This window comes from Cohnella rhizoplanae (assembly GCF_948329515.1).
Classification (GTDB): domain Bacteria; phylum Bacillota; class Bacilli; order Paenibacillales; family Paenibacillaceae; genus Cohnella; species Cohnella rhizoplanae.
This window is the reverse complement of sequence record NZ_CAOJCN010000006.1, coordinates 112,906-170,576: the sequence shown is the minus strand read 5'-3', so window position 1 is coordinate 170,576 and position 57,671 is coordinate 112,906. Positions and strand designations below refer to the sequence as shown.

Genomic DNA, 57,671 nt, shown 5'->3' with positions numbered 1-57,671 from the left:
CTTCTGCCAGCTGCACGCGTACGACATTCACGCCCTCCGGCTGCGCCGCTGCGCGGTCCACCGCGCCCGCACGCTCATCGGTGGCGCGCGCCGCCCTGACAAGCGCCCCGATCTCCTCCGTCCGCCGGTTGCGCTCGGCCCGCAGCCGCTCGACCTCCTGCAGCAGCGTCCTGCGCTGCGCGTCCGCTTCCAGTAGCCCGCGGATCGATACCGCGATCCCCTTGCGGTCCGCCGTATGCTGCAGCAGCTCCGCGTGATCGCGGATATAGGTCATGTCCAGCATAGTCGCCAGCCTCCTTCCTTAACCCCGCCGCTTCCGAAAATCGTGCATGAACCCGGCCAACGCCCGGCATGCCTCGACCGGCACGCCATTGTAGATCGACGCCCGGATCCCCCCGACGCTCCGATGTCCGGCGAGCCCGGCGAAGCCCGCGGCCTGCGCCTCCTGCAGGAACGTCCGCTCCAGCGACTCGTCGGACAGCCGCCAGGTCGCGTTCATCGACGAGCGGTACGGCCGCTCCACGATGCCGCCGTAGAAACCGCCGCTCGCGTCGATCGCCTCGTAGAGCAGCGCCGCCTTCTCCGCGCTTCGCGCCTCCATCGCCGCCACCCCGCCCTGCCGGGCGGTCCACTCCAGCATGAGCTTCATCATGTAAATGCTGTGCACCGGCGGCGTATTGTACAGCGAGTTGTTGGCGGCATAGGTTGCGTAGCGGAAAATCGCGGGAAGCTTCGCGCCTGCCGAAGCCGCCAGCAGATCCTCGCGGATCACGACGGCCGTGACGCCCGCCGGCCCCAGGTTCTTCTGCGCGCCGGCGTAGAACATCGCGAACCTTTTCCAATCGAGCTCCCGGCTCAATATATCGCTCGTCATGTCGCCGATCAGCGGGATGGCGCCCGTGTCCGGAAACCTCCGGAACTGCGAGCCTTCGATCGTATTGTTCGTCGTCAGATGCACGTAGGCGGTATCCGCCGCCGTCAGCCCCGGCAGCGCCGCGTCGACGTCCGGCAGCCTGGCCCATCCGTGCGACTTGCCGCTCGCGAGCACCTCGGCCTCCCCGACCGACAGCGCCTCCTCGTACGCTTTTTCCGAAAAGCCGCCCGACAGCACGTACCGCCCCGATTTGCCTGCCGTCAACAGATTCATCGCCGCCAACGCGAACTGCGCGCTCGCCCCGCCCGACATGAACAGCACGCGATAGCCTGCGTCCGCCAGCCCGATCAGCTCCAGCAGCAGCTCCTCCGTCTCCGCGATCATGCGCTCCACCGGCTTGCTGCGATGCGACATCTCCATGAGCGACATGCCCTGTCCCCCATATTCCATGAAGCTGTCCCGTCCCTGCTCCAGCACCTCGAGCGGCAGCGCCGCCGGTCCCGGATTGAAGTTGTACGTCCGATCCATTTCCCTCGCCTCTTTCTCCAAGTATTGTCGGCTGAAAACGCAAAGACGCCCCTCGTCCGAATTGGGACGAGGAGCGTCAGCTCGCGGTGCCACCCAACTTGATGAACCGGCGCGCGGGGCGCCGATTCATCCTCTTGGTTCCGCGGTAACGGGCGGGGCCGGTAAACTTAGGATGCGGCCGTATCTCGCGATACAGGGCCGCTCTTGACGGGAACGCCTCCGAGTTGGATGCTCTTCATAGGCCTGATTCCGATCTGAGATTGTGTGATCATTCTAACGGAGCGTCCGTGGGATTGTCAACAGGCTCATCCCTCGCTGTCCTCGCAGAACGTAGACGAGTCGAAGAACACGAGCTCCCGGTCGCCCCCCAGCTTGCCCGCATACCTCGCCTGCTCGAGCATGATCTCTTCCGGGCACAGTCCCGGCGTGTAGATCCCGATCGCGATGCGGCTTAGCGCCGACTCCCGGACAGCCTGGACGATATGCTCGTCCCCGTCGAACGACAAGCCGAACACCGTAAGCCCGCCCGACAAGCGCTTCAGGCCGTCATAACAGAACGAGAGGTACTCGTTTTCTAAAATGCGCGACATCTTATGCCGGCTCAATCCTTCGGACACGAACAGCGGCACCGCGTCTCCGCTCCGGTATAGTTGGTCCAGCGTGCGAGGCAGCGTCAGTTGGCGGCTCTCGGCCACGATCTTGCGCGTGAGCTTGTCCTCCGTGTACAGGTGCAGCGCGCCGTGCAAGAAATGAAGCGGAATGCGCTCGGCGTACTTCTCCGGCACCAAGGGCGAGAAAATGCAGTCGAAGAAATAATCCTTGAAGGAAGATGGCGAAGTCATGATGGCCCAATATGGAATCAAGTCGTACGAGGTGGTGAAAATCGCATCGAAACAGGCAAGATGCACGCCCAGCTCGGCGAGCCTCCCGTGCCTGCGGCCTTCCGCGGGCTGCGCGCCTGCGGGCGTGTCGATGTCGGTCTTCTCCGGGTGCACCTGCTGTACGACCCGGACGAGCGCCTGCCGGATATCCGCGTAGAGGTCCGGCAGTCTGCCGCTGGCGTTGCCGACGAGCCCGTTGAGGCTAATCGCCTGATTGATCTCGCGCAGCGCCAGCTCGAAGTTGGTCGTGCCGAGCGCCGCGAAGATCGCGGACACGGTCTCCTCCATGTAGGGCGCGGCCGCTTGATAGAGCGAGCCGTAGCTGAACCTGGGCGAATAGGAGATCGATAGTCCGTTGCCCGCCAGCAGCGCGTCCGCGTGCGCCTCCCGGATATCCCGGTACGCGTACATCTCGTAGCGAAAAGACATCAGGCGCCCTCCCCTCTGCATCGTCCGAATCTCGGATTCCCGGCGAAGCCGCCGGGGCTATGATTCGAGTATAACAGAGTGGGCGGCCCCGTGCCCGCCGCGCTGCGGGGAGGCAAGTGCTTCCCATTGACAGCATTTCGCGCCTCCGCTCACGCCGACACTCGCATGTGCTTCCCCTCGACAGCACTTCGCGCCTCCGTTCACGCCGACACTCGCATGTGCTTCCCACCGACAGCACTTTGCGCCTCCGTTCACGCCGATACTCGCATGTGCTTCCCCTCGACAGCACTTTGCGCCTCCACTCACGCAGACACTTGCATGTGCTTCCCACCGACAGCACTTCGCGCCTCCGTTCACGCCGACACTCGCATGTGCTTCTCATCGACAGCACTTCGCGCCTCCGTTCACGCAGACACTCGCATGTGCTTCCCACCGACAGCACTTCGCGCCTCCGGTCACGCCGATACGAAGCACGACGCCTCGCCGGCCTAGCCCGCCGCGCCTCGCATCATTCCGGCCGCTCGAGAGAGAACATCTCGCCCAGCTTGCCATAGGCATTGCCCGCGAGCCGGCTCACCGGCGCCAGCAGCCGCGCGTCGATCCGGCCGTCGCTCAGCAGCTCGTCGGCGACGTGGAAGCGGACGACGCGCCCGATGAGCAGGTCGCACGCCGGCGCCTCCGCCGTTCCGCCCAGCGGGTAGGCGTGCTCGAGCACGCACTCCATCCGGATCTTGGCCTCCGCGAGGCCCGGCACCGGCACCGCGCTGCTCGGCACCGCCGTGAATCCGGCGTACGCGAGCTCGCTCTCTTCCGGCGGCAGGTTCGCCGCCGCGAGGTTCGCCGCGCCCACGTTAGACTCGTCCGTGATATGGACGACGAAGCTGCCCGCCGCCACCGCGTTGCGCGCGCTGTCCTTCCGCTGCCCGCCCTTGCGCTGAACCGATACCGAGATCATCGGCGGATTGGCCGTCACGATGTTGAAGTAGCTGAACGGCGCGGCATTCACGACCCCGTCCGCCGACAGCGTCGTCATCAGCGCGATCGGGCGCGGCACGATGCTGCCGATCATGAGCTTGTAGTTGTCCCGTTCCGTCTGGCCTGCCGGATCTATCGAGATCATGTTTACTCTCCCCTTTCGGTTAAGGCCGCGGTCGCGCGGCCTGCCTGGCTTTCCCACTCACGATGTCCGGTCCGCGGCCTGCCTGTCTTTCCCACTCACTACGTCCGGTCGCGCTGCCCGCCAGGCTTCCCCACTCATTATGCCCGGTCGGCGTCCAGCACGCGAACCTCGATCGGCGGCAGTCCGCGCTCGATCTCCGCGCGCTTCGGTTCGAACCACTCGGGCAGCATCAAGCGCTCGCCGAGCGCCTCCGCCGGCTCGTCGCGGGCGAAGCCCGGCGGATCCGTCGCGATCTCGAACAGAATGCCGCCCGCCTCGCGGAAATAGATCGCGTTAAAGTACTGCCGGTCCGTAAAGGGCGTCGGCTGGAGGCCGTGCACGATCGCGCGCTCGCGCCAGACGCGGTGATCCTCGTCGTTCTTGGCCCGCCATGCGATGTGGTGAACCGTGCCGGCGCCGCCGTGCCCGGCTTCCACGGCCTCCTCCCGCACCTCGACGATATTCCCGAGATCGCCGTAAGAGCGGTACCGTACCAGTCCGTCCTCCGTGCCCACTCGCTCGAAGCCGAGCAGCCCCTCAAGCGTCTTCATCGTCTCCGACGGCGCGAGGCTGTACAGGACCGCGCCTCCGATGCCCTTGATCGCCTTGTCCGCCGGCACCCCGCCGAACGCCCACTTGCTCGGCTCGCCCTGCTCGCGCTCGACCAGCTCGAGCTGCAGCTCGTCCCTGTCGCGGAAGCGCAGGAAGGTCTCCCCGAATCGCGTCTTCAGCTCATAGGCGATGCCGAGCTTCGTCAGCCGCTCCTCCCAGAAGGGAAGCGCGCCGGCCGGCACCGCGAACGTCGACCACCCGACCTGCCCGCCGCCGATCAGCCCCTTGCGTCCGTGCTCGAACGGGAAAAACGTAATCGCCGTCCCGGGACTCCCGCCCTCATTGCCGAAGTACAGGTGATAGACCTCTGGCGCGTCGAAATTGACCGTCTTCTTCACGAGCCTGAGCCCGAGTACGCCGGCGTAAAAATCGACGTTGTCCTGCGCGCTCCGGACGAATGCGGTAATGTGGTGGATGCCTGCCGTTCTCTGCGTCATCGATATCTTCTCCTTCGCTTCTGCAGCGATTTATTATCTCAAATTAATATATCTTTAATTTAAGATAAATATACAATGAATTCCCCGCTTTGGCAAGAGGGGAATTGGGCATGCATGATTCAAATGGCATCAAGGCCGGAGTGCCGGTCCGCGGGCGAATGGGAATGGAGGAGGTCCGCGCTGCCCGCATCCTCCACGATGCCGAGCTGTCCGGCCTTCATGACCGCCTCGACGCGCGACTTGACCTTGAGCTTCTGGAAAAGATCCGTGAGCGCATATTCGAGCGACCGCTGGCTGATCAGGAGCGACTGGGCGATTTCTTTGTTGCTCTTGCCCCGGGCGATCTCGGCCAGGATCTGCCGGTCTCTCTCGGTGACGGCCGAGCTGGCATGATCCGGCCCCTGCTCTTGCTTGGGCGCGCCCGGTCGCCTGAGCTGCTTGAGCAGCTCGAGCGGCAGGACCGCCTCGCCGCGCGCCGCGCACCGGACCGCCGTGACGAGCTGCTCCCGGTTCACCGTCTTGGGCAGGAAGCCGGCGAGGCCCGACTCGACCATCAGGTTGAAGTGATTCCCGAAGTCGAATCCGGTATAGATCAGGATCGTCGCTTCCGGCCGGATGCCGAGGATCCGCTTCGACAGCTCCAGCCCGTTGATGTCGGGCATCTGCAGGTCCACGAGCATCACGTCGAACCGCTGCCGTCCCGCCAGCTCCGTCGCCGCGGCGGCCGTGCCCGCTAAGCGGACGCTGATGTCCCCCTCCTGCTCGAGCAGCAGCTTCGTGCCCTCCATCACCGAGGGATGATCGTCTACCAACAATACTTCTATCATCGTTAATCCCCTCTCGCCGCGGTCCCGTTATCCTGCGGACGGTATGCGGATGCTGATGGCGAGCCCGTCGTTCGGGGCCGAGCAGAACACGATCTGTCCGCTCATGCTGTGGACGCGCTCTCTCATGCCATATACGCCCATGCTCGCGAATGCGCTCTGCGCCTTCCCGACGTCCATTCCCACGCCGTTGTCCTCGTATAGCAAATGAATCAAGCCTGCCGTCGCGGAGAGCGAGATCTTCACCCGGGTCGCCCGGGAATGCTTGGATGCGTTCGCGAGCAGCTCCTGTACCACGCGGTAAATGCCGAGCATCTGATCCTCGCATAACGCGTGCCCGGTATCGCCCAGCTGATAGTCGATCGCATAATCGGCGCGAAGCTGCGTCAGCTCGAACAGCGACGCGAGCGAGGCCGCCAGTCCGCTCTCCTTCAGCATGGGCGGGCGCAGGTCGATGCAAGTCATCCGAATCTGGTACATGACGTCCAGCAGCCCCTCCGCGATGGCCTGAAGCTTGGCTCGCGTATCCGGGTCCAGCGTCGATTCCGCGAGCATCTGCTCCGCCTTGCGGTACCAGACGATCTGCTCTTGCAGCGCCGAGTCGTGCAGATCCTGCGCGAACCGCTGCCGCTCGTGCTCGTTCAACTTGAACAGCAGACGGAGAAGCTTGGACGGCACGGCGGACGGCGCCGTTGCGGACTCTACCTCCCGGGTGAGGTCTTCGATCACCAGGAAGTTGTCATAGAGCACGCTGACATAGCGGCAGATCGTCTCGAGCCAGATCCTTACCTGCTCCAGCCGCATCCCGGCGGGCCGATCCCCTACGCATAGCACGTAGGCCGATCTGCGGATGTCTCCGAGCCGGACGAGATAGCCCTCGGTCATGTCGACGACGCGGCACAGCGGCATCTCCGCGCTCCGTTCGCGCACCGACGCCGGCAGCCAGCCCGGTATCCGACCGCCAGCGCGCAGAGACGCAGCTCGGTTGCTTCGGACTTCCAGCAGGCAGACGTCCTCGGTCAGCAGCACCTCGCGCACGACCGCGATGAGCCGCTCCTCCATCTCGGTCAATTTGACCATGCCGAACAGAGCGCTCGAGAAGCTGTCCAGACTGCTTTGCAGGCGAACGTATAACTCTCCGTTCTCCCGTACGAGACGTTCCGCCTCGCGTCTCCGATACTCCGCCTGCTTGCGCTCGGTGATGTCGCGCAGGACGGAGATGGCCGCGGTCTCCCCGTTGTACCGCACCGGTCCCGAGATGACCTCCACCTCGACGAAGGATCCGTCCCTCCGTATGATTCGCTGCTCGACCGGCGGGGTCGTGAGGGATTCGCGGTATACCTTGGACAAGTGCGCCAACACGAGATCAAGATTGTCGGGATGGATCATCCCGAAGATCCGGAACGCCGTCAGCTCTTCGTCCGACCCGAACAGCGCCTTCGCCGCCGGGTTCGCGTACGCGATCCGGAAATCATGGTGCAGGATAATCGCATCCGGGCTCTCCTCGACCAGGCGAAGATTCATTTTCTCGCCGGCGAACGCCGCGGCCATCTCGGCATCTACCCGGGCGCCGGCCGTCAGCGGCAATGCGGGAGCCGCCTGATGCTCCGCGGTCGCATCGTGGAATATCGCATGGATGAACAGGCGCCCCGTCGCGTCGGGCGAGAAGGATACGCGAACGCGCAGCCACCGCTGCTCCCCGTCCGCTCGCAGAATACGGCAGTCCAGTTCAGCTTCCCTAACCGTCGGGAGTTTGCTTTCCAATTCCAGAAACAGGCGATAATCGTCGGGATGAACGATGCGGCTCCATTCGCGCATGTCATGCAGCTGTTCTCGCGCATATCCTGTAATCGAGAGGACCGACTCGGACAAATAATCGCAGCGCCCCGTCTCAGCCTCGTACGAACACATCGCTACGCCGACGGATTCCATAATGCGGCGCATCTTGGTTCGCTCGAGGTCCATCGCGGCCGTAGATGCTTTGCTAGAATGCTGTTTCCGATTGGCCGACAACGCATGCTGAGAGATGATAGGCGAGTTTTTCACGTATGTTCCCTTCCCCATTCGCCATTTTCTACATATTACAACGGGATGAAATATTTCTCATTGGTAATGCTGTCCATCGGATTGCATGCCTATTTCGACACCATTCCTTATATTTCGATCTTTCCGGTTCGTAATGTTAGTACGTTTCGCTAAACAAATGCTAAACAATCATTTAAGAGGCCAAAACCAATGAATCCCCACCCCAATTTCCCGAAAGGTGTCCCTCCCGGCGTCGAACCGCGCGGCCGTATAATGACCCAAGCAAGTTAATCCGGGATAGACGGGCGGGATGGTAAGTTGAAGATTCGCTGGGAAGGGGAACGGACGGAGCTGTCGGCCGGGATTGGAGAGCTGGCGCCGGCGCTTGGCATCTTGGAGGCGGAAGACGGTATGCCCGTGCTGGTGGCGCCTTCCGCCGACGAGGACGAGCTGACCGTAACGATCGAGGCCGGGCCGGAAGGGCCGCGCGGGCTCATCCGGTACGGGCGCAAGCATCAATTCTACCGCGGACTCGGGCTCCTCGCGCAGCATGGCCGGACCGGCGCGCCATTCCGGATCGGGGAGCGCCAGCGGCTGCGGACGGTCGGACCGATGTTCGATCTGTCGCGGAACGCGGTGCTGACGCTCGACAGCTGGCGCGGGATGCTGCGGATGATGGCTTTGATGGGAATGAACGCGGTCATGCTGTACATGGAGGATACGTACGAGATCGCGGGCGAGCCCTACTTCGGCTACATGCGGGGCCGTTATTCCGAGGCGGAGCTGCGGGAGATCGACGACTACGCGGACTTGTTCGGCATCGAGGCGTTTCCAAGCATTCAGACGCTCGCGCATCTCGAGGAGTTCCTGAAGTGGGAGCAGGTCAAGGCCTACAAGGACACGAAGGGCGCGCTGCTCGCGGAGGACGAACGGGTAGACGCGCTCGTCGGGCGCATGATCGATGCGGCGACGGCCCCTTTTCGCAGCCGGAAGCTGCATGTCGGCATGGACGAGGCCGAGGAGGTCGGACGCGGCAAGTACCTGGATCGCTTCGGATACAAGAGCCGCCTGGAGATTATGGCCGGCCATCTGGAGCGCGTCCTGGACGCCGCCCGCCGCAGAGGATTGAGGGCGATGATGTGGAGCGACATGTTCCTCAAGCTCGCGTCCGCGGGGGGCGAAGATTATTACGACAAAAACACCCGGATCCCCGAGGAGATGGCCCGCCTCGTCCCGAAGGACGTCGACATGGTGTATTGGGATTATACCCACACGGAGCAGGACGATTACCGTCAGCTGATCGATCGGCATCGTCCGCTCGGCTGCAATCTCGTATTCGCCGGCGCGGTCTGGATCTTCAACACGTTCGGCGTCAACTACGGCCTGTCGCTCCGGGCGACGGACAGCGCGCTCACCGTATGCAAGCAAGAGGGCGTCGGCGAGGTCTACGCGACGATGTGGGGAGACGACGGCAACGAGAGCAACCCGTTCATCGCGCTGCTCGGCCTGCAATACTACGCGGAGCACGCCTACACGGAGGGCAGCCCGGAATGGTCGCAGGTCGCGGAACGCGCCAAGTTCGTGACCGGCATCGAGGCGGAGTCGTTCCTGCGGCTGCGCTATCTCGACGAGACGCCCGGCTCGGAGCCCAATAACGAGAAGCAGAGCAACCCGTCCAAGTTTCTGCTCTACCAGGACGTACTGCTCGGGGTATTCGACCGGCAGATCGAGGGTCTGCCGATGGCGTCGCATTACGCGGAGCTGGAAAAAGCCATCTCCGCCGGACGCGATCCCGCGGCCGAGATGGACAATCTGTTCGAGGTGCCTCAGCGTCTGTGCGCCGTGCTGAAGCAGAAGAGCGAGATCGGCATCGCGCTCAAGCGGGCGTATGATGCAGGAGACCTGACGCGGCTGCGGCACATCGCGGAGCAAGAGCTGCCGGCGATCTCGGCAGCCGTGCAAGCGCTGCGCGCCGCGCACCGCGACCAGTGGCACGGCATGTTCAAGCCGTTCGGCTGGGAGGTGCTGGACATCCGCTACGGCGGCGTAACGAACCGGCTGGATACGGCCGCGACGAGGTTGATCGCCTACGCGGACGGCCGCCTGGCGCGGATCGAGGAGCTGGAGCAGGAACGGCTGGTATACAGCAGCGCCAACCGATTCAACAACAAGGGCGTGGGCTGGAGCAGCTTCTACTACCGGATGGCTTCGCCGAACGTGTTCTATCATGTGCTGAATCCGTTCTGAGCGGCATCGCGCAAAAAGGAAGCCGGCGTTGACGGCTTCCTTTTTTGCGTGATGCGGCGGCTGGAGTGCCGGCCGGCTGCGTCAATCCCTGCCCGTGACCTGAAGAATCTTGGCGGCGATCCGGCCGAGCGGCACGACGTGCTCCACGCAGCCCAGCTCTACCGCGGACCGCGGCATACCGTAGACGACGCACGTCTCCTGCGCTTCTGCGATCGTCGAGGCGGCGCCGAGCTCCTTGGCCAGCAGCATGCCTCGCGCACCGTCCTGGCCCATGCCCGTCATGATCACGTAGTGGCGCTTCAGCTTGCTCAAGCGGGCCACGGACTCGAACAGCACGTCCACGGAGGGACGGTGGCCGCTGCGCAGCGGGTCCTCCGCGAGCTTGACGAAGTACTCGCCGCCCTTCTCGAGCACCGTCAGATGCCGGTCGCCCGGCGCAATGTAGACGCGGCCGCCGCGGACGGACTCGCCGTCCACCGCCTCGGACACGTTCACCTGGCAGATCGTGTCGAGCCGATCGGCGAGCGACTTGGTGAATCTGGGCGGCATATGCTGCACGACGAGCACCGGGTACGGGTACCCCGCGGGCAGCGCGGTCAGGACGGCGTCCAGCGCGCGCGGCCCCCCAGTCGAAGTGCCGATCGCGACCACGTGGCCGAACGTCCTGGGCCCGGGCGTCTTCCCGCCGGCCCGCGGCAGCAGGGAGCGCTTGGCTGCGGCGTGGGCGGTGGGCGGCTGCTCCGCCGGCTTCAACGCGGTCCGCGGCACCTTCGCGGCGGCCTTCACCTTCTGGATCAGTTCCACCTTGACCTTGTGCAGGTCGAAGGAGGTCGAGCCGGACGGCTTGCCCACAAAATCCACGGCGCCTCGCTGCAAGGCGCCGACGGTGGCCGCCGCCCCCTCCTGCGTCTGCGAGCTCAGCATGACGATCGGGACCGGACGCGCCCGCATGATCGCGGATAGCGCGTCGAGGCCGTTCATGCCGGGCATCTCGACATCCATCGTGATGACGTCCGGCTCCAGCCGCTCCGCCATCGCGACCGCCTCGTTCCCGTTAGCGGCCGTCCCCTGCACGGAGAGCGCCGGATCCTCCTCGAGCAGCCGTTTGATCAGATTGCGCATGAAGATCGAATCGTCGACGATCAACACCCGAATCGCGGTCATCGCTTCGATCACTCCCCTCGTTTACCCCTTACGTTTTGCGATAGAAGAAGGCGTCCGCCGTCTCGAGTCCGTACCGGTCCGGCTGGAATACCTGCTCCGTCCCCCCAATGAACAGATACCCGCCTTGGCTCAGGGACTTCGAGAAGCTGCGGAAAACGCTATCCTTGGCCTCGTCGGTAAAATAGATCAGCACGTTCCGGCAAACGATGAGATCGAAGCCGTTCTCGTACGGATCGGCCAGCAGATTGTGCTGCTTGAACGCGACGCTGCGCTTGATCTCCTCGGAGACGGCATACGTATCGCCGCGCGCCTTGAAATGCCGGTCGAGTATCGGCTTGGGCACCTCTCGCACCGAAGCTGCGCCATAGACGCCTTCCCGCGCACGTTCCAGCGCCCCTTTGTCGATATCGGTCGCGAGCACCTCGTACTCGTGGCGCCTCAGCAAGCCCGACAGCACGATCGATAGCGTATAAGGCTCGTCCCCTGTCGAGCATGCCGCGCTCCAGCAGCGCAGCTTGCCCCGGGTCGCGGTCAGCTCGGGCACGATCTTCTGCGCCAGAACCTCCCATCGCCTGGCGTTGCGGTAGAACTCCGACACGTTGATCGTCATGCGGTCGAGGAACTCCTCGTACAGCTCCGCGTCCCGCACCATGCCTTCGTACAGTTCGCAGAACGTCCGGTAGCCGCGCCGGTCCCTGAACGTGGCGAGCCTTCTGCGCATCTGGTCCTCTTTGTATTGCAGCAGGTCGATCCCCGTCCTGCTCCTTAGCTTGTTCACGAACTGCGCGAAATCGAGATCGCCCGCCGTCGCTGCCGCCATCGCTTATCCCGCCTTTTCTATGCTTTGCCGGTGCGGAACATCGCGACCGACGCGCTTAATTCGTCCGCCAGCTGGGCGAGCGTCTGCGCCGTCGCCGCCGTCTCCTCGCTGCTCGCCGCCGATTCCTCGGCCGCCGCGGAGATGCTCTCGATGGACGCCATCATATCCGACGACTGCGCCGCCTGCTGCTCGCCCGCCGCCGCGATCTCGGCGACGCGCCCGGCCGATTCGCTGACCTTGGCGAGGATGCCGCCGAACGCCTCTCCGGTGCGGCGGGACCCGGCCAAGCCGTCCGCCACGGCCTCCACGCTGCGCCGCGTATTCGCCTGCATGCCCTTGATGATCGCCGTGATCTGCTTGGTCGCTTCGCCGCTCCGCTCCGCGAGCTTGCGCACTTCGTCCGCCACGACGGCGAAGCCGCGCCCTTGATCGCCTGCGCGGGCCGCCTCGATCGCCGCGTTCAAGGCGAGCAGGTTGGTCTGCTCGGCGATGTCGTCGATGACCGAGATAATCTCGCCGACCTGCTCCGAATCCTGCGCGAGCCGCGACATCTGCTCGTTCACCGAGGTCATGCCTTCGATCGACGCCTGCACGACGCGGCTGCCGTCCTGGGCGATGTCCATCGCCTCGTTGGACAGATCCGACGCGTGCTCGGCGCTGCGGGCGACGGAGCCGATCGCCTCCGACAATTCCTTGAACAGCTCGGTCATCGTCTGCGCGGCATGCGCCTGGCTGGTGCTGCCGCCGGCGATCTCTTCCGTGCTGGCCGATATCTGCTGCGTGGCGGACGATACGTTCTCCGCGGAGTGCTGGATGCGCCCGACCGTGACCCGCAGGTCCTCGATCATGCGATTGACCGACGCCGCCAGCTGGCCGACCTCGTCTCTCGTATCGATGTCCGAGGTCTCCCGCAGATCGCCTTGGGCCACGCGGCCGACGAGCTCGACCGTGCGGCGCAGCGGGCGGGAGATCAGTCTGGAAATATAGAACCCGAGTCCGATGCTAAGGAGCAGCGCCAGCCCCATGAGGGAGAATGTCGACGCCCTCGCCTCAGCATAGGTCTGATCGCCTTCCTCGCTAGATGCATCGGCGATCTTCACGTTCAGCGCGACGAGATCGTCCAGTTCCTTGGACGCGGCGTCGCCCGTACTCTTCAAGTCGCCCTTAATCAACTTCGCAAACTTGTCCGCTTCGCCTTCTTTCGCGAGCCGCAGCCCCTCCTGCAACTTGGATTCGTAAGCTTTCCATGCTTCGTCGAATTGCCCAAGCAGCGCCGTCTCCTCGGCGGACAACTTCGTCTGACGGTAGATGTCTACTTGGCGGAGCGCTTCCTCCCGGGCGTTCGTTATTTCTCCCTCATATGCCTGCTTTTCCGATTCATTCTCGGCATAGGCCTCGTAATTTCTGAGATTTACGCGGATCAGCTCGTACTGCGTCTGCGCCTCGGATAGGCTCGCGATCGGGATCAGATTGTTGTCGTACATGTTGCTTAGCTCATCGTTGACGCTGCCGAGCTGCCTGAGGCCCGTCAGGCCGATGAAGACCAACAATACGGCCATCAAAGCGAAAGCGATGCTCAATTTCTGGGATATCTTCAAGTGACTGAACCATTTCATGGCCGTTCCCCCCCTCATTTTTTATCTATCATCTGGTTGCCGTTCTGCCGAATAAGGAGGATATCTCGAGGATCGGCGCTACGCTGCCGTCGCCCAGGATCGTCGCCCCGGCGATGCCTTCCACTTTGCCGATATAGGCGCCCAACGACTTGATGACGATCTCCTGGTTGCCGATCAGCTCGTCCACCGTCAGGGCGAGCCGCTTCTCCGCCGAGCCGATGATGACCAGCGGAATATGCTTTGCACCGCCGTTCCGCTGCGGGACGCCGAATCTGTCGCGGATGTCCGCCACCGGGATGATCTGATCGCGGATCAGGACGACCGGCTGGCCGCGCACAGACTTGATCTCGTCCGCCGGCACCCGCACGATCTCCGCGATATTGTTCATCGGAATAATCAGCGTCTGTCCGCCGCACTTGACCTGCAGCCCGATGATGATGGCCAGCGTCAGCGGCAGCTTGATCTTGAACGTCGTCCCCCGGCCGAGTACGGACTCGATGTCGATCATCCCGTTCAGCCGCTCGATATGGCTGCCGACGATGTCCATGCCGACGCCGCGTCCGGATACGTCGCTCACCTGCTGCGCGGTCGAGAAGCCGGGGCGGAAGATCAGATCGATCGCCTCCCGGTCTCCGAGCGCGTCCGCGTCCTCCTGGGAAATGATGCCCTTCTTGACTGCCGACGTTCTCATCCTGTCCGGGTCGATCCCGGCGCCGTCATCCTCTACGTAGATTACGACCTGATTGTCCTCGTGCGCGGCCCTGATGCGCAGGAGGCCCTGGCGGGGCTTGCCCGCCCGCTCCCGGACTTCGGGCAGCTCGAGGCCGTGATCGACGGCGTTGCGGATGAGATGGATGAGGGGGTCGGCGATCTCCTCGATGAGCGTACGGTCCAGCTCGGTGTCCTGGCCCTCCATGACGAGCTCCAGCTCCTTGCCCAGATCGCGGGAGAGATCCCGGATCATCCGCGGGAACCGGCCCATCAGCTGCTCGATCGGCAGCATCCTCGCCTTCATGACGCTCTCCTGCAGATCGCCGACGATCCGCGAGAAATGATCCGCGATATGCCCGAGCTCGCCGACCGAGTCGTCCTGGAAGCGCCTGCGCTGGGTGCGCGCCACCTGCTGGATGCGGGTCTGCTCGATGACGAGCTCGCCGACGAGGTTCATCAGGTCGTCGAGCCGTTCCACGCTGACGCGAATCGTCTGGGCCTTGGCCTTGACCGCCGGGGACGGGGAGCCCGTCCCGGCAGCCGGTTGAGACGACGGAGCCGCGGACGGCTGCAATGGGCGCTGCGGGTACTGCGTTTCCGGCTGCTGCGGTTCCGACGGGTGCCGCCGCGGATCGACGGCCTGCGATGCGTCCATGTTCAGCTCTTCCGGAAGGACAGGAAATACGCCTGCCCAGGCCACGTCCGCCAGGCCGGCCGCCTGCGTCTCGAGCGACTCCGGCTCCTGCATTCCCGCGTAGAGATAGGTCAGCTCGAGCGCCGCGTCCGCGCTCTCGCCGATGCTCTCGTAGTCCGGCGACGCTAGCAATACCTCGCCCCATTCGGCGAGCATCGTCTGGATGACGTACGCTCTCGCGCCCTGGATGAAGCAATCGGGCGCCAGGCGCATGCTCACCCACATCAGGCGCTGGCCTTGCTCGAGCAAGCCGCTCGCGTGGAGCCGAACGGACAACGACAGCTCGGGGCGGGCCGAACCGGCATCGCCGGCCGCGCAAGTCCGCGGCTCATGAAGCGGCAGACCGGCGACCGCGTCGTGCGCCGACCGATGAGCCGCACGCTCGTCTTCCTCTCCGGACTCGTACCGCTCCAGCGCGCGAACGCAGTCCGTGACGTCTACGGTGATGCAGTCTCGCGCCAAGATGTCCCCTTTCATCAGCTTCAGGTGGTCGAGGGCGCGGAACAAGAGGTCGATCATCTCGGGCGTGACCGTCCGTTCCTTGGACCGGACCAGATCGAGCAGGTGTTCCATCCGGTGGGTCAGCCGCTTCATCTCCTCGAAGCCCATCGCTGCCGACGAGCCCTTCAGCGTATGCGCCGCCCGGAACAGGCTTTGGATGACCTCGACGGACCCGCTGTTCCGCTCGAGCTCCATGATGACCTCGTCCATCAGCTGAAGCTGTTCGTCCAGCTCCTCCAGAAATATTTCTTTATACTCGGACAGCAATTCGGTAGCCCCCTAATCTCGAAGCAAAACTTCCTCCAGCTGCAGGATGCCGACCAATCCCCCGGCGGCAATCCCGATTCCGGTGAACAGCCTCCCGTCCAGTCCGCCGAAGCGGCCTTGCGGCGCCTGGATATCGTTGAACGTCGTCACCTTGCTGACGCGGTCGACGACGATGCCGACCGCATCGTCGGCGTGGTTCACGACGACGATGCGCGTCTGCTTCGTATGCGTCTGCTCCTCCATGCCGAACAGGTCGCGCAGGCTGAGCACCGGCACGATCTTGCCCCGGAGATTGATAACGCCTTTGACGTATGGCATGACGCCCGGAATATGCGTGATCTCCTGCATCTTGATGATCTCGTGAATGTCCTGAATGCGAATCGCGTACTGCTCGCGATCGATCCCGAACTCGACGTACTGCTCTTGCGCCGTCATGGGCGGATGCCCCCTCTATTGTCATAAGCGCCCGCATGCCGCGGGCGCTAGCGGATCAGGATCCTTTGATTTTAAACACCGACGCGGACTCGTGCAGGCGCTCCGCGAGCGCCGCCAGCGACTGGGACGTGGAGGCGGTCTCCTCCGACGCTGCGGCCGCCTCCTCGCTGGCGGCCGAGATGCTCTCGATGGAGCGTCTGACTTCGTCGGACTGCACCGCCTGCCGTTCGCTGGAGGCGGCGATCTCCCCGACCTTGCGCTCCGTGGCGGCGATCATGGAGAGGATCCGTTCGAACGCCTCGCCCGTCTCCCTGGATTGGCTGACGCCGTCCGCCACCGCCTCCACGCTGCGTTCCGTGTTGCGCTGCATTTCCTTGATGATGGCCGAGATCTGCTTGGTCGCCTCGCCGCTGCGCTCCGCGAGCTTGCGGACCTCGTCGGCGACGACCGCGAAGCCGCGCCCTTGGTCGCCCGCGCGGGCGGCTTCGATCGCCGCGTTCAGCGCGAGCAGGTTCGTCTGCTCCGCGATATCGCCGATCACCTCGAGGATCTCGCCGATCTTGGCGCTGTCGTCCGCCAGATGCGCGACCTGGTCGCTGACCTGGCCCATGCTGGCTACGGACTGGCGTACGACGCCGCCGCCTTCCCGGGCGATCGTCGACGTCTGCGAGGCGAGGCGGGACGCTTCCTCCGCGCCCTCCGCCACGGCCGCGATCGCCGCGGACAGCTCGCCGAAGCGATCCCGGATGTCCAGCGCCGCTTCGGATTGCACGTTCGTGCCGCTGGCGATCTCGTGCGTGCTCGCCGAGATCTGCTCCGAGGAGGCCGCCACGTTTTCCGAAGAGCGTACGACGTCCCCGATGAGCGCCCGCAGCTTGTCCACCATCCGGTTGACGGCCGCGGAGAGCTGTCCGAGCTCGTCCTTGCCTCGCACCGGCACTTCCTCGGTCAGATCGCCGTCCGCGATTCGCTCCGTCGCCTGCATCAGACGCCTTAGCGGCACCGTAATCGAGCGGATGAGCCATACGGCGAGCAGCAGACCGATCAGGGCGGATACCGCGATGACGACGACCGTCGTGTACAAAATGCCGCGAGTGGCGTCCGCGACCTCGCTAATCTCGATCGTGCCCATTATCTTCCAGCCGGTCAGCTTGTTCGTTGCGTAGGCCGCTTCCTTTTTCACGCCGTCCAGCGTGTAGTCCACGACGCCGCTGTCGGTACTGTAGACGCGCTCAATGTAGCTATTGGTATTCGGCCCTCCCGGCTGCTTGGTCGGATGGGCGAGATAGTTGCGGTTGTTGTCCAGGATGAAGATATATCCCTTTTCGCCGACCTTGTAATGCTTGATCTGTTCGCTGAGTTCCTTCAAGCCGACGACCGCGCCGACCACGCCGCTGCCGTCTTGCACGGTTTTGGCGATGACGACGATCATCTCGCCGCTCGACGCGGACGCCATGGGCGGCGAGACGATCGCCTGACCCGGATGCTCCATGGCCAGTTTGTACCAGTCCCGCTGGCGCGGATCGTAATCGGCGCTCAGCGTAGACGGCGGCACGGATGCGGTCTCTCCGCTGGCCGTACCGAAGATGACATTGGCAAAGTTGTCCTTGGCGGCCTGGAACGGCGCGAGCCGCTTCTCCGCCTCGCCTGGCCCGCCTGCAGCAAGCAGCTTCGCGCTCATCACGCTGGCCAGGTAGTCGACGTCCCGCATTCCGTCGCGGATCTGCTCTTCGATTTTCATATCCGCCGATTGCACGCTCTCTATGGCCGCGCCCTGGATCTGCGACGCGACCTCCGAGGCCGCGCTGCGGTAGGAGAACCATCCGATCGCCGAGCTCGGCAGGATCAGCAGGACCAAGAAAATCAGCGTCAGACGATTTTTGACCGATATGTTTTTCACGCGACCGGCTTCCCTTCCGCATGGAGCAGCTTGTTCAGGGATTCGATCACGCGGTCCTCCTGGAACGGCTTGACGATGAAGTCCTTCGCGCCCGCTTGAATGGCCTGGATGATCATGCCTTGCTGCCCCATGGCGGAGCACATGATGATCCGCGCGTCCGCATGGTTCGCCCTAATCTGCCGCACCGCCTCGATTCCCTCCATGACCGGCATCGTGATATCCATCGTTACGAGATCCGGCTTCAGCATGGCGTATTTTTCGACCGCGACCGCGCCGTTCTCGGCCTCTCCGACGACCTCGTGCCCGCCCTTTTGCAGAATCGACTTCAGCATCATCCGCATAAACGCGGCATCGTCTACGACCAGTACTCTTGCCATGCGTTACACCTTCCCTTCGGAATCTTTGGAAATATAGAGACAGAGCTCGCCCGCGCCTTCAAAAACGAGAGCAGCCTTAGCGGCGTTGGTCAATCCGTAGATTTGCATCTTGCCCGACATGACGGTGGGCGGCGTGATGTCGATCCTGCGTCCCCTGCCGTAAAACAGCGTCGCCGCTTGCCCCGCGATCATGTTGGCCAGCTCTCCGACGAAGGATTGCAGCATCTCGCCTTCCAGCCTCATGCCGAACATCGATTCGCCGAGCTTGCCGAACGCTTCGCCCTCGCCGAGCAGAACGATCCGCCCGTAGATATCCCCCGTAATGCCGATCAGAACGCCCCACTCTTCCTGCCATTCCGGCTCGCCTTGGGGAGGCGCGACGGAGAGCGGCAGCGGCACGATCTGGCGCATGGCGCTCAGGATGTCCTGCAGCAGCTCGTCCGACGGCTCATTGTCCGTGCTTCTGTCGATTGCTGGCGCATTTATACTCATGATGGCCCCCTTGACCAGTTATTTCGAACTATATTAATCATAAAGTCCCGACTTTCGCCTGTAACCGAAAATCCGTTGCGCGGTACCGCAAATATAAGCGGAATCGGCCGCATTTCTTGCGGCGGCGCGCAAAAGCGCATAAAAAAAGCTGTCGGGAAAGTCCCGACAGCCCTCTTCAAACGATCCCCCGTATCCGTCCAGCGGCCTACGTCCACTTCGCCGCCCACAGCTTCATTTCCTTGACGATGCGGTGCAGGTCCTCGCCCTTCGGAGTCAGCGTATACTCGACCGTGACGGGCACGGTCGGATACACGTGCCGCTCGAGCACGCCCTTCGTCTCCATGTGGCGAAGCGTGCTGGTGAGCGCGCGCGGGCTGACGGCGGGGATGAGACGCTGGAGCTCGCCGAACCTGCGGGTGCCGCAGAACAGCTCTCGCAGAACCAGAAACGCCCACTTTCCGCCAAGCACGTCCAGCGTTTTTTCGATATTGCAGTCGATGATTTGCGGCTCCTTGGGGATGTAGCTGCTGCTCTGTGTCATATGGCCTAATGCGCTCCTTTTCATCGCTATACTTTGTATAGTTGGTATATCCGGTATCATTTAATGATAAATTATTCACTACTTCCCGTCCAGCATGGGGTTGCCTATACTGGGGAAGGAGCCGAAGGGCTCGGACATTCTACGGAATAGAGGTGCGTACGATGAATTATCGGAGGTTGGGCGCAAGCGGCCTGAAGGTAAGCGAGATCAGCCTGGGCAGCTGGCTGACGTACGGCGGTTACGTGGAAAAGCAAAACGCGGTGAAGGCGATCGAGACCGCTTACGATCTGGGCATTAACTTTTTCGATACGGCGAACGTGTACGAGCGGGGCGCGGCCGAAGTCGTCGTCGGCGAGACGTTGCGGGCGTATCCGCGCGAATCCTACGTGCTGGCGACCAAGGTATTCTGGCCGATGGGCGACGGCCCCAACGACCGCGGCCTCTCGCGCAAGCACGTCACGGAGCAGGCCAATGCCAGCCTCAAGCGGCTGGGCCTCGACTACGTCGACATTCTCTACTGCCACCGCTACGATCCGGAGACGCCGGTCTACGAGACGCTGCGCGCGATCGACGACCTGGTCCGCCAGGGCAAGGTGCTGTACGTCGGCGTCAGCGAGTGGACGGCGGCCAACATCGCCGAGGGCCTGGCGTCGGCGGACAAGTACCTCCTGGACCGCATCGTGGTCAATCAACCGGTCTACAATATGTTCAACCGCTACATCGAGAAAGAGGTCCTGCCGCTCAGCGAACGGAACGGCATCGGACAAGTCGTCTTCTCGCCGCTCGCGCAGGGGCTGCTGACGGGCAAGTACAGCTCGGTGGACGCCATCCCCGAAGACAGCCGCGCGGCCAAGCTCGAGTGGGTGCGTAACGGCATCACCGAGGAGAAAATCGCGCAGGTGAAGCAGCTCGGCAGCATCGCGGGCGAGCTCGGCGTCACGATCGGCCAGCTCGCGCTGGCATGGATCCTGCGTCAGCCGGGCGTATCCAGCGCGCTGGTCGGCGCGAGCCGTCCGGAGCAGGTGACGGAGAATGCCGCCGCTTCCGGCGTCGCGCTCTCCGCCGACGTGCTGGAGAAGATCGAGGCTATTCTGGCGTAGTTGTTGTTTTTGCGCCGCCGATAGACGACAAGGAGCCGTCAGGGAAGAAGATCCCTGGCGGCTTTTCCACGTGGGCCGGAGACGGTCAGCAGCCGTCCTCAAGCGCGATGCCGACGCCCAGCTCCGCCGCGCGCCGCGCGTAATCCCCGGCGATCGCGATATCGAAGACGCCGAGTCCCATCGGGTTGAAGAAGATGGGCTTGCCAGCGGGGATCGGCCGCAGCGCTCCGCGGCACACGACGTCCGCGAGCGTGAGCGCATCGGATTCGACCAGTCCGCATTCCGCGTGCAGCCGCTCGATGTCCGTGTTCTCCCGGCATACCTCGGCCCAGTCGTCCACGATCGGCGCGGCCTTGCCGTGTACGCTGCCGGGTTCATAATCGCGCAGCGACACGTTGAGCAGCAGCGACCCGGCGGGCGGCGCCTCGTCGACGTACCGCTCCGCGGATACGGTGCACGTCGCGAACACGTCCGACGCGCGATAGGCCGCGCGCCAGTCGTCCGCGATGTCGACGATGCCGCGCAGGCGGACGGGGATCGTCTGCGGATCGATCGGGCGCAGGTCGAAGAGCGTCGCCCGCTTCAGCCGGTCGCCGAGCAGGGCCGCGCACATGTCGAGATGGAGACGGCCGATCGGTCCCCAGCCGACGATGCCGAGCCGCACCTCCTCGGGCCGCCGAGCCTCCAGATACGCCTGCAGCATGAGGCCGCTGACCGCGGCCGCGCGCAAGCCGTTCAGCAGGCCGCTCCGGACGAACGCATAGGGGATGCCCGACTGCGCGTCGTTGAGGACGATCGCGTTGCTCGCGCGCGGCAGGCCGCGGCGGATATTGCCGGGGAAGCCGGCCACCCACTTGATGCCGGCCAGACCGAACGAGCCGCCGACGTAAGCCGGCATCGCGATGATGCGGTTGGTTCTGTCCCCATAGCGCAGGTATGTCTTAACCGGACTGACGCATGCGCCCCGATCCCGTTCCCGGACGACCGCCTCCGCGATGCCGGTCAGCCGCCGCCAATCGATGCCGAGCGAGCGGATATGCCCGTCATGCAGATAGATCATGGGCCGCCCCCTCCGTTTTCCTCCGCGCCGGTCGCCGACGGTCCTGCTTCCGCGCCCAGTTCCCGCCGTACCCATTCGTCGTCGTATACGGTATCCATATACCGCTCGCCCCGGTCCGGCAGGATCGCGGCGCACACCGATCCGGCGGGTATATCTCCGCTCATCCGCCGGATCGCCGCGACCACGCCGCCGGAGGACGCGCCTGCGAGAATCGCCTCGTACCGCACGAGATCGCGGCAGCCCCGCACGCAATCGGCATCCGATACGCGCAGGGCGAAGTCCGCGAGCGCCAGCTCGTGCAGGTCAGGCACCTGCGCGGCGCCCAATCCGGGGAATCTCCGCCGTCCCTGGGACCCGCCGAACAGCGCGCTGCCCTCCGCATCCACCGCCACGATCTTCGTCGTCCAACCCCGATCCCGGACGTAATCCCTGCAGCCGCGGATCGTGCCGCACGAGCTGACGCCGCAGAACAGATAATCGACGGCCCCGAGCCGCTCCCCGATCTCGCGCATCGTCGTCTCCGCATGGGCCAGCGCATTGTCCGGGTTGCCGTATTGGTTGGTCCAGTACGCTCCCGGTATCTCCCGCACCAGCTCGCGTACCCGCCGGATTCGCGCAGGCAGGTACTCCCCCGTCTCCGCGTCCGGCGTCGCCACGAGCTCAATATCGCCGCCGAAGCTGCGGATGATCTGGAGATGGCGCTGCGTCGTCCTAGGATCGACTACGCAGACGAAGCGCAGCCCCATATAGGCGCACAGCTGCGCGATGCTGATGCCCAGATTGCCCGAGCTCGACTCGACGATCACGCTGCCTTCGCCCACCTCGCCGCGCCTGATCGCTTCCCGCAGCATGTACAGGGCCGGGCGGTCTTTGGCGCTGCCTCCCGGATTCATCCATTCCAGCTTGCCGTGCACCTCGAACGGCGCGTCGCGGTACAGCCTCCCCAGCCTGACGAGGGGCGTGCGGCCGATCGCGTCTGCGATGCCTCCTTCGAGCCTCATGCGAATCCGACCTTTACGTATAAAATATTTTTTTATTCTTGACGGAGCCGCGGCTCCGCTCGTCGTCGTAGCCGGGTTCGGCGACGACCTCGATACCGGCCAGCATGCCGCCGCGGATCATGGCGCCGATCTCGGGAATGCGGTCCTGCAGTTCCTCGCGCACCCGGCCGAGCAGCGCTTGGTCCGCGTTCGCGCCGTGCAGATGGACGCGCAGCGCGTTGCCCGCCACGTTAACGCGCACGCTCGCATCCCTGATGTGCCGGTAGACGGCGTCCTCGATGTCGTAGATGCTGATTTTCTCCCCGTGCTTCAAGTCGGGGCCGATGCGCTTCACGATGCTGCGGAAGCTCTGCCGCCGCTCGCCGTCCACGACGATGGGACGCAGGTCGCGGACGACGTCGTAGGTGACGTAGCGCAGCGCCGGAAACGCCTCCCTCACATACGACGTCAGCACGAGCACCTGCTCGCCCGCCGGCAGCGGCTCGTATCCCTCGCCGAGCGCTTCGGCGCCGACGCCTTCGGCTTCGAGTCCTTCCGTCAGCACGTAGCGGCCGTGCCGACGGTCGTAATACGCGATCGTGCCGATCTCGATCGAGCCGTACGTGTCGGCGACCGCGTCCGGTCCGATGCCCAGCTTCTCCGCCGCATGCCGGATCCAGCCGGGCGCGGCGATCTCTCCGACCAGGATGACCCGTCGTACGCCGAACGCGAGCGGATCGTCAGCGGCGAGCAGGATGCGGTCCAGAATCGAAGGCATCGTATAGAGCACCTCGGGCCGAATGCGCTTCAACTCCTCGATATGACGCCCGATCGGTTCCCTGAACGACAGCGTATGGACCTCCATCCCGAGGCTGCGAAATACGCTCGCGGCCGTCGCTTCGGCATGCCCCGTCCCCATGTCCGAGGCCGCGGTCCGATAACCTGCGTTCCCCAGAATTTGTCGGAAAACATCCAGCTTGATGCGCAAGTAATCCGCTTCGTCCCGCTCGGAGTAGTAGATCGTCTTGCGCAGACCCGAGCTCGTGCCTGAGGTCCGGTAACGGTACAAATCCCCGCCGCGCGCGAGCGGATTGTCTTCCGTATAATAATAGGCCTCCAGCACGGGAGCCGTGATCAGCGGCAATGAACGGGGCGCTCCCCCCTCCCGTGCCTGAAGCTGGCGGTACCAAGGGAAATGCTGCGCCGTCCGCTCGGCGAGGGCCTCTCGGCCCGCAGGCTCGGACATCCGATCCACTCCTTGCCCGTTGCAGGTCGAGGCCTAATTCGGGATGTTATCACCATATGTCGCGGGGCGGCCCGACGTTCGGAGAATGGTCGATTGCAGGAGCTCGATCGTCAGCGCGGACAATCGCAAACAATCCCTCATGTTCGTATGATAGGTAAAGGCTAATTCCGGGGAGGCGCGCGCCATGAAAAAGAGCAAGAAACAGACCGTTTCCAGCAAGCTGGTCAAAACCGGGCTGCTGCGCGGCGGAAGGCTGGGCAGGCATGTGCCGCGCACCGTTCCATTGTCTTGGGACCGGCTGCGGAGGATGCTGGGGAAGAGCGGGATGGTCTACGCGAAACCCGACACCGGCTCTCAGGGCATCGGCATTATGCGCGTCGATCGCGGAAAAGGCTACTATCGTTATCAATTGGGGACGGAGCGGCGGCGGTTTCGTACGCATGTCGGCCTATACCGGTCCATGCGGCGCCAAATAGGCGCGAGACGCTATCTCATCCAACAAGGCGTTCATGTCCTTCGGCACGAGGGCCGCCCATTCGATTTTCGGGTCATGACCCAGAAAAACGCGGCCGGACGCTGGGTCAATACGGGCATCGCAGGCCGTGTCGCCCACCCTGGCAAGATCGTATCCAACGGCAGTCAAGGCGGCACGATCTACGAGGCCGCCCGATTGCTCCGTCCCATCGCCGGACGCGCGAGAGCCGCGCGGCTGATCGGCGGCATGCGCGGGCTGGCGCTGCTGGCAGCCGAGCGGTTCGGGCGGGCGTATCCGGCCATGAACGAGCTCGGCATCGACATCGCCGTCGACCGCGGATTGAAGCCCTGGATCCTGGAAGTGAACACCAGGCCGGACCCGTGTCCGTTCGCCAAGCTGGACGACCGGACGGCGATACGCAGGATCGTGCGTTATGGGCGCGGATACGGCAGGCGATATTGCTTGAGGTGCGGAAAGGCCAAAAAGGGGCAGTAACGGCGCGCCCCGCCGTAAAAGTAAAAGCATTCCCCGGCTCAATCCGTCCCCACCTCTGCCCGGACAAAGCAAATACCCCGATCAGCCGTCATGGACGACCGTCGGGGTGTGCTTCACCGCTATTTATTCTAATCCGATCCAATCTTCCTCCGCGACCGACCGCCAACGCTCGCGGATCGCCTCGTACTCCGCCGCCGGCAGCGCGCCCGCAGTCAACAGCCCGGCATTGGACGCCCAGCGGTCCGGATTGGCGGTGCCCACGATCGCGGAGTGCACGCCCGGCGTCGACAGCGTGAAACGCAGCGCCTTGCCGACAGACTCCTGCAAGTCGCCCTTCAGGAAATCGTACTTCAGCTTCTGTAGCCGCTGCCAGTACGGGTACTCGTAAGCCTTGGAATCCGGCGCTTCGGCATGCCGCCAGGCCACGTTGGCCACGGGCCGCTTGATGACGACCCCCATGCCGCGCTCGGCCGCTTCGCGCAAGGCAAGGTCCGCCGCCTCCTGATCCGCGATGTTCAGAGACGTCATGAGGGAATCGAAGGCGCCCGTGCGGACGGCGTACAAGGCATTCGTATGATCGCCGCTATAGCCGATGAACCGGGTCTTGCCCTGTTCCTTGGCGCGCTTCAGCACGTCGATGACGTCGCCCTGTCTCAGCACCTCCTCGCTGCAGCTATGAAGATGGATGACATCGACGTAGTCCGTCTTCAGCCGCTCCAGGCTCCGGTCGATGCTCTGCGCCAGCATGCGCGGATCCCAGTCGGGCAGATCGAGGCCCGCCGCATGTCCGCACTTGGTGAATAGGAAATAGTCGCTGCGCCGGCCCGCGACCGCTCGCCCGATGAGCTCCTCGCTGTTTTTATAGCATTCCGCCGTATCGATGAGATTTAGCCCGGCGTCCAGCGCGCTGCTAAGCAGCCTGTCTACGTCTCGCTGGGCGGCGTCTCCGAAGCCGATCTCCGCGCCCCCGAATCCGAGCACGCTCACCTGCATGCCGGTCTTGCCGTAAGCTCTCTTCTCCATGACATTCGCCTCTTTCCGTAGAATCTACAATCAGTTTACCCAATCTCTCACGCTTGCGCCCGATAAGACAAAGGAGCGAGGCCTCTGCCCCGCTCCCTGCTGTAAATCTCATGGCACTGCGGCGGAATCCTCCGCTCAGGCGAACACGTGATGGCCGATCTTCTTGATCCCTTTGACCCGCTTGGCCTTGGAAGGCTCGAGCTGCGGATTAAAGAAGGACAAAGCCCCGGGAACGTTGTTCTCGCCGGACAAGGCGGCCTTCGCCGCGCGGATGCTGTCCTTGGAGGGCGTCTCCCGCTCGAGGCTGCCGTTGCCTGCCGGAGAAAACTGGCCTGGCGCGTAAATGACGCCTCTGACGGTGTCGGGATACCGGTCGTTGTGCATCCGGTTCATCACGACGTTCGCCACGGCGAGCTTACCCGCGTACGGTTCGCTCCCGGCCTCGGCCTCCACCAGCTTCGCCAGCAAGGTCAGGTCTGCCGGGTCGATCGCCTCCGCGGCCGCGGCCGTCGCCTTCTGCTCGGAGACGTCCGGGTCCATGAACTCGGGCGCCACGACCTTGAGCAGCTGGCCGACCGCGAGCGCCTCGCCGGTCAGCCCGTTGCGTACCTTGAGCGCGCTAGCCGTCGTATCGTGCGCCTCGGCGATGCGCCAGAGCGTGTCGCCCGCGGCTACCGCGTACAGCGCTTCCTGGCGAAGGACGGCGGCTTTCTCCTGGTCCTTCCAGCCGACGCTGGCGTTCATCGACTCGGCGACGACGCGCAGCGGCGCGTAGGTGACGCCGTCCTTCAACCGGACCGTGCCGCCGATATCGAACGTGCGTCCGTTCAGCGCGACGTCGGACGACCCCGCCTTGAAGGCGAGCACGTCGCCCAGCTGGTTGCGAACCGTCGTGCGCCCGGATTCTCCGTCGTAATCGAGCTGCCAGCCCATCAGATCCGCGATCTCCTTGACCGGCGCGTATGTCCACCCGCCGACCGTCCATAGGCCTCTGCTTAATTCGACTTTGCTGTCTGCTATGTATAGAGTGTTATTCGTGCTATTCGTGCCTGCATACGCCGCGCCCGCTCCGAGCGCCAGAAAAAGCGCGAGAGCCATGGCCGCGATTCGGGTCAGCCGTTGAATGGCCTTCATCTCCTTTGTAACGGAATGAACGCAATAATGATCTGCACTGTTCGCTATTATACAGACTACGAATAGGAAAAATTTAAAAATGAGTGATTTTTCATCCTGGGAAAGCGCTTGCTTGTCCGAAATCCTTCTAAAACGGCGATCATTAACGGCCTTAATGCCCGGCGTCGGGGCAAATCCGAGCATGCGAAAAACCGCGCCCGAATCGGGCGCGGCGATCGATCGCGTTACTTTTTGGCGCTTCTGCGCTTGGCCGCGCGGCGCATTCTGCCCCGCAGCACGATCTTCAGAATCTCGCCGAAGTTCGGCCGCAGGCCGTTCTGCTGGATCTCCAGGATGTCGGCGTCCGACAACGTCAGCGTAGTGGCGATGAGCGACGAAGCCTTATTGTCGAAGTTGAAATCCGCCAAGTCATCGACGCTGCCGGTACTGAACTTCACGTACTCGCCTTTATAATTGTTGTTCTCGAACAGCACCACGGTGCCGCTCCCGGTAGGCGAGGAGAAGCGCAGACTCTCGATGTCGTCGTTCAGGTTGACCGAGGACAGACGCTGCACGCCGATGTTGCCTCGAAACTGCTTGGCCGGACCCGAGAAGTTGGTGCCCGGGTACACCTGCAGCAGCGGCTGGAGCACCCTCGCCTTCGCACGTTTGGGCGCCGCTTTCGCGACCGGCTTTCTTTTGTTGATCATTTACAAATCCCTCCTTGATCGGTGATACTCCAATCTATGGAGACAAGCACCCGAGGGATTGTCCATTCATCTACTTCGGCGTCTATTTATCGAACCTATTTTTTCTCGCGATCGATAGCCGAAGCGCGCCCCCCTTATTTTCCCTCGTTGATCTCCCGGATCGCCTCGACCGGCAGCTTGGGCACGCGGTCGTACGTGAGCAGACCGTTGATCTCCTGCTCGACGTCGGTCAGCTGCGTGTAGCAGTAGCCCTGCACGACGCCCGAGCCAAGCAGCGGTTGAATGACCGCGCGCAGCCGCGCAGCGAAGTCCTCGTCGTTATCCGCGCCGGAGTAGCCCCAGCCCTCCCAGTCGCTCTTCTTGTAGGCAATGCCGCCGAACTCCGTCACGAGAATCGGCTGTCCCTCGTACGGGTAGCCTTCGACGGACAGCCTGCGGCCTGCCGGCATGACGCCCGTCGCCCGGCCGGCCTCGGCATAACGCGCCTCGAGCACCTCGCGCCGATACTCGTAGTCATGGATGTTGAACAGATCCGTCTTCACCATTTCCCACCCGTCGTTGGACACGACCGGGCGCGTCGCGTCGAGCGACTTGGTCAAGTGGTACATCGTCAGCGCGTGCTGCTGCTGCTGCTTGTCGATCTGGATGTTGGGCACGCCCCAGCTCTCGTTGATCGGCACCCAGACTACGATGCAGGGATGGTTGTAGTCGCGCTCGACGGACGCCTGCCATTCGCTCGTGAACCGGCGCACGTACGTCTCCGAGTACTGGTACGCGTTGGCCGCCTCGCTCCAGACGAGGAGCCCGAGCCGGTCGCACCAATACAGATAGCGCGGATCCTCCAGCTTCTGATGCTTGCGCGCGCCGTTGAAGCCCATCGCCTTGGTCAGCTCGACGTCCTTGCGGACGGCTTCGTCGCTCGGCGGCGTCAGATTGCCGTCGGGGAAGTACCCCTGGTCGAGCACGAGCTTTTGAAAATACGGCCGGTTGTTCAGATTGAACCTGCCCGCTTCGATCGATACCTTGCGCATGCCGAAATAACTGGAAACTTCGTCGATCGCCGTCTCTCCGTCGTATAGGGTGAGCGCGACGTCGTACAGGTTCGGCTTCTCCGGCGTCCACCAGCGTCCCTCTCCGTGATCGTTAAGCTCCTGCAGATGGATCGTGCGCGCCTCGTTCGCGGACCGGAGGGTGTAGAAGTCGCACGAGACCGGCTCGCCGTCGAACGAGATGTCCACCTTGACCTTCAGGTTCGCCTGGCCGGTCCATCCCGCCAGCGTCAGCCCCAGCCCGATCGCGTTGCGGTCGATATCCGGCGTCCAGCGGACCGCGGCCAGATGCGCGGACGATACCGCCTCCGCCCATACCGTCTGCCAGATCCCCGTCGTGCGGGTGTAAAAGATGCTCGCGGAATCGGCCTGCCAGTACTGCTTGCCCCGCGGCAGCGTCACGTCCTTGCTATAGTCGACCGCGCGGACGACGAGCGTATCGTCCTGCCCGGCGGGCAGGAGCGCGTGCGTAATGTCGGCATGAAACGGCGTATGGCCGCCCTCGTGCGTCGCGACGAGCGTGCCGTTGACCCATACGGAGGCTTCATAGTCGACGGCCCCGAAGTGCAGCACGACGCGCTTATCCTTGAAGCCCTCCGGCAGGGAGAGCGTGCGACGGTACCAGACGATATCGTGGAAACCCGGATCGCCGATGCCGCTCAGCTTGCTCTGGAAAGCGAACGGCACCTGGATGCGCCGGCTCCATTCGCGCGCGTCGTTCTGCCACTTCTGCTCGAGACCGACGTCCGCGTCGTCGAACTCGAAATCCCATTCTCCGTTCAGATTGACCCAGCTGTCCCGGACGAATTGCGGCCTCGGATAATCCTGTCTAAGGGCGGGCGATTGGACTTCGGACATCAGACGATTCCTCCTCAATAGTTAACCTTGTAATTAATAATTAATACAATAATAACCGTTTTCGATCACATCGTAGCCGGAATCCGCTTGATTGTCAACTTTTATATTGTATAATTAACTTCACGATTAACTATAGGACGGAGTGTCATCATATATGGAGATCGAAGTCGGCACCCGCCATATGCAGCTACTCGAATGCCTGTCGTCGGAAACGCGGGTACGGATCATCGAGATGCTGCGGGAACGCCCCATGTACGTCAAAGAAATCGCGGACGAGCTGGCGCTCTCGTCCGCGATCGTAACCAAGCATATTCAGAAGCTGGAGACCGCCGGCATCGTGTCGACCCGGCTGGCGGCCGGAACCCGGGGCAAGCAGAAGGTGTGCACGCTCAGCCTGAAGCATCTCGTCCTGCAATTCCGCGCGTCGGACCGGGACGGCGAAGCGCCGCAGCGTCCGTCCAGTTACGCGGTCTCCATCCCGATCGGCCATTACACGCGATACCAGGTCAAGCCGACCTGCGGTCTCGCGTCGCCGGCCAAGCTCATCGGCCTGGTAGACGATCCCCGCTACTTCGCCGAGCCGGAGCACGTCGAGGCGCACCACCTCTGGTTCGGGAGCGGATACGTGGAGTATCAAGTGCCGAACTACCTGATCGGCGACGCTATGGTTAGAGAGATACGCATCTCGATGGAGATCGGATCGGAGGCGCCCGGCTTCAAGGAGGATTGGCCCTCGGACATCGCCTTCTCCCTGAACGGCATCCCGCTTGGCGTATGGACTTGTCCCGGCGACTTCGGCAGCCAGCGCGGACTCCTCAATCCGGATTGGTGGGGCGCGGAGCACTCGCAGCACGGCGTGCTGAAGACGCTGCTGGTCAACGGGGAAGGAAGCTACATCGACGGCGTGCGGATATCGGATACGACGACGGACGCGCTCGGCGTGACGTCCGGCAGCGACATCCGGCTGCGCATCTCGTCGGCCGAAGACGCCCGCTATCCCGGCGGCGTCAGCCTGTACGGGAGCCGGTTCGGCAACTATGCGCACAATATCGAAGTAACCGTCGGCTATTGACCTCCCGGAGCCGCCGAGCGACGCAGCGCGACGATCCGCTCGCACGTCTCGTCCAGACGCTCGCCGATCAGGATGCGGCCGGCGTAGCGCTCCGGAATGCCCGCATAGCCCCAATGCACGCCAGCCAAGCCGCCGGCGATCGCCCCGATCGTGTCCGAATCCCCGCCTTGGTTGGCCGCCCGCTGCACGACTTCTTCGAAGGAATCCGACGTCAGCAGCAGATGCAGCACCCAGCGGAGCGTATGCACGACATAGCCGCTTGGCTCGCAGTTCGGATCGGAGGAGAGCATCTCCTCGTAGCCTGTGCCGGCCACCGCCGCGCCGATCGCTTCCCGGAGCGCTGCCCCGCCGTCCAGCATGGCGAACGCGATCCGGTTATAGATGTCGCATGCCTCGTCGCACAGCCCGTCGTCGTGCGTCATCTTCGACTGCATGCGCGACGCGCGCGACGCGTCCGTCCACGCCGGGTAGCACAGCGCCGCGGGCAGGCAGCGCATCAACGAGCCGTTGCCCGCGCTCTGCCCGAGATCCCGGTCCGCGGCCCTCGCCGCCTCGAACCAGTCTCCCTCATACGTGCCGAGCACGTGCCGGATGATGTTGCCGATATCCTTGGGATTGGACGCATACCATTGCAGGAACCGATCGCCGATCGCCTGCATCGGGTCTGCCGGAGACGCGAGGATGCCGTCTGCCACGCACAGCGTCATCATCGTGTCGTCGGTCACCTCGCCCGGTTCTAGGCGCCACACGCCGCCCCCCACGATTTCCGTCAGATAACCGTGCCGCGCCCTAATCTCGAGTGGTGACATAAATTCCGTCGTGCCGCCCAGCGCGTCCCCGACGGCCACGCCGTACAGTCCGCCTCGTATCCGCTCAGCCAGCTCCATTTTCCCGCCTCCTATCCTTCCGTAAGTCTGCAGCCCGTCTTCCTCTGCAGCCCGTCTTCCCTATCCGTAGATCGACAGCTCCGGCGCATAATCGGTGAACCGATACAGCTGCGCCGGCCGCTGCGAGTAACGGTTGGACATCGCCGGCCGCCCTTCCGCGTCGAGTGCCTCCTCGAGGATGCCTCTCCGGCTCTGCGTGGAGGTGACCTTGCGAATGAAGTTCTTCTCCTCGAAGGACGGCACGACGGTCGTGATCACCTGGTACAGCTCGCTGATCGTGAACGTCTCGGGCAGGAATTCCTTGGCGATGGTGGTCGTCAGCATCTCCCGGCGTATCCGCTCCAGCGCGTCCTGCAGGATCGTCCGGTGGTCGAAAGCCAGCTCCATGGCGAGCGCCTCTTCGACCGGCCACAGCCGCACGTCCGACGCCTCGTCCGACGTCCTGCGGCTCGCCACGTACCGCTCCTCGACCAGCGCGAAGTACGCATGGGAGATCATCCAGCCGCGCGGATCGCGGTCCGGGGCGCTGTACACGTTGAAGTACGCGAGGTGCACGTCCGACACGCCCGTCTCCTCCAGCAGCTCGCGCCTGGCGCACGCCTCGACCGTCTCGCCCTCCCGGGTGAATCCGCCCGGCAGCGCCCACATGCCTGCGCAGGGCCATTGCTTGCGCTTGATCAGCATGACCTCCAGCCTGCGGAACGGCAGCGCCTTCTTCGCGCCCGTCCGCTCGGTCTTCGTAATCGTGAACACCACGATATCCGTCGGCGCGCCGTCCGGCGTACGGAACCCGGCGGCCGAGTAATGCCCGGCACTTTGATCGTTCATATTCTAAATGACTCCTGTCGCTTCATCCTGCAGGTTCCCGAGGAGTCTGGCGCGAATGTCGGCGAGCGTGTGCTCGCGCACGAGGCGCCCGTCGACGAACACGTCCTCCAAGAGATCGATCCCGCTGTATTGATCGTATGCCTCCTTGTCCAGATTATCAATACAGACCATCGTACCGTCCTGCGGGACGACGCGCACGAGCCCCGTTTGCGACTTTTTGACCTTGCCGGCGTCCGTCTTCGGATCCTTGTAAATCTTGCGCTCCTCGCCGTCCACGACCGTATACGTCGACTTGAGCGCGTAGCCGAACGTATCGCGGGTGTTGTACTGGTACGTGAACGAACCGATGCCGAACACCATGTTGGTCGACGCGAAGCCCTGGTCCGCGAGCCGCTCGCAGATCTCTCTGCAGCGGTCGATCGTGATTGCCTCGCCATAGATCGCGCCGATGTGGCTGTCGAGCTGCTTGTAGCCGCGCGCGGTCGTCGTCCCGCCGAAGATGTCCCACAGGATCCCGATCACGCCGCGCCGTTCGAGCGGGTCGGCCGCGTCCGGATCGCCGCAGATGATCTTCACCGGATCGCCGCTGTCCGGTCGGATGACGACCCTGCCGTCCCGGCTCAGAATATCGTCCTTAAGCCCGCGGATGACGACGTCGAGGACGGTCCACAGATCCCATGTATCCGATACGATCGATACGAACCCGCTCGGGTACACGTCCTTGATCAAGTAGCGGTACGAGGCCGCTTCGTCCCGTCCGTGCGCGCACATGACGCTGTGCTCGGTCGCGGGGATCGACGTGCCGATCAGTTCCTTTTCCATATCGGCGCCGTAGTGATCCTCTAGATACAGGATCGCCGGGATCGTATCCGTGCCCGTGAACGAGAGCAGATGCCCTGCGCCGCTGGCCTTGGCCGCTTCTAGCGCGCCCATGCCCCGCATCGAGAAGTCGTGTCCCTGGAACGGCACGCCCGATGCGTCGCCGTTGGTCCGGCGCGCGTAGTCCTCGAGCAGCTTGCGGTATTCGAAGGCGAGCGTCGCGCTGGTTGCGGGCAGCCACAGCTGGCACGACATGAGCGTCTCCAGGTAGTTGGTCAGCCAGAAGAATTCCGGCGTCGTATTCTGGACGGTCAGCATCGGCACCTTGACCGGCACGAGGCTGCCTTCCTTAATGGCCTTAATCCTGATCGGCAGGTATCCGAGATCGTGCAGCCGCTCGATATGGGCCGCGTCCGGGTCGGCGGCGCCCAGCGTATGGCGAATCACGCGCTTATACTCGTCCGCCACCTCCGCCTTCGTCCGGCCGAAGAAGTTCGCGTTGAAGTAATCGATCAGGTATTCCTGGATAAAAGCCTGGAAGCCGAACGCTACGATCCGGTCAACGTTCGCGACGCGGCTCGCGCGCGCCGTCCAGGTCGAGTAGACGAGCTCCGTGCCTTGCGGATATTGGTTTTTGTGGCTCACCTTGTAGAAGTCGCACAGCAGGGTAGCGGGGTAAACGTAATTTTGACGGGTCATGGCAGCATGCCTCCGATCGGATAAATGGTGATGAAGTCCGTGCCCGGTCCGTCCAGAATCGTGTCCGTCGTGTATACGCGGTCGATTAATCCCGACGCCGGGAGCTTGCCTTGATAGATCGCATTCTCGCAATGCGTCGCGAGCAGGTATATACGCGCGGCCCCCAGCTCTCGCAGCCGCTCGGCGCTGAGCAGGAACGTGCCGCCGTACGAGCAGAGATCGTCGACGATGATCGCCTGGAATCCTTCCCGGTCGACGCCGCCCGCGACATCCAGCTTCTGAATGCGCCCCGTGCGGAAGTCCCTCTCTTTGTGACCGACCAGCTGCTTGAAGCCTTCTACCCGGCCGTATCGCTTCTGCGCCCCCGCGTCGGGGAAAAACAGATAGTCCGCCGACGGATCGAATCCCGTCTCCGCCGTCACCCGGCCGAGCAGCTCAAGCGTCGGATAGATCGCGCGGCTGCGGTCGAGCAGCGCCAGGGTGACGTCCGAATGCGGCTCGACGACCGTGACGCGCTCGAAGTTCATGGCGTTAATCATTCGCGCCGCGTACTTCAGCGTGAACGCCGACGCGCCCTCCGCCCGGTCCATCCGGCTGTACGGCATGTAATAGACGTCGAGCGCCGCCGTGCCGAGACAGCGGTCGTCCAAGTAGCTTTTGACGAACATCAGCTTGATCAGATCGGCGTCCGTCCCATACTTGAAGGCGATCCGATTGCCGCCCTCCGTCCTCGCCAGCGCGAGGATGCGATCCCCGTCCATCCGCGTCTCCCCGTTCGGATAAGTCTCGAATGCCAGCGTCTCTCCGTTAAGCCGGATCATGTCGGTCACGCTCCTCGCTTCATGATGTCCAGCGCCGACTGCAGGCACCGGTATGCCGAGCCGAGTCCCGCCCGGTCGTCGAGCAGAATGTTGAAGTAGATCTTCCTGCCGCCCGAGGAAGGCACGAACGGCGGTTCTTCGTTAATGGCGTCGAACGGTATGTCGTTCTCCGTCAGGTAAGCCGAGATCTCGGGGTACTGCCGCTCGCCGCATGCGGTGAAAACGACCAGGTACGCGCCCTGCGCCCGGCATTCCCTAAGGAGCCTGGGAACGTCGTCGAACGCGAGGCCGGCACGATGATAATCGAACACGGTGTTGTCGTAGTCGTATGCGACCACGAGCCGTCCGTACTTGCGCCACTCGGCCACGAGCCGGGCTACGACATGTTCGTCTTCGAGATAGAAGTCCATCGGGATCGCCTCCGGTTATACTGTCATTTTTATATTATCATAATGACATTATTAAGAGATGTCAAGCGTTCATTCGCCCAAAGGCACAAAAAAAGCCGCTGCCCCTCATCGGGGAGCGACGGTGCACAAGAATGGCGGAAGAGGGGGATGAGTTGCGGGAGGCGGGTGCGGTTCTACTCCCACGGGTACTTCGTCAACAGAAAATCCGCGAACGCCTTGCTCTGTTCCCGCCGGATGCCGCGCATCTCCTTGCGATGCTCCGCGGTCTCGAACAGTTTCTTCTCCTCGTCCGTCTCCGGGATCACCTGCGGCACGAATACCGGTTTATTGTCGTCGCCCAGCCCCACGAACGTGAGGAACGCAGTCGCGGCGATCCTGCGCTCGCCCGTCCGGAGATCCTCGCGGATCACCTTGACGAACACTTCCATCGACCGCTTGCCGGTCCAAGATACGAAGGCTTCGAGCGACACCGAATCGGTCTGCCGGATCGGGAGCAGAAAGTCGACCGAGTCCGTGGAGGCGGTGACCGCCGTCACCCGGCACAGCTTGGACGCGGAGATCGACGCGATGTCGTCGATATGGGACATCAGCCTGCCCCCGAACAGCGTTTCGTGATTGTTCACGTCCGTGGGGAATACTCGGGAGGTTTTCACGCAGCGGGTTTCTTTGACGTACTTGTTGTCCAACTCGGCTCACTCTTTCGTCCCGTTAATCGTTGCATTCGCTCAGTGTCCCCAGCAGAGCCGGCATTATGCTTCGGCGCGGGCGGCGGAGAAGGCGGCAATTCCGCGGAAGGAAGCGACGGCCGGGCGTCGAATAAGGATTAACGCCATGAACTAGCGAGCGCAAATCCCATGCGCAGGAAAGGAGCAGGCCTATGTCGGTTGGAATATTGGCGCACCTGCTCGGTACGCTGCCTTACCCGCAGTTGGCCGAGAAGGTGGCCGAGCATCGATTCTCGTACGTGCAGCTGGCGCTGTCCAAGGCCATCGCCGGTATCGACTTCTCCCTCGGCAAGCTGAGCCCCGGACTCGCGAGCGAGATCGGCGGCGCGTTCGCGGACCGCGGCGTCCGCATCGCCGTGCTCGGCTGCTACGCAAGCCTCATCGACTTGAACGAGGACAACTATCGCCATAACGTGGACCGGTTCAAAGAACATCTCCGTCATGCGCGGCACTTCGGCGCGCCGATCGTGGCGACGGAGGTGGGCGTGCCCCAGGACCCGAGCCGCATCGCGCAGCATGCGGCGCTGCTCGACCGCGCGCTCGAGGAGCTGGTCGAGGAAGCCGAGCGGTGGGGCGCGGTCATCGGGCTCGAGGCGGCGCAGGGGCACCTGATCGACTCGCCCCAGACGCTTGCGGCGGCGGTCGAACGGTTCCCGTCCTCCTGCGTCGGAGTCGTCCTCGATCCGTGCAATCTGCTGAGCGGACGCTCCCTCGACGATCAGGATCGGGTCGTCGACGAGGCGTTCCGGCTGCTCGGGCCGCGAATCGTCAGCGCGCATGCCAAGGACCTGGTCCGCGGCGCCGATGGCGGCGTCCAGGAGACGGCGGCGGGACTCGGCGAGCTGCACTATCCACGTTTCTGGGCGCAGCTCGAGGCGCAGAAGCCCCACGGCTTCGTCACGCTGGAGGCCGTCGCGCTGCCGCAGATGGAAGCTGCCGCCCGGTTCGTGCGGGACGGACGCGAAGCTGCCCGCCGAGGTTAGGCGCGGCGCGAAGCGACCAAGCGTTTCCGGATAATAACTCATTCTGCCACAGCCTCCATGCGGGCCCGACCGCGCGCATATCGCGCAAAAAGGATGAAGCAGACAAACGCTGCTTCATCCTTTTTCACCAGACCTATCATGCGTATCTTCCCTGTCCAAGCGTAGCTTCAAATTAATTTTTTCGCATACCACTTGTCCCCGCGGAACCGCTTCAGGAACAGCACGCCCCGCACGCCCCATTCGCAGTTCATCGCGAGCCATACGCCCATGACGCCCAGACCAAGCGTGATGCCCAGCACGTAGCCGAGCACGATCCGGAAAAGCCACATGGACAGCATCGACGCGATCGAGGTGAAGCGCGCGTCGCCGGCGGCCCGCAGTCCCGCGGGCAGGATGAAGCTGATCGACCAGAGCGGGATCTGCGCGACCGCATTGACGAGCGTCAGCCAGAAGATGTCGTCGACGATATCGGCCGGCGGGTGGAACAGATTCACCATCGGATAGAAGAGCGGCATCAGAATGGCGGTCATCAGAATGAACGAACAGGAAGAAAGCCAAATAAACGACTTGATAAACTTGCGGGCGTCCCCTACGTTGCGTCCGCCGATGCATTGTCCGACGACCGTGACGATCGTCAGCGACAGCGCGCCGGCCGGGATCTGGTACACCATGGCGATGGTGCCGCCGATGGCGTTCGTCGCGATCGCGTAGGTGCCCATGCTGACGATAAATACCTGGGTGAGCATTTTGCCGCCGTTAAAAAACATCTGCTCCGCCGCGAAAGGCACGCCGATCGTCATGATCTTCTTCAGCATGGCCCACGGCACGCGGACCAGCTGTCCGAGGCGCAGGCGCAGCGACGTGTCGATCCGCAGAATGTAGACCAGCGCGCAGACGGCGGCCGTATAGCGGGCGATGTTCACCGCGATCGTCATGCCGAGCACGCCCATGTCGAGCCCGTTGATGAAGACGAAGTTCAGCGCGACGTACAGCAGGTTCATGATCAGCGACAGGATCAGCGATACCCGGGACCGCCCGATCCCCCGCATCGCGCCGCATACCGCCTGGACGATGCCGATGCCGAGATAAGAAGCGCAGCTGCCGATGAGGTACACGCGCGCATGATCGAGCACGTCGGCCGACGCCCTGCCGAACAGCACTTGAAGCACGGGCCCGTGCAGCGCGATGACCGCCAGGCCGATGCCCAGCGACAGCAGCGCGACCGAAGCGACAGTGCCCGCGGCGGCCTTGGAGATCATGGAATCGTTGCCGCTGCCCTTGTACTGGGCGACGACGACCGTGCCCCCTGACGCTACGGCTACGAAGACGTTGATCAGAAAAATGTTCAGCGCATCCACGGTGCTCACCGCGCCGACCGCCGCCACGCCGGACGAGCTGATCATGGCCGTGTTCACGAGATTGAGACCCACGATAAAGGCCTGGTCGATCAGGATCGGGATGAACAAGGCGATCACCTTGCGGTAGTCCATGGACGTCCCGGTCAAGCGCTTGTCCAGATAAGCGTGTGTCCGCGCCTTTAATTCAAGCGGTATCACCTTATCACTTCTTTTCCCCGATAATATGTGGCCATGCCGGCATTGCGCCTGCGGGTCCTATTCTAGAGGCAAAAAGAAAAATCCACAACCTCTGCAGGCCGCGGACTCGTATGGGATATTCTGCAAATCCGCCTGCTTGCGCCAGAAATCGGCTTTTACAGCGCCGCCGCTTTCCGCTGGTTTTTCCGAAATTGCTTAAGCTGGTGATCCGAGGAGATCAAGATCGGCAGCACTTTTTCGCTGCGATCCATGACCGACTTGCAGATCATGCAGGTGGGCACGTCCTCGAACGAAAAGCTGTCCCGGATCCATCCATTGCAGCCGTCTTTCGTACAGGACCAGATCGTGGTCATTTCTTCGGGCAAATTGTCCAGCGGTTTATTCCAAGAATAATTCAATGGATCGTCCCCCTTAGAATGAACGTGCTACTATCCGCGTACAAAACGTCTTCATTAAAAAATCCCCAAAACGATACGTTCCGGGGATTCGAATCTTCTATTACAGTTTTACGACGTTCTCGGCTTGTTGGCCGCGGTTGCCTTGAACGACGTTGAACTCAACGCGTTGGCCTTCGTCCAGCGACTTGAAGCCTTCGCCAGTGATGGCACTGAAGTGTACGAATACGTCTTCGCCGCCTTCAACCTCGATGAAACCGAATCCCTTTTCTGCGTTAAACCATTTCACTGTTCCTGTTTGCATAGAAACACCTCCAATTTTTACATGAGCTTCTCATTTTAAGGTACAAAATAAAAAATTCATATATTGCACAAGGTTAGTCATTAAAATAATAACCCTCTGCAATAGATGAATTTGAGGTCAAAATTCCAATAAACTAACTATACCACAAAGGGCAGGGAAAAGCAATTCAGGCTGCCTACGCCTTCAAACTCACACAGCCACTCACACAGCTTACGCAAAAGAGGCTCTCGCGAATTTCGGCCCCCCTGGATAAGGCTCCAGGCATCCCCATACAGGAGGGGACACCTGGCGTTTTTCCGTTTTCGCAGGGCTTCCGCTCAACGCTGCCGCATCAGAACGCCCATGAATCGGTCATGATGACCGGTTCGATCCTGCCGCCTCCGATCCGCATGCGATCAATGCACAGCTGGCGATGACCCGGCTCCGTGTCTCCGATCGTTCTGCGGTGATAGACGATCAGCCACTCGTCCGTCTCCTGCAGGTGCAAGTAACCGTGGTGGCCTGGGCCTTCCGCGATCGGCTCCTGTTTTTCCAGGATCGTCCCTTTATTCTCGAAGGGGCCGAGCGGACTGCCGCTCACGCCGTACGCTACGCGGTAGGTTCCGTTCGTCCATCCGCCCATCGACCACATCAGATAATACAGTCCGTCCTTCTTGATCATGCACGGGCCTTCCACATAGCCCTCCGGCGTGATGGAACGGAAAATCTCGTCGCCCTCGCCCGTCAAAGGAACGAATCCGGTCATCTCTTCGTTCATCCGCGCGACGTTGCAGTGCCCCCACCCGCCGTAGTACAGGTAGACGGTCCCATCCTCGTCCTTGAACAGATGGGCATCGATCGGCTGAGCCTGATGAATGAACTTGTCCACCAGCGGCCGCCCGAGGTACCCTCTATACGGCCCCTCGGGGCGATCCGCCACGGCGATCTCCAGGCCCCCGATCTCCTCGTCGGATTGAATATCGTTGGATGCGAACACGAGGTAATACTTCCCGCGATGCTCGATATGCGTAGGCGCCCAGACCGCTCTCCATATCCACGGAAAGTCCGACATTTCCACAATGCCTTCGTGTTTTTCCCAATGGATGAGATCGTCGGAGCTGAACGCGTCCAGATTCATCTGCATCGTGTATTCCGTGAAGGAGCGCGTCGCATAAATCCAGTGCTTCCCCTCGTACGTTCTGGCTTCGGGGTCCGCATACCAGCCGGGTACGATCGGATTGTTGATTGTCAATGTAGGGACTCCCTTCCATCCTGCAACGCTTAGTAGTTGTAAAGCGGCTTATCCTCGCATTCCCGGATCCAGACCTGCATGTAACCCGGCTCCCTGTTGTCCCAAGCGTAATAAGGAACGAACCGGCACGGATCGCCTCGCCCGTCCTTGCCCCGAAGCGCGGTGACGCCGCCCAGCAGATCCTGCCGGTGCTCCACCAGCAGCCGCTCGCGGGCGGAAAACGTCATCTCATCGTAGTGAAGCCCGGCATGATCGCACTGCTCGATGCAATAGACGACGGGCCCTCGCTGCAGGGCGATGCGGCCTTCGTTCGCCTGTACTTCCTGCCGCGCGCGCACGATCTCGACGGGCATATCCAGCTCCAGCAGGATCGTATCGCCCGCCGACCAGGCGCGTTCGATCGAGAGATAGCCACGTTCCACCGGCGCGTCCTCGCCCGACAGCCATTCGCCTCCAGCCTGAACCCGGTATCCCCTGCACCATTCGGGCACGCGCAGCTGGATCCTAAACGCGCCGCTCGTCTCCGGGGATACTTCCAGCTCGACCGTTCCGCTCCAGGGATAGGATGTCCGCTGCTTAAGCTTGACGCCCGTCCCGTTCTCCAGCGCCAGATCGGCTTCGCCTTGTACATATTGATTGACCGCAAAGCCGCCCTCCGTCCTGGCGTACGCATATTGCCCGATGGAAGGCAGGAACCGGGCCAGATTCGTAGGGCAGCACGACGTGTCGAACCACGGCACGCGATGGTGATCCCCTTGCGAGGCGAGCGGATTAACGTAGAAAAACCGATCGCCGGACAGCGACAGGCCGGCCAGCGCGCCGTTGTACATCTCCCGCTCGACCACGTCCGCGAACTTGCCTTCGCCGAACAGCAGGTTCATGCGGTGGTTCCAGAATACCATAGCAATAGCGGCGCAGGTCTCGCAATAGGCAGTTTCGTTGGGCAAATCGTAATCGTGCGTAAAGCCTTCGTTGTGATGGGACGGTCCGATCCCCCCGGTCACGTACATATTCCGTTCGACCGTATGCGACCACACGCGATGCAAGGCGGCGGCATAAGCCGGGTCTCCGGAGACATGCACCGCATCGGCCATCGCGGCATACAGATACATCGCGCGCACGGCATGTCCCGTTACCTCCTGGATCTCCCTGACCGGGACATCGTCCTGACAGTAGGCGGGGCCCCATTCCGGCTTGTTCCAGATCTCGCCTACGCCGTGGCCGTGCCCGCGTTCTTCCAGCAGCCAGCATGCCAGCTTCCAATAACGCGCTTCCCCGGTCGTCCGGTAGAGCTTGATGAGGGCCAGCTCGATCTCCTCATGTCCCTCCACCCAGTGGCGCTTGCCCGGCCCGAAGTTCCGATCGTAATGGTCGGCCAGCCGGCAAGCGACGTCCAGCAGCCGCCGTTTGCCGGTCGCTTCGTAATAAGCGACCGCCGCTTCGATCAGATGGCCGCCGTTGTACATCTCATGCTTCTCCATGTCCGTCCACTTGCGCTCCGGCGCGACCAACGTGAAGTACGTGCATAGATATCCGTCCTGCTCCTGCGCGGCCGCGATGAGCTCGATGATCCGGTCGGCTTCGGCCTCGAGCGCGGCGTCGCGCTCCAGCATGAGTGCGTAGGCCACCCCCTCGAGCACCTTGTACACGTCGGAATCGTTGAAGTAGATGCCTTCGAACGTCCCTTCGGCGAGGCCGCCCGCCTTCGCGAAGTTCGAGATGCGGCCCGTCTCCTCGCATTTTCCCAAGCAGCTTTTTAAGGTTACCTCCCTTAAGATATCAAGCCGCGGCCGCCAGAACGCATCCGTAATCTTCACCTTCGTAAAGGGCACCTCGTGCCAGCTGCGCAGCGTCGTATGTCCCGCCGTCATCTTCCATTCCCCGCTTTCTTTATCCCTTCAGTCCGGTGAGCGTGATGCCGTCCAGGAAGTAACGCTGGCCGACCAAGAATACGATCACGCAAGGCAGCACGACCGCCGCCGAGGCCGCCATGAGCAGATCCCATTGCGCCGTATAGGTGCCTTGGAACATCTGCAGCCCCAAGGCGAGCGTAAACAGTTTGTCGCTCTTCAAGTAAATCAGCGGTCCGATAAAATCGTTCCAGGATCCCAGGAAGCTGAACAGCGCGACGACGATGAGCGCCGAACGGCTGAGCGGGAAAATAATGCTCCGGTAAATCTGGAAGTAGGAGGCCCCGTCTACGAACGCCGCTTCGTCGAAGTCTCTGGGGATCGTCAGATAAAACTGCCGGAGCAGAAAGATATTGAAAATCCCCCCGCCGAAATACGCCGGCACGATGAGCGGATAGAGCGTATCGTAGAAGCCGAGCATCTTCCACCCGAGAAAGCTCGGAATCATCGTCACCGCGAACGGGAGCATCATGCTGGTCATCAGGATGGCGAAGACCGTGTCTCTGCCCCGCCATCGGATCCGCGAGAACCCGAATGCGGCGATGCTGCTCGTCGCCACCGTGCCGATCAGAACGCCGACCACGATAATCATCGTATTGGTGAAAAAAACATCAAAGGGCAGCACGGTCAGCGACCTGCGGAAATTGTCCCAATGAAACGGCTTCGGGACCCATTCGGGCGGCATCGAAAAAATCTGCGACAGATCCATGAGCGAGCTGCGCAGCAGCCAGACGAACGGAACGACAAACAGGATCGAGATCAGGATAAGGGCTGTGTATCCTGCGGCAAGCGCAAGCTTCGATTGTCTCACGGGCGCTCCCCTCCTTCGTAATACACCCAGGACTTGGAGGTCTTGAAGACGATAAAGGTAAACAGCATGATAATCAGGAACAACACCCATGCCAGAGCGGAAGCGTAGCCCATCTCGGTGTCCCTGAAGCCGGCTCTCCATAGGTAGAACACGTAGAACAAGCTCTGATTGTTCGGACCGCCCTGCGTCAAGATATACGCTTCGTTAAAGACCTGAAAGGAGCCGATGATGGTCATGATCGTATTAAAGAACAGCGTAGGCGTAACCATCGGTATCGTAATCTGCCGCAGCTTGCTGTACCAGCCTCCTCCATCCACTTCGATCGCCTCGTAATACGATTGCGGAATGCCGGACAGGCCGGCCAGGAAAATAATGACCGTGCTCCCGATTCCCCACAGCGTCGTCAGCACGACGGAAGGAATGACGCTGCCCTCCGAATAAAGCCAGTTGCTGCCGGGCAGATGCAGCCAGCCCAGCATCGAATTGAGCAATCCCAGATCCGGATTCATCAGCCACATCCAGATCATCGCCGACGCTACGGCCGGCACGATGCTCGGCAGGTAGATAATCGTCCGGAAGATCGCTCTTCCCTTCACGTTCATATTCAGCAACAGCGCGATGGCGAAGGAAATGATGATGACGGCGGGTACCCGCAGAATGACGAAGTAGAACGTAACGCCCAAAGATTTATAAAATAGATCGTCCTCGCCGGAGAACAGCTTCGCATAGTTGTCGAAGCCGATGAACGAGGTGCGATCCTTGAATACGCTGTAGTCCGTGAGGCTGAGACCCAAGCTGGCGATCATCGGCCCTAACGTAAAAATGATAAACCCGAGGATCGCCGGAGACGTGAACAGCAGCCCATACCCTAATCCCTTGCGCATATTTGCCTCCCATCCCGAGATGCTCCGACTAAAAAGAGGACGGTCTGCGAAACACAGCGCCGTCCTCCCCCATCGCAGCATTCGCACCATTCATTCGTGACCGTTCTGACTACTTGATATCGCGTCGTCCCTTCACTTGCTGCTGCGCTTTGTCGGCGATGGCGTCCATCGCTTCCTGGGCCGTCTGCTGGCCGAGCCACACCTTGTCGAGCGCCGGATTCACGATATCCATAATCTTGTTGAAGTTTTTCACGTAGCCGGTGGGCGTCTGATGGCCCTTCGTCAAGATGACGTCCACGATGGCATCCTTGTAGCCTGACGGCCGCGCATCCAGATTCTCGGTCCATTTCGACAGCATGGCCGGCTCGGTATACCAGTCCTTATACGACGGCATCCATGTGCCGCTCGTGATCATCTCGATCGAGGCTTCCGGATCGATGAGCGCCTTCATCAGCTCCCAAGCCTCCTGCGGGTGCTTGGTGGACTTGAACATCGAGAACATGCCGCATACGACGGTCGTGACCGGCTCCTTCAGGACGGGCATGACGCCTACGTTAAAGTTGAACTTGGATTGCGCCAGGCCGGCGGTGGCCCATTGACCGTCGATCGCCATCGCGACCTTCTTCGTCTGGAGCGCGACGTTGGTCGCCGGGATGTTTTTCGCCTGCACGGGTGATGGAGACACATGATGCACGTTCATCATGTCGGATATCTTCTGAAGCGCCTCTACCGCAGCAGGCTGGTTGAGCGCGAAGCTCTTGCCGTCCTCGGACACGAAGTCTCCGCCGTTGGAGTAGATAAAGTTGCTGTACACGCCCCACCAGGTTGAAGCGCTCACCCCGTATTGCTTGATGTTTTTAGGATCGAATCCGGGATCGTTCGCCGTTCTGCCCTTCGTGTCGACGGTGAGCTGCTTGGCGACTTCGATGAATTCGTCCCATGTCCACGCCTCCGACAGCTTGGTCGGCGGCGGAGAGATGCCCGCTTCTTTGAATAGATCCTCGTTGTAGAACAGACCGAAGGACTCGGGTCCCGGCCCGATGCCGATCACGTTGCCCGGCTCGAGCGAGTACATGATGTTCGGCACGAGACTGTCCATGTTGATATCCGAATCCTTGTCGAGAAACTCCTGGAGATTATAGAACTTGCCCTGCTCCGCGAGCGGATAGGCAATGCTGCCCGACTCCATCATCGCGATGTCCGGCACGTCGTTGCCCGCTACCATCGTCGTCAGCTTGGTGTCGTAATCCGCGGCGATATGCTGCAGATCGACTTTAATATTCGGATATTTCGTCTCGAATCGCTTGATGGCGAATTTGTAGGCCGCGACTTCCTCCGGCGAACCCCATACGGTCATGCGAAGCTTGATAGGATCCTTCGAACCGGATGCGCCGGATGCGCCCGATGCGCTAGACGTACCGGATGCCGAAGGCGATGATGGGCCGTTCTCCGTACCGGACTTGGCGCATGCGGACATAACGGCCGCGAAAATAAGCAACAAGGCGATGAGCGCCATGACGGTTTTCTTTTGCCGCTTCATGATTCCGAGCCCCTCTCGATTACTTCTTTGGATTCATAGCTGCAGTCTATGATAATTCGATTATAATTTCTGGGTAACGCTTACAAAACCCGAAACTCTTTGGAATGGTGGACTTATATTAGGGCTCGAGCGGCAGCTTGATCCGTACGCGCGTACCCGCGCCCGGCACGGAGCGGATCGAGATGCCATAATCGCCTCCATAGGTCAATTGGATTCTGGCGATCATATTTTTAATGCCGATCGAAGCGGATTCCCGATACAATATCGCATGTACCGTATCTTCGCTCATGCCTCGTCCATTATCGGCAATCTCGTAATACCTGATGCCTTCCTCGATCCAGCCGCGGATGGAGATCATGCCTCCCGCCTCCATCTGGTCGAAGCCGTGCAGGATGGCATTCTCGACGAAGGGCTGGAACAACAGCCTGGGAACCTTATATTCATATAGGCGCGGATCGATCTCATAGCCGCTCGTGAACCGGTCCTCGAAGCGCACGCCCATAATATAGAAGTAATTGTTCATCCACTCCATCTCTTCGGACAAATGAACGGCTCCCCAATCCTTCCGCGACGTATAGTGCAGCATGTTGGATAAGCAGACAAGCATCTTGCTTAACTCCTGCTGCTGGTTCTCGATCGCCGTCCAATTCATCACATTTAACGTGTTATACAGGAAATGCGGATTCATCTGCATGCTGAGCGCCTGAATCTCCGCTTCCTGCTCCTTCAGCTTAATCTCGTAATTTTCCGTCACCAGCAGCCGGATTTGTTCATTCATGCGATTGAAGCGCTGCAGCAGGATACTAAACTCGTCATTCGTGCGAACGGTAATCTGGGTCTGAAAATCGCCTTCCCCCACGGACCGCATCGCACCTAGCATTTTCTTGATCGGCTTGGTGATCCTATCCGCGATAAAGTAAGCAAACACCAGCGCCAGGATACCCATGATCACGGCCATAAGCATGGTCGACGTCCGGATCACCGGCACCAAGTTGCTCACCAGCGCAGACTCCGGCGTCCATACTACCGAGATCCATCCGGTGACGGCCGATCGATCGAAGCAGACGATGACGCGCTCTCCGTCCAGCTTCATCCTCAGCGTGCCGCTGTTCTCCCGCTGCAACCGCTCCAGCCACTGTTCTCTGAAGCTCTGCGTGATCCGGTCCGGATCGCTGCTCGCCACGACCTGATAATCGGCGTTCATCACCAAGTAACGGGAGCTCTCGGGAAAGCTCTTTTCGTAGAGGGACTTCAGAGCATCCAACTTGAAGCTGATCGCGAGCACGGGGCGCTCCACGTCCGCATCCATCTTCTCTAGCGTCGTATTATCCAGGTAGGAGAAGTCCAGATACCGCGTCGCGGAGAACAGATGACGGAATTCCAGCTTCCCGTCCTGCAGATAAGGTTGATTGAACATGTCGACAAAATCGTAGGTCGGATACCAGACGATCTTCCCGCCGGCCTGCTGCGCCTTGCGATAGATGTCCGATTGCGTCGGATCGCCTTGCGGCAGCATCTGACCGAAAGTGAAATAGGACGTCCATAGCTGGTAGGCATAGACATCTTCGTTCAAGGAGAAATACTTGCGCAGCACCGACGACACCTGGCGATCCGCTTCGAATAGATCCGCTTCGTTAGTTGGGTTCAGGTTGCTAAATATGCGAAACAAATCCTTGTCCACGAACAGCGCCATGCTGTTCTGCTCGATGATGCCGAGCTTCGTATCCATGAGCGCGTTGTTTTTCTTCACGATCTCGTACACGTTCCGCTGCGCCTGCTCCGTCACCACCTGCAGACTGGTCCGGTAATAAAGCGCGCCGAGCACGATAAGCGGAATCGCGATCAGAAAAATGTAACTCGCCAAAATTCGAGAGCGGAACGTTTTTATTCCCCACACTTCCTTTCCGGAAGCGAAGTATGCTTGTAAGCCTCGGGCGATACGCCGTGATGCTTCTTGAACACCCGGCAGAAATACTTGGTATCCTGATACCCGCATTCCGCGGAGATCTCGTAAATTCTAAGCTTGTTCTCCGCCAGCAGTTCCTCCGCGCGCCTCATCCTGACTGCCGTGACATGCTCCGAGAACGTTCTTCCCGTTTTATTTTTAATGAACGTGCTGAAGTAAGAGGGGTTAAAGAAAAAGTGCGCCGCAGCCCGTTCAAGCGTTAAGTCCTCTTTCGTATTTTCCTGTATCCAACGCAGGCAATTCGCGACGATAATCTCGTTCTTGTCCTGCTGCGCCTGCATCAGCGCGTTGTGCACTTCACGTAGACTGGCTGCCAGCAACGCCATGAGCTGCGTATACGTTTCGCAAGTCTGAATCAGCGACGCGGCAGTTTGCGTCAGCCGGCTGCCCACCTGACGTTCTCCAAGATCGCGGATCCTGCTTTTCATCTTCATGAGAAGGAGCGATGCCTGCTCCTTGACGAGCGCCGGCGCGGCGCGGCCGGTATCCGAAAGCTGATCGAAGACGGCTCGGCATTGATCGATCGCGATCTCGACGTCGCTGTGCAGCAGCGCCTCGAATAGTCTCTCCGAGTCGATCGGGACAGAGGGGCGAGAGGAACGCGACTTAACGCCATCGTTAACGCCAACATTAACGTCGACGTCATCGTCAACTTCAAGGAACACCCCTCCCCAGCACTCGAAGAAGTTCTGCTCGTTGGCTTGCCGGGCTGCCCGGTAAGCTTGCGGCCCCTCGATGGCCAGCGAGTCGCAATAGGGGCCGATACCGTGCGTAAGCCGCCCGCTCACGGACAGCTCAGCGGCGAGAGAAAGGGCGATCGAGCGAATCCGCTGCGCCAGATCCGCGGCGGGCGGCGGCATGCGAACGATCGTAACCGCATGAAGGCTGCCGTCCTGAGGCCCGTTCAGGAGAAGGGTCATCGCCTTCCCCAGCTTCGACCAGCCGTTCTCCAGGCAACGTAACCATGCTAAGCCGCTCAGCTTTTCCCCGTCCGCACTGCCGCTTCGCCATTCGGAATAGATCGCCAGCCCGCCGCCCTGCAGCCCATCCGCCTTGTCCAACTCGGCCTGCTCGGAAGGCGTCAAGCTCTCGTTCAGCCAAGACAGGAACAGTCGGCTGCGGTACGCGGAGGAGGCAAGCGTGAGCTGGTTCTTCATGTCCTCCGTTTCCCGACGTTGGACAGATTCGGCGTTCAGCTGCTGCTCGATCCGATCGAGCAGGTTTTTAACGTGATCGATGTCGATTGGCTTCAATAAGTAATCGTAAGCGCCGTGGCGAATCGCCGTCTGCGCATATTCGAAGAGGTTGTAGGCGGATACCATGACAACCTTGGTGGTTATCCCCTCTTCTTGGAGCTTCTCGAGAAAGGCGAGTCCGTCCATGCGAGGCATCCGGATATCCGTTAATACCGCATCCGGGCAGTCCAGCCCGATCTGCTCCAGCGCGGCGACGCCATCCTTCGCGGCCGTCACTTGGGCATCCGGCCTTAATTGGCGAATCAGGCTCACCATGCCTCTCAGGTGTCTCGGCTCGTCATCCGCTACCAGTATTTTCAAACGTTCCACCCCCTGGTTGACGTTCCCGTATCGCTTTTATCGAAAAAACAAAAAAAACACCTTCTCGTGCCGGCGTCTAAAGCCCATGATAGGCCGGCCTCGCTGCCCGAGTCGATATTTTCTCATCATTATATAATGCCTCCAGCGGGAATTCATAGGTCATTCCCATTGGATAGGTGGATTAATATTAGGAATCCCGGCCCTTCCGACCGGGATTCGTCCGTTCTAGGTGGAGGCCGCCCTATTGATCGCCCCGAACGGTACGTGCGCCGTCGGATAGTAGCCCGACACGCCTTCGATATGGCCCACTTGATCGTCGATGAAGATATGCGGCCGGAACACCTTAAGCACGCGTGCCTTCTCGATGCCGCCGAGGAAAAAGGCGTCGTCCACCCGGATGCCGCCGGTCCGCAGCGTCGTCACGACGCGCTCGTGGGCAGGCGCGTTCCGGGCCGTCACGATGGCGATTCTGACCCGCGGCGAGTAGTCCGGATCCGATTTCTTTTTCTCCCACTCGCGCCGCTGAAGCCGTCCGATCTCGCTGAAGAACCGGAACAGCGGACCCGGCGGGAGCGCCTCCGCCGCGTTCATCCGCTCGCTGTCATGGAAGCCTTGCATGCCTTGGGCCTGGAAGATCCCTTCTGCCGAATCGTCGGCGATAATGCCGTCGAAGTCGAAGGCGATGCGCAGCTCCTGCTCCGCTTCGTCGTCGACGAACCCGGTCGGGAACACCTGCGCCGCCGGCAGTCCCACTCGGATCGCAGACCGCACGTCGTCGGGATCGGCCGAGAGGAAGAGAGATGCGTTGAAGGCATCCATATACGTGAAGGGATCGCGCCCTGCGACGAACGCGGCCCGCGTTATCGGCAGGCCGTAATGCTGGATGCTCTTGAATACGCGCAGCCCCGTGTCCGGATCGTTGCGCGACAGGAGCACGACCTCGACGGGCTGATCGTCCGCAGCCTCGCCGTTGATCTGGAGCAGCCGCTTGATGAGCGGGAAGGCGACGCCGGTCTGCAGCACCTCTTCCTCGTGCGCATGTTGATACTGGCGGTATTCCTCCTCGCCCTTTTCCTTAAACACCTTGTCGGATGCCTCCAGGTTGAACAGCGCGCTGGAAGCGACCGCGACGACGAACTTATCTTCTATCGGGTAGGGCATGGGTTCCTCCGTGATATCGTTATGGATGCATCACCCTGTCCTATTCGACAATCGGCCGTCGTCCACCTCCGTGGCGCGCCGATTAATCCTTGTACGGATCGTATTCGTCCGCGCCCGCCATCACACGCCGATCGGCTTCAGGACGTGGAGAACTTCGATCGTGCTTCATAGCGTACCCACAGCACGCCGCCTCACTTGCGCGGAGGCAGCAGGCCGGCTTTGCCGTCCCTCACCCAATAGACCCGGTCGGACACCGGACTCGGCATGAGCGCTACGCTGCGCCTTGCCATCGTCCTGAAGCCGGATTCTTCCGCCAGCCGCTGCGCCTGCCGAAGCGTCTCCATCGGCTCGTCCGCGCGAAGGACCATCACCGTTTTCCGGTTCGTGAACGCGACCAAATACGGATTCCGGCTTAGATGCTTGTTCAGCTCCGGATCTAGAAGCTGGCATTCCGCCGGGTGCGTATCGTGCATATACACCTCCAGCCTGCAGCTATCCAGCAGCGTCGGTAACCGCATCCGCGGCTCTTGCCACCCTGCCCGCCGTAGATTCTCATACGCAAGCTTCCTCACCCGCTCCTCGCTCAATCCGGGGTTGAGCTCCAGCATATCCGAGCCGATCACCTTCGTGAGTCCGTCCTTGATCTCGAGATACATCTCCCGAAGGCCGGGCAGCCGTTCCGCCGACAGTCCGCCCGCCTGTTTTCGCATAGCCTCCGCGTAAGCCTCGTCCCGCAGCGCAGGGTAGATATAAGCAGGATCGAGAACGGCGACTTCGTCTTTCTTTTCGCTTGCGATCCTAGAACTGCGGACGATGTTGTTCAAATAGTCGACTGCGGCATTCAGATCTCCCCCGGCCATGTATGTCCGATAGGTATCATGCAGACTGATCTGCGCCTTTCCGATCTTGTCGTCTATCAGCAGCAGCAGCGGCTCTCCCTCCGTCATTTTCACGCCGATCTGCAGACTTTCCTCCAGCTGGCGCTTCATCATCTCCGCGAATTGCTCCGGTTGGTCGTACAATCTCGCTTGCTTCATGCTATATTCCCCCTCAATATGCGTCTCCCGGGCAAAACAAAACACCCCGGCAAGACGTCCGCAGACGTCCGCCAGGGTGTGCTTCACCGCTGGAAATATTAAGTACATTAAACCATACTCGCCCTCGTTTGCAAAGCAAAACTTTATCGCCAGCGTATCCGAGCCGTCTTCTACTTCTTGTTCGCCTCGCGAACCTTCAGCAGCTTGCCTTTGATCGTCGTCTCCTGCATCTTGTTCAGAACCAGGCGGCCTTTTCCGTTGAGGATATCTACGTAGGACACATTGTCCTCGATGGTGATAATCCCGATGTCGTCCGCGGATACGCCCTCGAGCTTGGCGATCGTGCCGACGAAGTCCACCGCCCGGATCTTCTTTTTCTTCCCGCCGTTGAAGTAGAGCTTCAGAATCTCCTCGTCCATGCGAGAGATCCTGTCCTTTTTGATGCCCGCCTTGTTCTTGATTTTCGCATCGAATGACGCTTTGGCATACTCCACCGCGTCTTTGGAGGGGTGGTTTCTCCTCGGAATTTCAAAGCCGACGTACCGCTCCACGTTGATCACGAATTTCTCTTCGTTCGGCGTGGCGAAGGAGATCGCCTTGCCCCTGTTGCCGGCTCGTCCGGTTCTGCCGGTCCGATGCACGTAGCTTTCGTTTTCCATGGGAAAGTCGTAGTTGATCACGAGGCTGATGTTGTCGATATCGATCCCTCTGGCCGCCACGTCCGTCGCGATCAGATAACGGAACTCCCCGCGCTTGAACTCGTTCATCACCTGGGAGCGATTGTCCTGCTCCATGCCGCCATGGATTCGGTCGCAGGGATATCCATGCTGGGTCAGTTCCTTGAACACCACGTCGACCCTGACCTGCGTCCGGCAAAAAATAATGCAGCTGTCCGGGTTCTCGACCGTGGCGACGTCCCTAAGCAAGCCCAGCTTGTCGGGATCCTTCACCGTGTAGAGCGCATGCTCGATCTGGCTTGTCGTCCTGCTCTCCGTCTGAATCTCGATATCGAGAGGCTGCTTCATGTACTTATGGCACAGGCGCTCGACATCCTTGGGCAGCGTCGCCGAGAACAGCAGCGTCACCCGATCCTTGGGCAGCTCGCGGATGATCTTCTCCACCTGCTCGATGAACCCCATGCTCAGCATCTCGTCCGCTTCGTCGATCACCAGATATCTCACTTGCTCGAGGTCGATCGTTTCTCGTTCGATGTGATCCATCACCCGTCCGGGCGTGCCGACGACGACGTGATTTTTATGCGCCAATTGAATTTTCTGCCTCGCAAAAGGCTGCTTGCCGTAGATCGCGGTCGCCTTGATGCGTTTGAAGCGGCCGATATTCAGGATATCCTGCGTGACCTGATCGGCAAGCTCGCGCGTCGGCGTCAGGATCAAGGCTTGCGGACGGTTCTCTTCCCACTCCACCATCTCGCATAGGGGGATGCCGTACGCAGCCGTCTTTCCGCTGCCCGTATGGGACTTGACGGTCATATCCTTCTTCTCCAGCGCCATGGGAATGACCTTGCTCTGCACCTCCGTCGGCTTGGTATACCCCATGCTGTCTAAAGCCCGGCGGATCTCGTCGCTCAATTTATAGTCGTTGAAGCTTGGTTCGCTCATAATAAACCCCTTCGTCCATGAAAAGTAGTCGGTTCTTCATGATACGACACTTCTCCGCGCTTTACCAACTGTTGGCGGCAGCCCCGATGAAGCCGGCTACCACCGAATCTGTCTGACGTGCTCGATCATGTCGGCCCGTTCGCGCGGATCGAGCGGCCACTCCCGGATTTCTTCGAGTACGGGCGCGAGATTCGCATACCCTTTGGCCACGCCGTTCAGTCTGGCCGCGAGCCTCGACTGCGCGAGTTCCGCCTCCGAACCGTACAGACTGCCCAGCTTCTCCATCGCGTCAGGGAACCTTTTCAAATAATACTTCTGGTGCCTCGGCTCTGCCGGATGGAACGTCTGGAGCGGCGCGATCTCCGTCTCAAGCGGATATCCCTTTGCGGTCTCCTTCATTTCCTTTACCCGGTTAAACGCCTCCGCCTGACGCTCGTCCCGATACAGCAGCAAGGACTGATATTGCCTGCCTTTATAGCCATTAATATTAATGGGGTTATGGTTGTTCCAAAATATCTCCAATAGTTGATCCAACGAGATCAGATCCGCGTCGAACGCGACCTCGACCGTCTCGGAGTGATCCCCCATATCGCGATAAGTCGGATGGGCCGCCGCGCCGCCCGCGTACCCGACGCGCGTCCTCACGACCCCGGGCAGCGAGCCATACAGCGCTTCCGGCGACCAGAAGCAGCCCATACCGAGCGTGATGATTCGTTCATCGCTCATCTTCCCGCCTCCTTCTCATCGCGCACATATTCCGACCCCAAGCGTGGAATGCTGGAACGGTTGTGAAAAAAGACCAAGGGAGGTGCCCCATGACCCACAATCAAAACGAGCCGACCAAAGCCGAAGTCCAGACGACCGAGCTCAACAAGTTGCCCGTGCCAGGCCAGGACGATACCGAGTTCTCCGCGGAAGAAGCGGCAGAGGCCTTCGAGCAAGATCAATCCTCAAGCGGCATGCAGAATTTGGACCGTTAATAACGGAGACTTCCTCCCCCAAATAATAAGACACCGGGCTTCCTTTATGCAAAGGGGGCTCGGTGTCTTATTCGGTTCGACGGAGATGCGGCGGCCCTCAGACGATGCGGGTCTTCACATCAATATTGCCGTGAATCGCCTTCGAGTATGGACAGACCTGATGCGCTTCGGCGGCGAGCTGCTCGGCGAGCTCCCGTTCGACGCCCGCCAGCTTCACGTCCAGCGCGACCGCAAAGCTGAATCCGCCGTCCGCGTCCTTGCCGATCGTGACGCTGGCCGTCACTTCGGTGGCGCCTTCGTACGCGATCTCGCGCCGTCGGCACACGACGTTCAGCGCGCTTTCGTAGCATGCCGCATATCCCCCTGCGAACAGCTGCTCCGGATTCGTCGCCGAACCGCCCATGCCGCCGAGCTCCTTGGGCATCCGAAGCTCGAGCTGGAGCACGCCGTCGCTCGAAGACAGCCTGCCTTCGCGGCCTCCCGTCACCGTCACGGTCGCCGTATATAGGTTTTCCATTCCATATCCCTCCTCTACATCCAACTAGGTTGCGCAGCGGAGACTTCTTTTATCCAGAAAAAACGCCAGGTGCAGGGCTGACGCCCCCTCGTGCACCTCGCTCAACGGCCTGCTCCCGATGCTCAAGCGTGGATTCTCACCGCATCATGACCTTTGCAAGGACACGATCTGCAGCCATTGGCGCGCGATCATCTCGTGACCGGCTGCCGTCGGGTGAATGCCGTCCCAGAGCCAGTGCGCATGAGGCGCGCGCTCGCATGCCTCATCGAATAGATGCTGAAGCGGTACGAAGATCGCCGAGCAGCTCGCGGCCAGCTCGCGCACGGTATGGCGGTACGCCGTCATTTTCTCTTCCCACGCCGTCCATTTCTCTTCGAGCGCGCCGGTCCGCAGAATAAACGGCTCGCACAGCACGATCCGCGTCTCCGGGAGCACCGTCCGCGTCTCCTCGAGCAGATGCGTATAGGCCTGCCGGAACCGGTCCGATGCGCCGCGCGCGTCGCCCTGGATGAGATGATAGGCGTCATTGACGCCGACCAGGATGCTCAGGATATCCGGCTGCACGCTGATGGCGTCTTCGTTCCACCTGGCGTACAGATCGGAAGCCCGGTCTCCGCTGATCCCGCGATTCACCACGCGCGGAGCGTCAGCGCCGAGCTCGAGCCCCAAGCGTCCGGCGATTTGAAATACGTAACCGTGTCCCAAAATATGATTGGGATCGGCCGTCCGACCGCGCGCGCCGTCCGTGATCGAATCCCCCATGAATAAAATCGTGTTTGCCGCAGCCATGCCGTTCGCCCCCGCTCTCTTTTTCAGTCGCTAAAATTTATTGTACCATGGCCGCACCGGAGCTTCGACGGGTAGTCCAGTATTCTAAAGTCATCCACATGTGCATAACTCTGTGCACATGCTGTGGGTATGTTGTTGATAACTCAGGATGAAAAAGCCCCCGCCTCGCAGCGGGAGCTTGTGCAACTAAACTATTCTAAATCTCTAAATCCTATGCCCGTTATTGGAAGTCCGCATAAGGGATCACAAACTCAGGCATCCCGTCCGCATAAGGCGTATACTCGTACTCTGTAAAGTAAATCACGAGTCCGTTGTGGCTAAGGAAATACTCGCGGTCGGCCTCGATCGTCTCGAAAGGCACGCTCAAGCTGAGCTTGCGGCTGGCAATCTGAGCTTTAATGCGGCTATTGATGATCGATACGTATTTCTCCTTATTCCCTGCGGCTGCCTTTAACGACAGGACATCGCCTGTGGCCAGATCGAATGTATAAGGCACGCGGGCAGTAATGCCGTGCGCTCCGCCGGTGTAAAGGTAATAGTCCACGTAAAGGCTCAATTTACCCTTTTCGTTGTAGGTTACCGTATACTGGCCGTCGAAGCTCGGCTGGCGAATCTCCGCCTTCGGGTTTTCGGCCAGAATCTTGTTGTTCCCGTCCACGGCCGGCTGCATTTCCTGCGCACCAGCCGTGGCATGCTTGGAAGCCTCGGCCTTGAGGTACGCGTTGATTTTCTGCTGAACCGCTGCATCCGCATAACCCGAGATCACCGGATAATTCACCAGCAGCGACTTGCCGTCCCCGTCCGCACCGATCTCCTGCGATTGGATCGTCAGCTTGTTTTCCTGAATCGCCTTGACGCCGATCAGCTTCGTGGCTTGCTCATAAGACACCTCATAACCCATCTGTTCCAGCAAGAAGCGAAGCGGCAGGTACGTCGTATCGTCCTGAATGATCGGCGTCGGTCCAGTGAAGAGCCGCTGACCGTTCAGGATTAATCCGCCGCTCCGGAGATTGAACTCGAGGACGCGTCCTCTGCCCTCCACCTTGACCGTCCCGGCCGCGTACTTCGTGGTGAGACCCAGGCTGTTATTGATGCTGCGTACCGCTATATACGTGGAACCATAATAATTGATGGTACCGATGCTTTTTTTCGTTCCTTCAATGTTGAACGGCGTTGCCGTCACCTGATACTTGGCACTGGCCGTTGCGGCGGATGCGTATCCCGCTGGCCCTGAAGCTAGCGCGGGAGCAGTCAGGAGGCTTGCTGCAATGGCCACCGTAAGCAGGGTTTTGCTGCGATTATTCCTCTTCATGTTAAGACCTTCCCTTCTTGTGCTGCGGATCGTTCTTCCTGAGTTGCGCCGGCTTTCCCTTTATAGACGAGAACCTTTCGGAAAAGGTTACGATATACCGCCCACGCGGTAACCGACTCTCGCGGCTTGGCGTTACTGGGAAATTAACGCACCCAACCCCTGCAGATAAATGTCGTAATTCTCGCGGTCATAGCAGACAAATTGTATTCGTTCCATAACTGCGTTGTTGTTCTCAACGTAGTCAATCACGGTTTCCAGGGCCGCAACAGCGGCTTTGTCCTTTGGATAGCCATAGATGCCCGTGCTGATATTAGGAAAAGAAAGGCTTGTAATTCCGTTCTTTGCGGCGAGAAGGAGCGTATTCCGATAGCAGTTGCCCAGCTTCTCCGCTTCGTTGCCGGTGCCGCCATTCCAGACGGGCCCAACCGTGTGAATCACGTACTTCGCCTTCAAGTTGCCGCCGGTCGTAATCACGGCCTCTCCGACAGGACAGCCTCCGCGCTCATTCCGGATTCGGATGCATTCGTCCAGGATCCGCCTTCCGCCGGCCCGGTGGATCGCGCCATCCACGCCTCCGCCGCCAAGCAGGCTGGAGTTAGCCGCATTAACGATACACTCCGTTAAGGACTGCGTGATATCTCCCTGTGTGACCTCTAACAGGGTGCCGCGGTACGCTTTTTCCAAGCTGAATTCCTCCTTGTTCGTCTGCTAAGACATGTCTGAGCGGAGCAAACCGTCGTACGTCGGATCTTTCGTATATACCTTTCTTCAGCACATGCCCTCGAAAAACCCCTTCATTCTTCATCCCCATCTTCTCCCTCACGCGAAACGAAGCCATGGTTCCGCGTCATCGCCGCAGTCCGTATCCGATACGGAACCCTATCCCCTCGGATCCACGAAAAAAAGCCAGCCTCCGCGGCTGGCTTTGACGATGGTTCTAAACGGCCTTATTCGCTACGATTTCGTCAATTTCACATTTCAGTAATAGGTATCTATGGGCACTCCTCATGATCGGGACTTTAGTTAAGTTGCAATTGACCACGTAGACCTTCATTTGGTCCTTGGAGAGACCGAGTAACGCGCCTGCCTCCGTGACGGTTAATACAGCAACATTGCTCGTTGCGTTAAACGTCTTTTTCACTTTTAGATTCCAGTCCTCAAATCCGTTCATACCGGGTTTCCTCTCTCGTTCCTCGTCGATCGGAATACTTCATTA

54 protein-coding genes (1 of these 54 running past the window's edge) are annotated in these 57,671 nt (G+C 61.2%); 6 read left to right on the top strand and 48 right to left on the bottom strand.

The window, feature by feature from the left end; all coding sequences use genetic code 11:
• From serS to PQG80_RS12265, 7 genes are all read right to left on the bottom strand, one after another.
• Positions 1-283 carry the 5' end (the start) of a serine--tRNA ligase gene (gene serS / locus PQG80_RS12295; RefSeq protein ID WP_271751636.1) on the bottom strand. The gene continues 1,067 nt to the left of window position 1, outside the view, so only the first 283 of its 1,350 coding nucleotides appear in the window; its start codon is at positions 281-283; the stop codon falls past the left edge of the window.
• 18 nt (positions 284-301) lie between these two features.
• A complete protein-coding gene (serC, locus tag PQG80_RS12290; RefSeq protein ID WP_271751635.1) occupies positions 302-1,402 on the bottom strand; it encodes a 3-phosphoserine/phosphohydroxythreonine transaminase in 1,101 nt (366 codons plus the stop codon).
• A gap of 305 nt (positions 1,403-1,707) precedes the next feature.
• The gene (locus PQG80_RS12285) at positions 1,708-2,712 is read right to left on the bottom strand and encodes a DUF4917 family protein (protein WP_271751634.1); all 1,005 of its coding nucleotides are present in this window, start codon (positions 2,710-2,712) and stop codon (positions 1,708-1,710) included.
• A 508-nt stretch (positions 2,713-3,220) separates the two neighbouring features.
• Positions 3,221-3,832 (bottom strand): flavin reductase family protein, encoded by a 612-nt coding sequence (locus PQG80_RS12280; protein WP_271751633.1) that lies wholly within the window; start codon positions 3,830-3,832, stop codon positions 3,221-3,223.
• A 137-nt stretch (positions 3,833-3,969) separates the two neighbouring features.
• Positions 3,970-4,920 carry a ring-cleaving dioxygenase gene (locus tag PQG80_RS12275; RefSeq protein ID WP_271751632.1) on the bottom strand — a complete coding sequence of 317 codons (951 nt, stop codon included), beginning with the start codon at positions 4,918-4,920 and terminating at the stop codon, positions 3,970-3,972.
• A gap of 119 nt (positions 4,921-5,039) precedes the next feature.
• The gene (locus PQG80_RS12270; protein ID WP_271751631.1) at positions 5,040-5,747 is read right to left on the bottom strand and encodes a response regulator; all 708 of its coding nucleotides are present in this window, start codon (positions 5,745-5,747) and stop codon (positions 5,040-5,042) included.
• Positions 5,748-5,774: 27 nt separating this feature from the next.
• Complete coding sequence (locus tag PQG80_RS12265) at positions 5,775-7,790, bottom strand: PAS domain-containing sensor histidine kinase (protein WP_271751630.1); 2,016 nt, start codon at positions 7,788-7,790, stop codon at positions 5,775-5,777.
• A gap of 297 nt (positions 7,791-8,087) precedes the next feature.
• Here PQG80_RS12265 and PQG80_RS12260 point away from each other — a divergent pair, with 297 nt between their 5' ends.
• Positions 8,088-10,016, top strand: coding sequence for a beta-N-acetylhexosaminidase (locus tag PQG80_RS12260; protein ID WP_271751629.1), 1,929 nt, complete (start codon positions 8,088-8,090; stop codon positions 10,014-10,016).
• 81 nt (positions 10,017-10,097) lie between these two features.
• Here PQG80_RS12260 and PQG80_RS12255 read toward each other — a convergent pair whose 3' ends face one another.
• The 9 genes from PQG80_RS12255 to PQG80_RS12215 all read right to left on the bottom strand — a co-directional run bounded on the left by PQG80_RS12255 (position 10,098) and on the right by PQG80_RS12215 (position 19,534).
• Positions 10,098-11,180, bottom strand: a complete 1,083-nt coding sequence (locus PQG80_RS12255; protein ID WP_271751628.1) for a protein-glutamate methylesterase/protein-glutamine glutaminase — start codon at positions 11,178-11,180, stop codon at positions 10,098-10,100.
• A gap of 28 nt (positions 11,181-11,208) precedes the next feature.
• The gene (locus PQG80_RS12250) at positions 11,209-12,000 is read right to left on the bottom strand and encodes a CheR family methyltransferase (RefSeq protein ID WP_271751627.1); all 792 of its coding nucleotides are present in this window, start codon (positions 11,998-12,000) and stop codon (positions 11,209-11,211) included.
• Positions 12,001-12,017: 17 nt separating this feature from the next.
• Entirely contained in the window at positions 12,018-13,616 is a 1,599-nt protein-coding gene (locus PQG80_RS12245; RefSeq protein WP_271751626.1) for a methyl-accepting chemotaxis protein, read from the bottom strand.
• A gap of 28 nt (positions 13,617-13,644) precedes the next feature.
• On the bottom strand, positions 13,645-15,789 hold the full coding sequence (locus PQG80_RS12240; protein WP_271751625.1) for a chemotaxis protein CheA: 2,145 nt from the start codon (positions 15,787-15,789) through the stop codon (positions 13,645-13,647).
• A 12-nt stretch (positions 15,790-15,801) separates the two neighbouring features.
• Complete coding sequence (locus PQG80_RS12235; protein WP_271751624.1) at positions 15,802-16,224, bottom strand: chemotaxis protein CheW; 423 nt, start codon at positions 16,222-16,224, stop codon at positions 15,802-15,804.
• A gap of 55 nt (positions 16,225-16,279) precedes the next feature.
• Entirely contained in the window at positions 16,280-18,124 is a 1,845-nt protein-coding gene (locus tag PQG80_RS12230; RefSeq protein WP_271751623.1) for a methyl-accepting chemotaxis protein, read from the bottom strand.
• Positions 18,121-18,501: a response regulator gene (locus PQG80_RS12225; RefSeq protein ID WP_271751622.1), complete on the bottom strand. Its 381-nt coding sequence runs from the start codon at positions 18,499-18,501 to the stop codon at positions 18,121-18,123. Before PQG80_RS12225 ends, PQG80_RS12230 begins: the two co-directional genes overlap by 4 nt.
• A gap of 3 nt (positions 18,502-18,504) precedes the next feature.
• Positions 18,505-18,993: a chemotaxis protein CheX gene (locus PQG80_RS12220; protein WP_271751621.1), complete on the bottom strand. Its 489-nt coding sequence runs from the start codon at positions 18,991-18,993 to the stop codon at positions 18,505-18,507.
• Positions 18,994-19,198: 205 nt separating this feature from the next.
• Positions 19,199-19,534 (bottom strand): winged helix-turn-helix transcriptional regulator, encoded by a 336-nt coding sequence (locus PQG80_RS12215; protein ID WP_271751620.1) that lies wholly within the window; start codon positions 19,532-19,534, stop codon positions 19,199-19,201.
• A 161-nt stretch (positions 19,535-19,695) separates the two neighbouring features.
• Between PQG80_RS12215 and PQG80_RS12210 the strand changes: the two genes are divergently transcribed.
• Positions 19,696-20,634, top strand: a complete 939-nt coding sequence (locus PQG80_RS12210; protein WP_271751619.1) for an aldo/keto reductase family protein — start codon at positions 19,696-19,698, stop codon at positions 20,632-20,634.
• Between the two features lie 85 nt (positions 20,635-20,719).
• Here PQG80_RS12210 and PQG80_RS12205 read toward each other — a convergent pair whose 3' ends face one another.
• Genes PQG80_RS12205 through PQG80_RS12195 form a run of 3 tightly spaced genes read right to left on the bottom strand, consistent with a single transcriptional unit; the run spans position 20,720 to position 23,920 of the window.
• The gene (locus PQG80_RS12205) at positions 20,720-21,694 is read right to left on the bottom strand and encodes a 2,3-diaminopropionate biosynthesis protein SbnB (RefSeq protein ID WP_271751618.1); all 975 of its coding nucleotides are present in this window, start codon (positions 21,692-21,694) and stop codon (positions 20,720-20,722) included.
• The gene (sbnA, locus tag PQG80_RS12200; RefSeq protein ID WP_271751617.1) at positions 21,691-22,695 is read right to left on the bottom strand and encodes a 2,3-diaminopropionate biosynthesis protein SbnA; all 1,005 of its coding nucleotides are present in this window, start codon (positions 22,693-22,695) and stop codon (positions 21,691-21,693) included. The genes PQG80_RS12205 and sbnA overlap by 4 nt, the downstream gene beginning before the upstream one ends.
• A gap of 13 nt (positions 22,696-22,708) precedes the next feature.
• Positions 22,709-23,920, bottom strand: a complete 1,212-nt coding sequence (locus tag PQG80_RS12195; RefSeq protein ID WP_271751616.1) for a phenylacetate--CoA ligase family protein — start codon at positions 23,918-23,920, stop codon at positions 22,709-22,711.
• 184 nt (positions 23,921-24,104) lie between these two features.
• On the opposite strand from PQG80_RS12195, the gene PQG80_RS12190 reads away from it, so the two are divergent.
• A complete protein-coding gene (locus PQG80_RS12190; protein WP_271751615.1) occupies positions 24,105-24,890 on the top strand; it encodes a YheC/YheD family protein in 786 nt (261 codons plus the stop codon).
• A 123-nt stretch (positions 24,891-25,013) separates the two neighbouring features.
• Here PQG80_RS12190 and PQG80_RS12185 read toward each other — a convergent pair whose 3' ends face one another.
• The 4 genes from PQG80_RS12185 to PQG80_RS12170 form a co-directional block, all read right to left on the bottom strand.
• Complete coding sequence (locus tag PQG80_RS12185) at positions 25,014-25,913, bottom strand: aldo/keto reductase (RefSeq protein WP_271751614.1); 900 nt, start codon at positions 25,911-25,913, stop codon at positions 25,014-25,016.
• Positions 25,914-26,048: 135 nt separating this feature from the next.
• Complete coding sequence (locus PQG80_RS12180; RefSeq protein WP_271751613.1) at positions 26,049-27,047, bottom strand: cell wall hydrolase; 999 nt, start codon at positions 27,045-27,047, stop codon at positions 26,049-26,051.
• A 224-nt stretch (positions 27,048-27,271) separates the two neighbouring features.
• Positions 27,272-27,736: a hypothetical protein gene (locus PQG80_RS12175; protein WP_271751612.1), complete on the bottom strand. Its 465-nt coding sequence runs from the start codon at positions 27,734-27,736 to the stop codon at positions 27,272-27,274.
• A 134-nt stretch (positions 27,737-27,870) separates the two neighbouring features.
• Entirely contained in the window at positions 27,871-29,643 is a 1,773-nt protein-coding gene (locus tag PQG80_RS12170; protein WP_271751611.1) for a glycoside hydrolase family 2 protein, read from the bottom strand.
• Between the two features lie 154 nt (positions 29,644-29,797).
• Here PQG80_RS12170 and PQG80_RS12165 point away from each other — a divergent pair, with 154 nt between their 5' ends.
• On the top strand, positions 29,798-30,715 hold the full coding sequence (locus tag PQG80_RS12165; RefSeq protein WP_271751610.1) for an ArsR/SmtB family transcription factor: 918 nt from the start codon (positions 29,798-29,800) through the stop codon (positions 30,713-30,715).
• On the opposite strand, the gene PQG80_RS12160 is transcribed toward PQG80_RS12165, so the two are convergent.
• The 6 genes from PQG80_RS12160 to PQG80_RS12135 all read right to left on the bottom strand — a co-directional run bounded on the left by PQG80_RS12160 (position 30,709) and on the right by PQG80_RS12135 (position 35,865).
• The gene (locus PQG80_RS12160) at positions 30,709-31,602 is read right to left on the bottom strand and encodes an ADP-ribosylglycohydrolase family protein (protein ID WP_271751609.1); all 894 of its coding nucleotides are present in this window, start codon (positions 31,600-31,602) and stop codon (positions 30,709-30,711) included. The genes PQG80_RS12165 and PQG80_RS12160 overlap by 7 nt on opposite strands.
• Positions 31,603-31,662: 60 nt before the next feature.
• On the bottom strand, positions 31,663-32,430 hold the full coding sequence (locus tag PQG80_RS12155; protein ID WP_271751608.1) for an NUDIX hydrolase: 768 nt from the start codon (positions 32,428-32,430) through the stop codon (positions 31,663-31,665).
• A gap of 3 nt (positions 32,431-32,433) precedes the next feature.
• Positions 32,434-33,948, bottom strand: a complete 1,515-nt coding sequence (locus PQG80_RS12150) for a nicotinate phosphoribosyltransferase (RefSeq protein ID WP_271751607.1) — start codon at positions 33,946-33,948, stop codon at positions 32,434-32,436.
• On the bottom strand, positions 33,945-34,769 hold the full coding sequence (locus PQG80_RS12145; protein WP_271751606.1) for a ribose-phosphate diphosphokinase: 825 nt from the start codon (positions 34,767-34,769) through the stop codon (positions 33,945-33,947). The genes PQG80_RS12150 and PQG80_RS12145 overlap by 4 nt, the downstream gene beginning before the upstream one ends.
• 5 nt (positions 34,770-34,774) lie before the next feature.
• Positions 34,775-35,179 (bottom strand): hypothetical protein, encoded by a 405-nt coding sequence (locus PQG80_RS12140; RefSeq protein ID WP_271751605.1) that lies wholly within the window; start codon positions 35,177-35,179, stop codon positions 34,775-34,777.
• A 173-nt stretch (positions 35,180-35,352) separates the two neighbouring features.
• Positions 35,353-35,865 carry an acyl-CoA thioesterase gene (locus PQG80_RS12135; RefSeq protein WP_271751604.1) on the bottom strand — a complete coding sequence of 171 codons (513 nt, stop codon included), beginning with the start codon at positions 35,863-35,865 and terminating at the stop codon, positions 35,353-35,355.
• Positions 35,866-36,056: 191 nt separating this feature from the next.
• On the opposite strand from PQG80_RS12135, the gene PQG80_RS12130 reads away from it, so the two are divergent.
• The gene (locus PQG80_RS12130; RefSeq protein ID WP_271751603.1) at positions 36,057-36,887 is read left to right on the top strand and encodes a sugar phosphate isomerase/epimerase family protein; all 831 of its coding nucleotides are present in this window, start codon (positions 36,057-36,059) and stop codon (positions 36,885-36,887) included.
• A 167-nt stretch (positions 36,888-37,054) separates the two neighbouring features.
• Here the strand turns inward: PQG80_RS12130 and PQG80_RS12125 are convergent, their stop codons facing one another.
• The 14 genes from PQG80_RS12125 to msrA all read right to left on the bottom strand — a co-directional run bounded on the left by PQG80_RS12125 (position 37,055) and on the right by msrA (position 53,583).
• Complete coding sequence (locus PQG80_RS12125) at positions 37,055-38,443, bottom strand: MATE family efflux transporter (protein ID WP_271751602.1); 1,389 nt, start codon at positions 38,441-38,443, stop codon at positions 37,055-37,057.
• Positions 38,444-38,598: 155 nt separating this feature from the next.
• The gene (locus tag PQG80_RS12120; RefSeq protein WP_271751601.1) at positions 38,599-38,841 is read right to left on the bottom strand and encodes a cold-shock protein; all 243 of its coding nucleotides are present in this window, start codon (positions 38,839-38,841) and stop codon (positions 38,599-38,601) included.
• A gap of 100 nt (positions 38,842-38,941) precedes the next feature.
• Positions 38,942-39,142: a cold-shock protein gene (locus PQG80_RS12115; RefSeq protein ID WP_090117032.1), complete on the bottom strand. Its 201-nt coding sequence runs from the start codon at positions 39,140-39,142 to the stop codon at positions 38,942-38,944.
• A 331-nt stretch (positions 39,143-39,473) separates the two neighbouring features.
• The gene (locus PQG80_RS12110) at positions 39,474-40,373 is read right to left on the bottom strand and encodes a glycoside hydrolase family 43 protein (RefSeq protein ID WP_271751600.1); all 900 of its coding nucleotides are present in this window, start codon (positions 40,371-40,373) and stop codon (positions 39,474-39,476) included.
• A gap of 29 nt (positions 40,374-40,402) precedes the next feature.
• Positions 40,403-42,244 carry a glycoside hydrolase family 127 protein gene (locus PQG80_RS12105; protein ID WP_271751599.1) on the bottom strand — a complete coding sequence of 614 codons (1,842 nt, stop codon included), beginning with the start codon at positions 42,242-42,244 and terminating at the stop codon, positions 40,403-40,405.
• A 19-nt stretch (positions 42,245-42,263) separates the two neighbouring features.
• Entirely contained in the window at positions 42,264-43,094 is an 831-nt protein-coding gene (locus PQG80_RS12100; protein WP_271751598.1) for a carbohydrate ABC transporter permease, read from the bottom strand.
• Positions 43,091-43,978: a carbohydrate ABC transporter permease gene (locus PQG80_RS12095; RefSeq protein ID WP_271751597.1), complete on the bottom strand. Its 888-nt coding sequence runs from the start codon at positions 43,976-43,978 to the stop codon at positions 43,091-43,093. The genes PQG80_RS12100 and PQG80_RS12095 overlap by 4 nt, the downstream gene beginning before the upstream one ends.
• A 109-nt stretch (positions 43,979-44,087) precedes the next feature.
• Entirely contained in the window at positions 44,088-45,518 is a 1,431-nt protein-coding gene (locus PQG80_RS12090; protein ID WP_271751596.1) for an ABC transporter substrate-binding protein, read from the bottom strand.
• A 118-nt stretch (positions 45,519-45,636) separates the two neighbouring features.
• On the bottom strand, positions 45,637-47,382 hold the full coding sequence (locus tag PQG80_RS12085) for a sensor histidine kinase (RefSeq protein ID WP_271751595.1): 1,746 nt from the start codon (positions 47,380-47,382) through the stop codon (positions 45,637-45,639).
• A 20-nt stretch (positions 47,383-47,402) separates the two neighbouring features.
• The gene (locus PQG80_RS12080) at positions 47,403-49,040 is read right to left on the bottom strand and encodes a response regulator transcription factor (RefSeq protein WP_271751594.1); all 1,638 of its coding nucleotides are present in this window, start codon (positions 49,038-49,040) and stop codon (positions 47,403-47,405) included.
• Between the two features lie 225 nt (positions 49,041-49,265).
• Positions 49,266-50,201 (bottom strand): 5'-nucleotidase, encoded by a 936-nt coding sequence (locus PQG80_RS12075; protein WP_271751593.1) that lies wholly within the window; start codon positions 50,199-50,201, stop codon positions 49,266-49,268.
• A gap of 191 nt (positions 50,202-50,392) precedes the next feature.
• Positions 50,393-51,238: a hypothetical protein gene (locus tag PQG80_RS12070; RefSeq protein ID WP_271751592.1), complete on the bottom strand. Its 846-nt coding sequence runs from the start codon at positions 51,236-51,238 to the stop codon at positions 50,393-50,395.
• A 170-nt stretch (positions 51,239-51,408) separates the two neighbouring features.
• Positions 51,409-52,857: a DEAD/DEAH box helicase gene (locus PQG80_RS12065; RefSeq protein WP_271751591.1), complete on the bottom strand. Its 1,449-nt coding sequence runs from the start codon at positions 52,855-52,857 to the stop codon at positions 51,409-51,411.
• Positions 52,858-52,953: 96 nt separating this feature from the next.
• Positions 52,954-53,583 carry a peptide-methionine (S)-S-oxide reductase MsrA gene (gene msrA / locus PQG80_RS12060; protein WP_271751590.1) on the bottom strand — a complete coding sequence of 210 codons (630 nt, stop codon included), beginning with the start codon at positions 53,581-53,583 and terminating at the stop codon, positions 52,954-52,956.
• An 89-nt stretch (positions 53,584-53,672) separates the two neighbouring features.
• On the opposite strand from msrA, the gene PQG80_RS12055 reads away from it, so the two are divergent.
• Positions 53,673-53,837, top strand: a complete 165-nt coding sequence (locus PQG80_RS12055) for a hypothetical protein (RefSeq protein WP_271751589.1) — start codon at positions 53,673-53,675, stop codon at positions 53,835-53,837.
• A gap of 97 nt (positions 53,838-53,934) precedes the next feature.
• On the opposite strand, the gene PQG80_RS12050 is transcribed toward PQG80_RS12055, so the two are convergent.
• The 5 genes from PQG80_RS12050 to PQG80_RS12030 all read right to left on the bottom strand — a co-directional run bounded on the left by PQG80_RS12050 (position 53,935) and on the right by PQG80_RS12030 (position 57,626).
• Positions 53,935-54,354 carry an organic hydroperoxide resistance protein gene (locus tag PQG80_RS12050; protein ID WP_271751588.1) on the bottom strand — a complete coding sequence of 140 codons (420 nt, stop codon included), beginning with the start codon at positions 54,352-54,354 and terminating at the stop codon, positions 53,935-53,937.
• Positions 54,355-54,498: 144 nt separating this feature from the next.
• Positions 54,499-55,143 carry an SGNH/GDSL hydrolase family protein gene (locus tag PQG80_RS12045; RefSeq protein WP_271751587.1) on the bottom strand — a complete coding sequence of 215 codons (645 nt, stop codon included), beginning with the start codon at positions 55,141-55,143 and terminating at the stop codon, positions 54,499-54,501.
• Between the two features lie 220 nt (positions 55,144-55,363).
• A complete protein-coding gene (locus PQG80_RS12040) occupies positions 55,364-56,455 on the bottom strand; it encodes a stalk domain-containing protein (protein ID WP_271751586.1) in 1,092 nt (363 codons plus the stop codon).
• A 132-nt stretch (positions 56,456-56,587) separates the two neighbouring features.
• Positions 56,588-57,139, bottom strand: a complete 552-nt coding sequence (locus PQG80_RS12035) for an O-acetyl-ADP-ribose deacetylase (protein WP_271751585.1) — start codon at positions 57,137-57,139, stop codon at positions 56,588-56,590.
• Positions 57,140-57,392: 253 nt separating this feature from the next.
• Positions 57,393-57,626 (bottom strand): DNA-binding protein, encoded by a 234-nt coding sequence (locus PQG80_RS12030; RefSeq protein WP_271751584.1) that lies wholly within the window; start codon positions 57,624-57,626, stop codon positions 57,393-57,395.
• Positions 57,627-57,671: the final 45 nt, after the last annotated feature.

Coding starts and splice junctions, on each gene's coding strand:
- serC (WP_271751635.1), bottom strand. CDS start 1,402: ATGGATCGGACGTACAACTTCAATCCGGGACCGGCGGCGCTGCCGCTC.
- PQG80_RS12285 (WP_271751634.1), bottom strand. CDS start 2,712: ATGTCTTTTCGCTACGAGATGTACGCGTACCGGGATATCCGGGAGGCG.
- PQG80_RS12280 (WP_271751633.1), bottom strand. CDS start 3,832: ATGATCTCGATAGATCCGGCAGGCCAGACGGAACGGGACAACTACAAG.
- PQG80_RS12275 (WP_271751632.1), bottom strand. CDS start 4,920: ATGACGCAGAGAACGGCAGGCATCCACCACATTACCGCATTCGTCCGG.
- PQG80_RS12270 (WP_271751631.1), bottom strand. CDS start 5,747: ATGATAGAAGTATTGTTGGTAGACGATCATCCCTCGGTGATGGAGGGC.
- PQG80_RS12255 (WP_271751628.1), bottom strand. CDS start 11,180: ATGACCGCGATTCGGGTGTTGATCGTCGACGATTCGATCTTCATGCGC.
- PQG80_RS12250 (WP_271751627.1), bottom strand. CDS start 12,000: ATGGCGGCAGCGACGGCGGGCGATCTCGATTTCGCGCAGTTCGTGAAC.
- PQG80_RS12245 (WP_271751626.1), bottom strand. CDS start 13,616: ATGAAATGGTTCAGTCACTTGAAGATATCCCAGAAATTGAGCATCGCT.
- PQG80_RS12235 (WP_271751624.1), bottom strand. CDS start 16,224: ATGACGGCGCAAGAGCAGTACGTCGAGTTCGGGATCGATCGCGAGCAG.
- PQG80_RS12225 (WP_271751622.1), bottom strand. CDS start 18,501: ATGGCAAGAGTACTGGTCGTAGACGATGCCGCGTTTATGCGGATGATG.
- PQG80_RS12220 (WP_271751621.1), bottom strand. CDS start 18,993: ATGAGTATAAATGCGCCAGCAATCGACAGAAGCACGGACAATGAGCCG.
- PQG80_RS12215 (WP_271751620.1), bottom strand. CDS start 19,534: ATGACACAGAGCAGCAGCTACATCCCCAAGGAGCCGCAAATCATCGAC.
- PQG80_RS12210 (WP_271751619.1), top strand. CDS start 19,696: ATGAATTATCGGAGGTTGGGCGCAAGCGGCCTGAAGGTAAGCGAGATC.
- PQG80_RS12205 (WP_271751618.1), bottom strand. CDS start 21,694: ATGATCTATCTGCATGACGGGCATATCCGCTCGCTCGGCATCGATTGG.
- sbnA (WP_271751617.1), bottom strand. CDS start 22,695: ATGAGGCTCGAAGGAGGCATCGCAGACGCGATCGGCCGCACGCCCCTC.
- PQG80_RS12195 (WP_271751616.1), bottom strand. CDS start 23,920: ATGTCCGAGCCTGCGGGCCGAGAGGCCCTCGCCGAGCGGACGGCGCAG.
- PQG80_RS12190 (WP_271751615.1), top strand. CDS start 24,105: ATGAAAAAGAGCAAGAAACAGACCGTTTCCAGCAAGCTGGTCAAAACC.
- PQG80_RS12185 (WP_271751614.1), bottom strand. CDS start 25,913: ATGGAGAAGAGAGCTTACGGCAAGACCGGCATGCAGGTGAGCGTGCTC.
- PQG80_RS12180 (WP_271751613.1), bottom strand. CDS start 27,047: ATGAAGGCCATTCAACGGCTGACCCGAATCGCGGCCATGGCTCTCGCG.
- PQG80_RS12175 (WP_271751612.1), bottom strand. CDS start 27,736: ATGATCAACAAAAGAAAGCCGGTCGCGAAAGCGGCGCCCAAACGTGCG.
- PQG80_RS12170 (WP_271751611.1), bottom strand. CDS start 29,643: ATGTCCGAAGTCCAATCGCCCGCCCTTAGACAGGATTATCCGAGGCCG.
- PQG80_RS12165 (WP_271751610.1), top strand. CDS start 29,798: ATGGAGATCGAAGTCGGCACCCGCCATATGCAGCTACTCGAATGCCTG.
- PQG80_RS12160 (WP_271751609.1), bottom strand. CDS start 31,602: ATGGAGCTGGCTGAGCGGATACGAGGCGGACTGTACGGCGTGGCCGTC.
- PQG80_RS12155 (WP_271751608.1), bottom strand. CDS start 32,430: ATGAACGATCAAAGTGCCGGGCATTACTCGGCCGCCGGGTTCCGTACG.
- PQG80_RS12150 (WP_271751607.1), bottom strand. CDS start 33,948: ATGACCCGTCAAAATTACGTTTACCCCGCTACCCTGCTGTGCGACTTC.
- PQG80_RS12145 (WP_271751606.1), bottom strand. CDS start 34,769: ATGATCCGGCTTAACGGAGAGACGCTGGCATTCGAGACTTATCCGAAC.
- PQG80_RS12140 (WP_271751605.1), bottom strand. CDS start 35,179: ATGGACTTCTATCTCGAAGACGAACATGTCGTAGCCCGGCTCGTGGCC.
- PQG80_RS12130 (WP_271751603.1), top strand. CDS start 36,057: ATGTCGGTTGGAATATTGGCGCACCTGCTCGGTACGCTGCCTTACCCG.
- PQG80_RS12115 (WP_090117032.1), bottom strand. CDS start 39,142: ATGCAAACAGGAACAGTGAAATGGTTTAACGCAGAAAAGGGATTCGGT.
- PQG80_RS12105 (WP_271751599.1), bottom strand. CDS start 42,244: ATGACGGCGGGACATACGACGCTGCGCAGCTGGCACGAGGTGCCCTTT.
- PQG80_RS12095 (WP_271751597.1), bottom strand. CDS start 43,978: ATGCGCAAGGGATTAGGGTATGGGCTGCTGTTCACGTCTCCGGCGATC.
- PQG80_RS12090 (WP_271751596.1), bottom strand. CDS start 45,518: ATGAAGCGGCAAAAGAAAACCGTCATGGCGCTCATCGCCTTGTTGCTT.
- PQG80_RS12075 (WP_271751593.1), bottom strand. CDS start 50,201: ATGCCCTACCCGATAGAAGATAAGTTCGTCGTCGCGGTCGCTTCCAGC.
- PQG80_RS12070 (WP_271751592.1), bottom strand. CDS start 51,238: ATGAAGCAAGCGAGATTGTACGACCAACCGGAGCAATTCGCGGAGATG.
- PQG80_RS12065 (WP_271751591.1), bottom strand. CDS start 52,857: ATGAGCGAACCAAGCTTCAACGACTATAAATTGAGCGACGAGATCCGC.
- msrA (WP_271751590.1), bottom strand. CDS start 53,583: ATGAGCGATGAACGAATCATCACGCTCGGTATGGGCTGCTTCTGGTCG.
- PQG80_RS12055 (WP_271751589.1), top strand. CDS start 53,673: ATGACCCACAATCAAAACGAGCCGACCAAAGCCGAAGTCCAGACGACC.
- PQG80_RS12050 (WP_271751588.1), bottom strand. CDS start 54,354: ATGGAAAACCTATATACGGCGACCGTGACGGTGACGGGAGGCCGCGAA.
- PQG80_RS12045 (WP_271751587.1), bottom strand. CDS start 55,143: ATGGCTGCGGCAAACACGATTTTATTCATGGGGGATTCGATCACGGAC.
- PQG80_RS12040 (WP_271751586.1), bottom strand. CDS start 56,455: ATGAAGAGGAATAATCGCAGCAAAACCCTGCTTACGGTGGCCATTGCA.
- PQG80_RS12030 (WP_271751584.1), bottom strand. CDS start 57,626: ATGAACGGATTTGAGGACTGGAATCTAAAAGTGAAAAAGACGTTTAAC.